43 protein-coding genes (1 of these 43 cut by a window edge) are annotated in these 47,699 nt (G+C 72.8%); 19 read left to right on the top strand and 24 right to left on the bottom strand.

From position 1 onward, the window contains the following. The first annotated feature begins 391 nt into the window (after positions 1-391). Entirely contained in the window at positions 392-1,303 is a 912-nt protein-coding gene (locus tag ABT092_RS10730) for a DUF4232 domain-containing protein (RefSeq protein ID WP_351242087.1), read from the top strand. Between the two features lie 101 nt (positions 1,304-1,404). After that, entirely contained in the window at positions 1,405-2,205 is an 801-nt protein-coding gene (locus tag ABT092_RS10725) for a DUF1963 domain-containing protein (RefSeq protein ID WP_351242085.1), read from the top strand. Between the two features lie 122 nt (positions 2,206-2,327). Here ABT092_RS10725 and ABT092_RS10720 read toward each other — a convergent pair whose 3' ends face one another. From ABT092_RS10720 to ABT092_RS10705, 4 genes are all read right to left on the bottom strand, one after another. Further along, positions 2,328-2,654 (bottom strand): plasmid stabilization protein, encoded by a 327-nt coding sequence (locus tag ABT092_RS10720; protein WP_351242083.1) that lies wholly within the window; start codon positions 2,652-2,654, stop codon positions 2,328-2,330. Between the two features lie 187 nt (positions 2,655-2,841). Continuing rightward, entirely contained in the window at positions 2,842-3,912 is a 1,071-nt protein-coding gene (tsaD, locus tag ABT092_RS10715) for a tRNA (adenosine(37)-N6)-threonylcarbamoyltransferase complex transferase subunit TsaD (RefSeq protein WP_351242107.1), read from the bottom strand. Between the two features lie 80 nt (positions 3,913-3,992). Next, positions 3,993-4,577, bottom strand: a complete 585-nt coding sequence (locus ABT092_RS10710) for a DUF5753 domain-containing protein (protein ID WP_351242081.1) — start codon at positions 4,575-4,577, stop codon at positions 3,993-3,995. Positions 4,578-5,073: 496 nt separating this feature from the next. Then, entirely contained in the window at positions 5,074-6,186 is a 1,113-nt protein-coding gene (locus ABT092_RS10705) for an ABC transporter substrate-binding protein (RefSeq protein WP_351242079.1), read from the bottom strand. A gap of 193 nt (positions 6,187-6,379) precedes the next feature. Between ABT092_RS10705 and ABT092_RS10700 the strand changes: the two genes are divergently transcribed. Further along, entirely contained in the window at positions 6,380-8,467 is a 2,088-nt protein-coding gene (locus ABT092_RS10700; RefSeq protein ID WP_351242077.1) for a HelD family protein, read from the top strand. Between the two features lie 21 nt (positions 8,468-8,488). Here ABT092_RS10700 and ABT092_RS10695 read toward each other — a convergent pair whose 3' ends face one another. After that, on the bottom strand, positions 8,489-9,943 hold the full coding sequence (locus ABT092_RS10695) for a glycosyltransferase family 39 protein (RefSeq protein WP_351242075.1): 1,455 nt from the start codon (positions 9,941-9,943) through the stop codon (positions 8,489-8,491). A 231-nt stretch (positions 9,944-10,174) separates the two neighbouring features. Here ABT092_RS10695 and ABT092_RS10690 point away from each other — a divergent pair, with 231 nt between their 5' ends. Beyond that, the gene (locus ABT092_RS10690) at positions 10,175-10,879 is read left to right on the top strand and encodes a ribonuclease H family protein (protein WP_502968417.1); all 705 of its coding nucleotides are present in this window, start codon (positions 10,175-10,177) and stop codon (positions 10,877-10,879) included. 19 nt (positions 10,880-10,898) lie between these two features. Here the strand turns inward: ABT092_RS10690 and ABT092_RS10685 are convergent, their stop codons facing one another. Then, positions 10,899-11,390: a hypothetical protein gene (locus tag ABT092_RS10685; RefSeq protein WP_351242071.1), complete on the bottom strand. Its 492-nt coding sequence runs from the start codon at positions 11,388-11,390 to the stop codon at positions 10,899-10,901. Between the two features lie 15 nt (positions 11,391-11,405). Continuing rightward, entirely contained in the window at positions 11,406-13,913 is a 2,508-nt protein-coding gene (locus ABT092_RS10680; protein ID WP_351242069.1) for a SufS family cysteine desulfurase, read from the bottom strand. A 619-nt stretch (positions 13,914-14,532) separates the two neighbouring features. Here ABT092_RS10680 and ABT092_RS10675 point away from each other — a divergent pair. Both ABT092_RS10675 and ABT092_RS10670 read left to right on the top strand, forming a co-directional pair. Continuing rightward, positions 14,533-15,864 carry an NsdA family TPR-like regulatory protein gene (locus ABT092_RS10675; RefSeq protein WP_351242067.1) on the top strand — a complete coding sequence of 444 codons (1,332 nt, stop codon included), beginning with the start codon at positions 14,533-14,535 and terminating at the stop codon, positions 15,862-15,864. A 149-nt stretch (positions 15,865-16,013) separates the two neighbouring features. Beyond that, complete coding sequence (locus ABT092_RS10670; protein ID WP_351242105.1) at positions 16,014-17,630, top strand: adenosine deaminase family protein; 1,617 nt, start codon at positions 16,014-16,016, stop codon at positions 17,628-17,630. Between the two features lie 174 nt (positions 17,631-17,804). Here the strand turns inward: ABT092_RS10670 and ABT092_RS10665 are convergent, their stop codons facing one another. Then, positions 17,805-19,706 (bottom strand): CocE/NonD family hydrolase, encoded by a 1,902-nt coding sequence (locus ABT092_RS10665; protein ID WP_351242065.1) that lies wholly within the window; start codon positions 19,704-19,706, stop codon positions 17,805-17,807. Positions 19,707-19,935: 229 nt separating this feature from the next. Between ABT092_RS10665 and ABT092_RS10660 the strand changes: the two genes are divergently transcribed. Together ABT092_RS10660 and ABT092_RS10655 are read left to right on the top strand one after the other, a co-directional pair. Further along, positions 19,936-21,510 (top strand): AbgT family transporter, encoded by a 1,575-nt coding sequence (locus tag ABT092_RS10660; RefSeq protein ID WP_351242063.1) that lies wholly within the window; start codon positions 19,936-19,938, stop codon positions 21,508-21,510. A gap of 22 nt (positions 21,511-21,532) precedes the next feature. Beyond that, entirely contained in the window at positions 21,533-22,624 is a 1,092-nt protein-coding gene (locus ABT092_RS10655; protein WP_351242061.1) for an ArsR/SmtB family transcription factor, read from the top strand. Positions 22,625-22,657: 33 nt separating this feature from the next. Here the strand turns inward: ABT092_RS10655 and ABT092_RS10650 are convergent, their stop codons facing one another. Both ABT092_RS10650 and ABT092_RS10645 read right to left on the bottom strand, forming a co-directional pair. Next, positions 22,658-24,004, bottom strand: coding sequence for a glycosyltransferase (locus tag ABT092_RS10650; protein WP_351242059.1), 1,347 nt, complete (start codon positions 24,002-24,004; stop codon positions 22,658-22,660). Then, positions 24,001-24,159: a hypothetical protein gene (locus tag ABT092_RS10645; RefSeq protein WP_351242057.1), complete on the bottom strand. Its 159-nt coding sequence runs from the start codon at positions 24,157-24,159 to the stop codon at positions 24,001-24,003. The genes ABT092_RS10650 and ABT092_RS10645 overlap by 4 nt, the downstream gene beginning before the upstream one ends. A gap of 186 nt (positions 24,160-24,345) precedes the next feature. On the opposite strand from ABT092_RS10645, the gene ABT092_RS10640 reads away from it, so the two are divergent. From ABT092_RS10640 to ABT092_RS10620, 5 genes are all read left to right on the top strand, one after another. Further along, positions 24,346-25,242, top strand: a complete 897-nt coding sequence (locus tag ABT092_RS10640) for an AraC family transcriptional regulator (protein WP_351242055.1) — start codon at positions 24,346-24,348, stop codon at positions 25,240-25,242. Positions 25,243-25,358: 116 nt separating this feature from the next. Continuing rightward, positions 25,359-26,378 (top strand): ABC transporter substrate-binding protein, encoded by a 1,020-nt coding sequence (locus tag ABT092_RS10635; RefSeq protein ID WP_351242053.1) that lies wholly within the window; start codon positions 25,359-25,361, stop codon positions 26,376-26,378. Continuing rightward, the gene (locus ABT092_RS10630) at positions 26,375-27,259 is read left to right on the top strand and encodes a siderophore-interacting protein (protein WP_351242051.1); all 885 of its coding nucleotides are present in this window, start codon (positions 26,375-26,377) and stop codon (positions 27,257-27,259) included. The genes ABT092_RS10635 and ABT092_RS10630 overlap by 4 nt, the downstream gene beginning before the upstream one ends. Beyond that, positions 27,256-28,371, top strand: a complete 1,116-nt coding sequence (locus ABT092_RS10625; protein ID WP_351242049.1) for an iron chelate uptake ABC transporter family permease subunit — start codon at positions 27,256-27,258, stop codon at positions 28,369-28,371. The genes ABT092_RS10630 and ABT092_RS10625 overlap by 4 nt, the downstream gene beginning before the upstream one ends. Then, positions 28,368-29,423, top strand: coding sequence for a FecCD family ABC transporter permease (locus ABT092_RS10620; protein WP_351242047.1), 1,056 nt, complete (start codon positions 28,368-28,370; stop codon positions 29,421-29,423). The genes ABT092_RS10625 and ABT092_RS10620 overlap by 4 nt, the downstream gene beginning before the upstream one ends. Positions 29,424-29,472: 49 nt before the next feature. Here the strand turns inward: ABT092_RS10620 and ABT092_RS10615 are convergent, their stop codons facing one another. Then, complete coding sequence (locus tag ABT092_RS10615; RefSeq protein WP_351242045.1) at positions 29,473-30,408, bottom strand: dihydrodipicolinate synthase family protein; 936 nt, start codon at positions 30,406-30,408, stop codon at positions 29,473-29,475. Beyond that, positions 30,408-31,208, bottom strand: a complete 801-nt coding sequence (locus tag ABT092_RS10610; RefSeq protein ID WP_351242043.1) for an aldolase — start codon at positions 31,206-31,208, stop codon at positions 30,408-30,410. The genes ABT092_RS10615 and ABT092_RS10610 overlap by 1 nt, the downstream gene beginning before the upstream one ends. A 214-nt stretch (positions 31,209-31,422) precedes the next feature. On the opposite strand from ABT092_RS10610, the gene ABT092_RS10605 reads away from it, so the two are divergent. The 3 genes from ABT092_RS10605 (at position 31,423) to ABT092_RS10595 (ending at position 34,717) form a co-directional block, all read left to right on the top strand. Further along, complete coding sequence (locus tag ABT092_RS10605; RefSeq protein ID WP_351242041.1) at positions 31,423-31,998, top strand: helix-turn-helix domain-containing protein; 576 nt, start codon at positions 31,423-31,425, stop codon at positions 31,996-31,998. A gap of 207 nt (positions 31,999-32,205) precedes the next feature. After that, positions 32,206-33,963 (top strand): acyl-CoA dehydrogenase family protein, encoded by a 1,758-nt coding sequence (locus ABT092_RS10600; RefSeq protein ID WP_351242039.1) that lies wholly within the window; start codon positions 32,206-32,208, stop codon positions 33,961-33,963. Between the two features lie 133 nt (positions 33,964-34,096). Next, positions 34,097-34,717 carry an L-threonylcarbamoyladenylate synthase gene (locus ABT092_RS10595; RefSeq protein WP_351242037.1) on the top strand — a complete coding sequence of 207 codons (621 nt, stop codon included), beginning with the start codon at positions 34,097-34,099 and terminating at the stop codon, positions 34,715-34,717. Positions 34,718-34,729: 12 nt separating this feature from the next. Here ABT092_RS10595 and ABT092_RS10590 read toward each other — a convergent pair whose 3' ends face one another. From ABT092_RS10590 to ABT092_RS10560, 7 genes are all read right to left on the bottom strand, one after another. Next, positions 34,730-35,791: a YhgE/Pip domain-containing protein gene (locus tag ABT092_RS10590; RefSeq protein WP_351242035.1), complete on the bottom strand. Its 1,062-nt coding sequence runs from the start codon at positions 35,789-35,791 to the stop codon at positions 34,730-34,732. Between the two features lie 21 nt (positions 35,792-35,812). Next, positions 35,813-36,394 carry an FMN reductase gene (msuE, locus tag ABT092_RS10585; protein ID WP_351242033.1) on the bottom strand — a complete coding sequence of 194 codons (582 nt, stop codon included), beginning with the start codon at positions 36,392-36,394 and terminating at the stop codon, positions 35,813-35,815. Further along, complete coding sequence (locus ABT092_RS10580; protein WP_351242031.1) at positions 36,391-37,461, bottom strand: LLM class flavin-dependent oxidoreductase; 1,071 nt, start codon at positions 37,459-37,461, stop codon at positions 36,391-36,393. The genes msuE and ABT092_RS10580 overlap by 4 nt, the downstream gene beginning before the upstream one ends. A gap of 103 nt (positions 37,462-37,564) precedes the next feature. After that, positions 37,565-38,197: a hemerythrin domain-containing protein gene (locus ABT092_RS10575; RefSeq protein ID WP_351242029.1), complete on the bottom strand. Its 633-nt coding sequence runs from the start codon at positions 38,195-38,197 to the stop codon at positions 37,565-37,567. Positions 38,198-38,270: 73 nt separating this feature from the next. Next, complete coding sequence (locus ABT092_RS10570; protein ID WP_351242027.1) at positions 38,271-38,792, bottom strand: MarR family winged helix-turn-helix transcriptional regulator; 522 nt, start codon at positions 38,790-38,792, stop codon at positions 38,271-38,273. A 130-nt stretch (positions 38,793-38,922) separates the two neighbouring features. Further along, positions 38,923-39,993: an MBL fold metallo-hydrolase gene (locus tag ABT092_RS10565; protein ID WP_351242025.1), complete on the bottom strand. Its 1,071-nt coding sequence runs from the start codon at positions 39,991-39,993 to the stop codon at positions 38,923-38,925. Positions 39,994-40,048: 55 nt separating this feature from the next. After that, complete coding sequence (locus tag ABT092_RS10560) at positions 40,049-41,227, bottom strand: NAD(P)-dependent alcohol dehydrogenase (protein WP_351242023.1); 1,179 nt, start codon at positions 41,225-41,227, stop codon at positions 40,049-40,051. A gap of 430 nt (positions 41,228-41,657) precedes the next feature. Between ABT092_RS10560 and ABT092_RS10555 the strand changes: the two genes are divergently transcribed. The 3 genes from ABT092_RS10555 (at position 41,658) to ABT092_RS10545 (ending at position 44,287) form a co-directional block, all read left to right on the top strand. Further along, on the top strand, positions 41,658-43,118 hold the full coding sequence (locus tag ABT092_RS10555) for an aldehyde dehydrogenase family protein (RefSeq protein WP_351242021.1): 1,461 nt from the start codon (positions 41,658-41,660) through the stop codon (positions 43,116-43,118). A 31-nt stretch (positions 43,119-43,149) separates the two neighbouring features. Then, positions 43,150-43,635 (top strand): MarR family winged helix-turn-helix transcriptional regulator, encoded by a 486-nt coding sequence (locus ABT092_RS10550; protein ID WP_351242019.1) that lies wholly within the window; start codon positions 43,150-43,152, stop codon positions 43,633-43,635. Between the two features lie 85 nt (positions 43,636-43,720). After that, entirely contained in the window at positions 43,721-44,287 is a 567-nt protein-coding gene (locus tag ABT092_RS10545; RefSeq protein WP_351242017.1) for an NADPH-dependent FMN reductase, read from the top strand. Between the two features lie 15 nt (positions 44,288-44,302). Here the strand turns inward: ABT092_RS10545 and mnhG are convergent, their stop codons facing one another. The 5 genes in view from mnhG to ABT092_RS10520 are tightly spaced (at most 7 nt apart) and all read right to left on the bottom strand, a layout consistent with a single transcriptional unit that may run on beyond the window. Next, on the bottom strand, positions 44,303-44,680 hold the full coding sequence (mnhG, locus tag ABT092_RS10540) for a monovalent cation/H(+) antiporter subunit G (protein WP_351242015.1): 378 nt from the start codon (positions 44,678-44,680) through the stop codon (positions 44,303-44,305). Continuing rightward, on the bottom strand, positions 44,677-44,994 hold the full coding sequence (locus tag ABT092_RS10535; protein WP_351242013.1) for an MrpF/PhaF family protein: 318 nt from the start codon (positions 44,992-44,994) through the stop codon (positions 44,677-44,679). Before ABT092_RS10535 ends, mnhG begins: the two co-directional genes overlap by 4 nt. Continuing rightward, positions 44,991-45,596, bottom strand: a complete 606-nt coding sequence (locus tag ABT092_RS10530) for a Na+/H+ antiporter subunit E (protein ID WP_351242011.1) — start codon at positions 45,594-45,596, stop codon at positions 44,991-44,993. The genes ABT092_RS10535 and ABT092_RS10530 overlap by 4 nt, the downstream gene beginning before the upstream one ends. 7 nt (positions 45,597-45,603) lie before the next feature. Beyond that, positions 45,604-47,247 carry a Na+/H+ antiporter subunit D gene (locus ABT092_RS10525; RefSeq protein WP_351242009.1) on the bottom strand — a complete coding sequence of 548 codons (1,644 nt, stop codon included), beginning with the start codon at positions 47,245-47,247 and terminating at the stop codon, positions 45,604-45,606. Then, positions 47,244-47,699, bottom strand: the 3' portion of a protein-coding gene (locus ABT092_RS10520; protein WP_351242007.1) for a Na(+)/H(+) antiporter subunit C. Its footprint extends 129 nt past the window's final position; only the last 456 of its 585 coding nucleotides appear in the window; the start codon falls outside the window, past its right edge; its stop codon occupies positions 47,244-47,246. Before ABT092_RS10520 ends, ABT092_RS10525 begins: the two co-directional genes overlap by 4 nt.

Below are 47,699 nucleotides of genomic sequence, written 5' to 3'. Positions count from 1 at the left end.
CCAGTCCGGCACCATCCAAGACGTCTACCGCCACCACCACATCGACACCGACAGCATCGTCACCGCCGCCCTCGACCACACCGACTGACACCCCGCGGTGACTGTGCCTGGGGGGATGAAGGTGACTGCTGGGAGGCGTCACGGGATATGCCGACACTCTGCAGGAGTGTCATCACCTGGTCCAGCGGAATCCGCGGTGGAAGATCGCCGCACCAGGCCCCGGAGGGCAGACCGGGACGGTCGGACGGGCAGGGTTCCCGTCGGGTGACACGCGCCGACGGCTCCGGGCACACGATGAGCCGGCCGGATTCGACGTCGTCCGCGCAGCGCGACCGGGCGCGGTGTGGCGCGGATCATGGTGCCGGAACCCCATTGCTGATGAGGTGGGCCGATGCGCCCCGCCACCACGCAACTGCCCCTCGCCGTCGCCCTCGTGGCGATCTCGACCCTGACCGCCTGCGACGGTGGTACGGCCTCGGACGGTGACGATTGCCGGATCGCGGTGTCCCCCTCGCCCGGGTCGGCCGGTGCCGGCGCGCCCGATGCGACAGGGGGCGTGCGGATCATCAGCACGACGGGGTTCGAGCCGGCGCCCGAGCACTGCACCGGCCGCGAGCGGACGGCTGAGTTCGAGGTGGCCAACGGGAAGCATGAGCCGTACACCTACACCGTTGCCTTCTCCGTGACGAGCGTCTCCTCCGACGTGGTGCGCAGCACCGATCAGGTGACCGTGGAAGCCGTGCCGGCGGGCCGGAGCGTGCGGCGCACCTTCACCGCACCGCCCCTCCCTCCGGAAGGGCGCGGTGCCGCCCGGGTGGAGATCGCGGAGGTCCGTTCGGTCCCCTCGGACGAGGTCGGGGCCCCGCCCGGTGCGTGCCCCCCGTCCGGCGTCCGGGTGACCGCGGACCAGGGGGACGCGGCGATGGGCCTCCGGGTCGTCGGCATCACCCTCACCAACTGCGGAACCCGCCCCTACGCGCTCGACGGCCACCCCGGGCTGACCCCGCTGGACGAGGACCACCGTCCGCTCCACGAGGTCCAAGTCCTGCCCGGCGGCGGGGACATCGCCGAGGTGGCCGGCTTCGACGCGCCGCCGCGCCCGGTGACACTGGCGCCGGGCCAGAGCGCGACGACGGGTCTGATGTGGCGCAACACCCATACCGGCACCGGCGGAGCGACGGCCGCACCGTACGTCCGGCTGCTTCCGAAGCCGGGCGGCCGGCCGGTGACGTTGGTGCCGGAGCTGGACCTGGGGACGACCGGGAAGCTGGGTGTCAGCGCCTGGAAGAAGAAGAGCGGGTGACGGACGGGCGGTCCTGACCCGACGGGTTCCCGGCCCTGCGCCCCACCCCGAGCAGTCCCGACCACTTGGCCCACCTGCCCACCGAAGGAGCCGACACAGCCGTGCTGCCGCCCCACCGCCCTGCCGTCCCGCCACCACTCGACATCAGCCGACTCGTCCCCGAGCTGGCGCCGTTGGCCCGCCGGACCACGGTCCTGCGCCCGAAGCGGGGCGCACCGACACCGCAGGAGAGTTCCCTCGGCGGCCCGCTGCTGTGGCCCCGGGACACCCCGTGGCCCTTCTGCGACCGGCGGGACCACCATGACGGGGTCGGCACCGTACCGCCCGGCCCGGTACCCATGGTCCCGGTGCTCCAGCTCTTCGCCCGGGACGTCCCCGACCTGCCCTTCCCCGAAGGCGCGGACGTCCTCCAACTGCTCTGGTGCACCCTGCTCCACCCCGACGAGCCCTCCGAGGCGGTGCGTCCCGCCCTCCACTGGCGCACGGAGTCCGCGATCGTGCCCTCCGGCCGTCCCGACGAGGTGCCGCGCCCGGCTGACGGGGAGTACGAGGCGGACTTCCTTCCCAACCCGTGCACCCTGTCCCCGGTGGAGGCCCTCGACCATCCCCACCGGGACCTGTCGGAGGAACTGCGGACGCTCGTGCTGCGGGCCGAGGAGGAGCACGGGTTCTTCCTGACGGAACTGGCCTGCGTACTGGAGTCCAAGGTCGGTGGCTACCCCGCGTGGACCCAGCTGCCGGACTGGCCGTCCTGCGCGGCCGGACACCGGATGGCCCACCTGCTGAGCGTCACGGGCGACGACGAGGTCGACATGGACATGGGCGACGCCGGAGGCGTCTACCTCTTCGTCTGCACCGAGTGCCCCGGGATGCCGCACGCGACGCGACACGACTGCCACTGAGGGCGGCGCCGCCCCGACCGCGGACGCCAGGGCGGGCGGGGACCGGGGCTCCCGGAGGCGTGAACGGCGTCTGACCGCTCGTGGTGCTCGGCTGGGGTTCCGTCGCCGTGCCGGGGGTGGTGTCAGCGGCCCAGTGCCCTCTGGAGCTGCTGCTTGTTCATGGTGGAGCGGCCGTCGATGTTCCTCTTCTTGGCCTCCGCGTAGAGCTGGTCCTTGGTGGGGCCCTGCGCGCCGCTGTGGGAGCGCTGTCCGCCGCGTCGGGCGGCTGACTTGGGGTCGTGCGTCGACGTGCGGCTCGCGGTCCTCGACTCGCCGGCGCGGGCGCGTTCCTTGTTGACGGTGCGGGCGGCGATCTCCTCGGCGCGCCGGGTGGACTCGCCGCGCTTGCGGGCGGACTCCTTGATGTGCTCGTACTGACGTTCCCTCTTGGGGCTGGAACCTCTCGGCATGGCGCGGTCCTTCCGTCGGGTGTCTTCCCCTCCATGGAGGAGGGTTCCGGCGGGGACCGCAACCGCACGTGCGGCGGGTGGCCGCTCCTCCCCGGGCTCCGCAGGCACGCGCGCTGGTCGGCCACCTCGCGGGGGGAGGGCGGGCCGCCGGGGTGCGGGGCCGGGGGCCGGCCGGCGAGCACGGCCGTCAGGCGGTGTGCAGGGAGGGGGCGGGGAGCGGGGTGAGCGAGGCGTACTCCAGAGGCGCGGACGGGTCGATGGACACGTCCAGCGGTGCGGGCTCGGCCCCCGAGCGCACCAGGAGCTCGCCGACGGCCGCGATCATGGCGCCGTTGTCGGTGCACAGGGTCATCGGCGGTACGCGCAGCTCGATGCCGTTCCCGGCGCACCGTTCCTCGGCGAGGGCCCGGACCCGTGAGTTCGCCGCCACACCGCCGACCACGATCAGCGTCTTGACGTCGTACGCCGTGCAGGCGGCGACGGCCTTGCGGGTCAGCACGTCGGCGACGGCCTCCTGGAGGGCGGCTGCCCCGTCCGCCACGGGCAGCGCTTCGCCGCGCAGCCGGTGTCCCTCGGCCCAGCGGGCGGTGGCCGTCTTCAGCCCCGAGAAGGAGAAGGCGTACGGGTCGTCGCCGGGCCGGGACAGCGGGCGCGGGAAGGCCACGGCGTGCGGGTCGCCCGTCCGGGCCGCCCGGTCGATGGCGGGGCCGCCGGGGTAGGGCAGCCCCAGGACCCGCGCCACCTTGTCGAAGCATTCGCCGGCCGCGTCGTCGAGCGTGTCACCGAGGTGCAGGATCGGCTCGCCGACCAGGTCCCGCACCAGGAGGAGGGAGGTGTGACCGCCGGAGACGATCAGCACGACGCAGGGTGCCGGCAGCGGGCCGTGTTCCAGGGTGTCGGCGGCGACGTGCCCGGCGAGGTGGTGCACCCCGTACAGCGGCACCCCGACCGCGAAGGCGAGCGACTTGGCCCCGGCCAGCCCCACCTGGAGGGCGCCGGAGAGCCCGGGGCCCGTGGTGACGGCGACGGCGTCGAGCTGGCCCGGCCGCAGCCCGGCCCGGTCAAGGGCCTCGCGCACGACCGGGGTGAACGCCTGGAGGTGCGCCCGGGCCGCGATTTCGGGCACCACACCGCCGAAGCGGGCGTGCTCGTCCATGCTCGACGCCACGACGTGGGCGAGGAGTTTCCCGTCCCGGACGATCCCGGCGCCGGTCTCGTCGCACGAGGATTCGATCCCGAGTACCACCCGTCCGCCCATCGCCATCTCCTTCTGCATGCTGTGTGCACATGCAATATATGGGCAACAAGACTCGGTGTTCACATCCGGTTCCGCGGGGCCTACAGCTCCTGGAGCACCCGGTTGATCAGCTTCACCGAGTCCCGGGGGGAGAGCGATGCGGCCTGGAGGTGGTGGTAGGACCGCAGGAACGGCAGCACCCGGGCGTCGTCCTGTTCCAGGTCCCCCCTGAGCGCGGACTCCGAGTAGGACACGAGCGAGCGGTCGGGCATCGTGAGGATGGAGATCGGGAAATCGAAGGAGCGCGCCGCCCCCATGGCGAACGGGGCGATCTGGAGCCACACGGTGGGCAGCGAGGCGATCTCGATCAGCCGCTGCAACTGCTGTTCCATGACGGCTGGTTCGCCGACGCGTTGCCGAAGGCAACTCTCGTCGAGGGCCACGAAGACCTGCGGTGGTCGCTCCCCGTCGAAGAGCGCGGATTGGCGCACCGCGACCCGGGCGACCCGCCTGGCCGCGTCGTCGATCGAGCGCATCCCGTACGTGACGGCCGCGTGTTCCACGGCGGCCGCGTACTCGGTCGTGGCCAACAGGCCGGAGATCAGCCCGATCTCGAACGTGCGGATCACCGTCGCTTCCTCTTCGACGTCCAGGTACTCGGAGAACTCCGGCTCGAACGAGATCATGCGGTTCCTTCCTGGTCAGGCGATGGCCCCTGATCCCGAGCGTCCCGTGCGGGGCCGAAGAGGGCGCCGCCGTGCCGACGGACGGCGCTCATCGCGGACTCTACGGCGAGGAGCGACGCCGTCCGGGCGGTTCGCGAGGAGGCCCGCAGCCGGGTTGACGAGTCGGGGCCGCCGCCGCGGCACCCCCGGGAACGCACCGGTCGACATCCCTCCGACATCGAGCGCAGGACGCATCCGACCCTCTCCGGAGCGAGCCGTCCCCTCCCGGGCCGAGCCGCCCCCGCCATCCGTCCCCCACGGGGGAGGGGCAGGGCCCCGGTCGGACGACCGAGGCCGCGCGGCAGGAGGAGGGCCACGACCACGGCGCCGGCGGCAGCGAGGCGGAAGGCCGGTAGTGACCGCAGCGCCGGCACGATGGGGCAAGGCGGGTCCCGGAGGTCGTCCCTCGCGTACGGGCTCCCGGTGCGGGGGCTGCGCGGGGCGAACGCCCGGACGCTCAGCGGACGTCGAGCACCCTCAGGCGATCGGGCGCCGCCGGATCCCGGTCCGCGACCTGGACCGGTGCCCCGGCCCACTGCCAGACGCCCGTGCCGGGCACACGGGAGAAGCGGATCCGCCCACGGGTTCCCTCCACCACCAGGTGCGGCCAGGACCGGGCGACGGCCGCCCGGTCCGTGCCGTGGGTGCGCAGCGCTTCGGCGAGGACGGCGATGCTGTCCCAGCCCTCGAAGGCGACGAAGGAGGGCGCTGTGCCGAGCCGCTCGTGGAGTTCCCTCCCGACGCGCTCACCGAGCGGGCCGGGGGACTCGGGGAGGTAGCGGAGGAACGGGATCCCGGCGCCGTCCCCGCCCAACTCGGCGGTCCAACCGGCGAACTCCGGCTGCCCGGCCGGCGCGCCGATCAGGACCTCGGTCAGCCTGCGGTCCCCCCGGACGGCCCTGACCAGCGGCACCGCCGGCTCCGGAACCCCGACCAGCAGCAGGAGCGCGCTCGCACGGTGCTCGGCGAGCGCGTCGCACAGGGCCCGCGGAGGGAACGCGTCCGCGTCGAACTCGACGAGGGTGCCGCCGTGGCGGGCGAGGTGCCCCCGCAGCACCCGCGTCCCCGAGGCCCAGTAGACGCTCGGCTGGGTCACCACGGCGATCCGGCGTCGGCCCGAGCGGAGCAGGAACTCCGCATACACCCGCCACCCGTGGGACTGGGGCGGAGCCAGTCGCGCCACCCACGGGGTCGGCCCCTCGGTGAGGGCGTCGAGCACCGCGGAGGAGCAGAGGAACGGCACGCCGAGGGCGTCGGCGCGGGACGCGGCGGCCCGGGCGACGACACTGTGGTACTCGCCCGCCAGGGCGACCACGCCCAGACCCGCCAACTCGTCCACGACCGCCACGGCCCGCGCCGGATCGGCAGCGGTGTCCCGCACCACCAACTCCAGGGGCCTGCCGTGGATGCCGCCACCGTCATTGACCTCCCGCACGGCGAGGTCGAGTCCTGCGAGCAGGTGGCGACCCGCCTCGACCCACCCGGGCCGGGTCAGCGGCACGAGAACGCCCAGGCGGACGGGCGACCGGTCGGTGCGCTCCGCCCCGGACGGTGCTGACGGCGTGTTCACCGGACGCGGCCTCCCTCGGCACGATGCGGTCGCCGTCCGCCCGGACCGTGCCTGCCCGGCCGGCGGTCCGCGCTCACCGGGAGTCTAGTGGTGCCGTCTCCGCGGGCGGCCGACCCGGAGAGGTAAGTCAAGCCTTACCTTCGAAGGGATGTGGCTGCATAGTGGAGGGCCGGGTCGAGGGGAAGGCGGCTTTTTGTCCCAGTCCAATGAGGTTGCCGCGGGGCAGGTCGAGGTGGAACAGGCCCGTGTGGCCGCCATGTACCGGGTGCTCGACGAGCGATTGACGGATGCACGGGTCCAGCTGGCGGACGTGCTGAGGTCATCGGTCGACAGCGCGGGCGAGGTGTACGCGCGCGATGTCGCCGCAGAGCGTCTGGCCGGTCAAATCCGTCGGCTGGAGGGTGCCGAGGAGGGGTTGGCGTTCGGCAGGGTCGACGGCGCGGACGGAACCGTCCTGCACGTCGGACGGCTCGGCCTGCACGTCGGTGACCGGGACCTGCCCCTGCTCGTCGACTGGCGGGCGGATGCGGCGCGGTCCTTCTACGAGGCGACGACCGTCCACCCCATGGGGCTGCGGCGGCGGCGACATCTGCGGGTCTACGGTCGTGCGGTACGTGCGGTGAGCGACGAGTTGCTGGATGGATCGCCGCCCGCGGCCGGCGACGTCGTCGGTGACGGTCCGCTGGCGGAGGCGCTGGAAGCACAGCGCACGGGGCGGATGCGTGCGGCGGTGGCGACCTTGCAGACGGAGCAGGACGCGATCGTGAGGTCCCCGCACCGGGGAGTGACGGTGGTGCAGGGCGGCCCCGGTACGGGGAAGACCGTGGTTGCGCTGCACCGGGCGGCATACGTGCTGTACGCGTTCCCGGGAGCGGCCGCGCGCGGTGTGCTGGTGCTCGGGCCGAACGCGCGGTTCCTCGATTACGTGTCCCAGGTGCTCCCTTCGCTGGGGGAGAACGGCGTGCTCCTGACGACGTGCGCGGAGCTGCCCGGGGCGGTGCCCGCAGCGGTGGAGTCGCTCGTCGTCGCGCGTCTGAAGGGGAGTGCCGCGCTGGCCGGGGCGCTCGCGGACCTGGTGCGTTCCCGACAGGCACCTGTCGGCGGCTTCGCGGTCCGGGTGGGCCGGCAGTCGGCCCGGCTGGAGAGCGTGGAGGTCGCAGGGGCGCGGGAGGCCGCGCTGGCGAGCGGTCTGGCGCACAACCCTGCGCGGGAGGCGTTCAAGGAGCACCTGATCGGCGCGGTCACGGACGCCCTGGAGCGCGATGCCGTCGAGACCCTCGAACGCATCGATGCCGAGCTCGCCGAGAGTACGGGCCTGGACCTCGACGCCGCGGCCGCAGCCGATCTGCGGGCCCTCGGCTTCGACGAAGCACCGACCGCGGATCCGGCCGAGGTGTTCGATGCGGACGCCGTCCGTGCGGACCTCGCGGGCGACGCCCACGTCGACCGTGCGGTGGAGGCGCTCTGGCCGCGGCTGACACCTGACGCGGTCGTACGCACCCTGTTGGCGGACGCGCGCACGTTGGCGAGGCACCTGCCCTCGCTCACCGGCGACGACCGGTCCCGGCTGGTGCGTTCGCCCGACGCCCCCTGGACGGATGCCGACGTGCCGCTGCTGGACGAGGCGGCGGCCCTGGTGGACGGTTTGCCGGAGCGGTCGTTCGGGCACGTCGTGGTCGACGAGGCCCAGGAACTGACCGCGATGCAGTGGCGGATGGTGATGCGCCGTTGTCCGGCCAGGTCGATGACGCTGGTGGGTGACTTCGCCCAGGCGGGCCCCGCGACGGCGGCGAGCGACTGGTCCCAGGTGCTGGGCCCGCATCTCGGCAGCAGGTTCTCCCTGCACACGTTGACCGTCAGCTACCGCACGACCCGGGAGATCCTCGCGAGCACGCACGGCCTGCTGGCGCGGATCGCCCCCGGTCGGACCCCGAGCCGGGCGATCCGCCACGGCGACGCTCCCCGCCACCTCGCTGCCCGCCCGCACTCCGTCGCCACCACGGTGGTCGGGGAGCTCCGGGCGCAGGCGGCAGCGCACCCGGGGGACCTGCTCGGCGTGATCTGCGCGGACGCCCGAGTCGCGGAGTTGAGGTCGGCGGACGTCGCGCGGTGGGCGCGTCTCGTGCCGGCTTCCGAATCCCGGGGCCTGGAGTTCGACGCGATCGTCGTCGTCGCCCCGGAGGAGATCGCGGCAGCCCGACCCTGCGGCGAGCGCGACCTGTACGTCGCCCTCACGCGTGCGACCAAGAGACTGTGCACCATCGCCGTCGTCACGGCGTGAACAGCTCACCCCGGGGCCGGATCAGCGAACCGGTTCGAGGCGCGCGTACACCGTCACCCGTCGCCCACGGACCTGCCGGTCCGCCACCACGGCGAAGTGCTCCTTGAGCACGGACGCCTTCGCCCTGTCCCGAGCGGTCCACGGCGGCTTCGCCACCCCCGTCGCATCCGTGACCAGCAGGACGCGCCGCTGGGCCAGGATCGCGGCCCGGATCGGGGCCTCGTCCGCCTCCCTGCCCTTCAGCGTCCCGGACTCCTCCGGCCCCTTCACCAGGGCGATGTCCCGCAGACCGCTGAAGGCGCCGGGGGAGAGCGCCTCGGTGTCGCGGCGTTCCGCCGGCATGAAGAGCACGGCGTCCCCGTTCCGCTTCAACTGCCGTACCTCCACGGCTATCGCCACGACGTCGTCCACCCGACTCGCCGGGGACCGCTTGGCCAGCGACTGCGGCAGCAGCGCCCCTGCGGTCAGGGCGACCACCACGGGCAGCAGCCAACTCGACGCCCCGGGGAACCGTGCGCCGGCCGCTCGGGCCGCCGCGTCCAGCGCGGTCCCGATCAGCAAGGCCAGACCCACCATGCTGAACAGGACGTACCGGTCCAGGAAGAGCGGCTTGACCAAGGAGAGGGAGACGAGGCCGAGTTGCGGCACGGCGAGCAGGGGGAACCCGACGGCGGCCGCCGACGGCCGGCCCGCCCGGGGCCGGTCCAGCAGGGCCCCCAGTCCGCCGATCGCCAACAGGACCGCCGGGCCGATCATCATGTGCCAGGTCAACGGCGGTATCCAGGCGACCTGCTGGGACTGGCTCCGGGAGAACAGGACCAGTGGCAGCACACCCGCCACGGCGATGGTCGAGGCGGCTGCCCAACGCTTCCACGTGCCGCGCGGTGCCCGGGTCCACACCAGGGTCACCAGGTGGGCGGGCAGCACCAGCAACGACAACCAGTTCAGCAGCCCGCACAGCAGGACCGCGGTGCCGTACGCGGCCCAGTACGGCGACCGGTCGGGCCGCTCGAATCCGGCTGCCAACAACAGGGTGGAGAGCGCGACCCCGGCCGTGACCAGGGCGTACGGTCGCCCCTCCTGGAGGTGGAACTGCACGGCCGGGAGCAGCCCGAGCACCAGTCCCGCGCCCAGTCCGGCCCGGGGTCCGACCAGCCGCTGACCGAGGACCGTGACGCACGCCGCGGCGACCGCGACGGCCAGCACGGACGGCAACCGCAGGGTCGTGGTGCCGGGCCCGAACACGTCGAAGAGCGCGTGCATCACCAGGTAGTAGAGCCCGTGCACGGCGTCGACGTGCTCCAGCGTGTGCCAGATCTCCGCGGTGGAGCGCTGGGCCACCTGCCAGGTCGCCGCCTCGTCCCGCCAGACGCTGTCCTGCCGGGAGAGTCCCCAGGCGCCGAGGACCAGGGTCCACACCGTCGGGAGCAGCCAGAGGGGTGCACGGATCCTACGGACGGCGGTGTGGGAAGTCATGAAGGTGCTGGGCCCCGTGGAAGTGGCGCGGACCGTGGTCGGCGGTCCGCGGACGTGCAGGAAACGCGGTCGGTCCGGCCGCGGATCGCGGGCGGGTGCGACGCGGACGGACGCACCCGTCCCCCTGGTGGTGGCGGCCGGTGCGCAGGAGTCTATCGACGGCGCCGGGCCGGTGTTCCCCCGCCCCGGGCAGGGGCCGCCTCCGACCTCGTTGATGGCATGATCCCGGGCATGGACCGCATGACCGCAGCCGCCGACGGATCGTCGAAGGGGAACCCCGGGAGAGCAGGATGGGCGTGGGTGATCGCCGACGAGCAGGGACGACCGGAGCGCTGGGAGGCCGGCCCGCTGGGCACCGCCACCAACAACGTCGCCGAGCTCACCGCGTTGGAGCGCCTGTTGGACGCCACCCCGGCGCGCACCCCGCTGGAGGTGCGCATGGACTCGCAGTACGCCATGAAGGCCGTGACCCAGTGGCTGCCGGGCTGGAAGCGCAACGGTTGGCGGACGGCCAGCGGCGGCCCGGTGGCCAACCGTGAACTCGTCGAACGCATCGACGCCCTGCTGGCGGGCCGTGAGGTGGAGTTCGTCCACGTCCGGGCGCACCAGCAGGGCGGTGACCTGCTGAACGCCATCGCCGACCAGGCCGCGAGCGACGCGGCCGACACCCAGCAGGCCGGGGGCACCGCGCGCGGCCACGACCTGCCCGTCCCCGATCCGCAGCGGGCGGGCGCCCCGCGCCCTGCGGCACGACGGTCCGGGACCCCGCGCAAGCGGAGCGCGCCCCCCGCGCGCACCGGCGGCGCTCGGGTCATCACCGCGAAGTTCGCCGGCCGCTGCCCGTGCGGCACCGCGTACGCGGCAGGCAGCAAGATCGCCAAGGTGGGCGGGGGCTGGGGGCATCCGGGATGCCGCACGGAGGGGCAGGAGGCGTGACCGTCCCCGGGCGCCGTCCTCACCGCCGGGCGGTGCGGACGGACCGGGGCCCGGGGGCTTGGGAACAGAGTTCGAGTTCGTCGGAACCGTGGGCCCGACAGCGTTCCAGGGCGTCCACGGCCACCACGTACCAGGGCGCGGGCCGTGCGTCGGGCGGGTCGGCGGAGACGACCAGGTGCCTGACCGTGCCGTGATGGGGCTCGCCCAGTATCCGGACCCGGGTGGCGGGGGCCAGGGCCACCCGGACCAGGTGCCGGACGGCGACGGGATCGGGCGGTGCCTCGTACCGTGCGACGGCGGCGTGGAAGCCGAAGCGGTACGTGCTCCGGCCCGTGCGCCGCAGGTGGACCAGGGCCTCCACCAGGAGGCGCCGGTGCGGGAGGGGCCCCGGCAGACCGTGGGCACGGTGCAGCAGGTGTTCCAGCTCGGCGCGGGAGAGCCCGTCGAGGGCGCGGTGGAGGCGGGTCGGGGCCGTCGCCAGCAGCACGGCGTCCCCGGGAACGGCGCTCACGTCGGTGCTCCCCGCTCAGACCGTGAGCGCGTACACGGCGCTGCGGGGGGTCTGCGCGACCCTGCGCCAGCCGGTGAAACCGGCCTGCCGGGCGAGGTCGCGCAGCCGCTCCTCCCCGGCGTGGTTGCCGAGGGCGAGGGGCCCGTTCTGGGCCGCGGCCGCGGGCAGGCAGAGCGCGGTGGACAGCGCCATGAACAACCGCCCGACGGGATGGGCGTTGGACTGCGGGTCCTCCCCGGCGTTGGGCTCGACGAGCATCACCGCCCCGCCCGGTGCGAGCAGCCTGCGGACGCCCCGCAGCGCGGCGAGCGGATCGCCCATGTCGTGCAGGCAGTTGAAGAGGGTGACCAGGTCGGCCGCCGGGAGGCCGGAGTCCAACTCCGCGGCGGCGAGCACGTGGAAGTGGGCGCGGTCGTCCAGACCGCGTTCCTCGGCGATGATCCTGGCCCGCTCGACGGACGCGTGGTGGTAGTCGTAGCCGTGGAAGGTCGAGCGGGGATACGCGTCGGCCATGAGCAGGGTGGAGTAGCCCACCCCGCACCCCACGTCCGCCACCGTCGCGCCGCGGGCGAGGCGTTCGGCCAGGCCGTCCACGGCCGGGATCCACTTCTGGACGATGTTGGCCCGGTAGGCGGGGCGGAAGAACCGGGCCACCGCCTTGAACATGCGCGGCGGGTACTCGCTCCAGTCCACTCCGCCGCCCCGCCGGAAGCAGTCCGCGAGCCGGTCCTCGACGGCGAAGAGGCTGCCCAGCGCCCCGAAGATGCCCACCGCCGCCTGCGGGGCGTCCGCTTCGGCCAGGACGAGCGCATGGGCGTCCGGGAGCGCGTAGCGCGGCGGGCCCGCCGCGTCGTGCGTCGTGCGGACGTATCCCGATCCCGCCTGGGTGTGCAGCCACTCGCGGACGTATTGCTCCTGGGTGGAGGTGCGGGCGGCGAGTTCGGCGGGGCTCAAGGGGCCGGCGCCGGCCATCGCCCGGTACAGTCCGAGCCGGTCGCCCAGGGAGACCGAGAGCGCGGTGGCGGCCGTTGCGGCGTCCGCGAGGACGGTGTCGGAGAAGGCCGCCGCGGCCTCGGCCAGCCCCCGGTCCGGCGGGGCGCCCACGGCCGTCGCGTGTGCGGACGCGGTGGCGGCGGCTGCGGGGGCCCGTTCGCTCGCCGGCCGGGCGGCGGGGGGAACGCCGGCTTTGGAGGAGGCCAGTTCGGCGAGGGCGTCGGTGAACGTGTCGACCTCCTCCTCGGTGGTGTACAGGTGGAAGGAGGCACGGGCGGTGGCGGGGAGGCCGAAGCGCACGCAGGCCGGCTTGGCGCACAGGTGGCCGACCCGGATGGCGATGCCCCTCCGGTCCAGGTGCGCACCCACCTCGTCGGGGTACAGGTCCCGCACCGCGAAGGAGATGGCAGGACCCCGGTCGAGGGTGTCCGGGGGGCCCACGATCCGCACTCCGTCCAGGGCGTGCAGTGCGTCGAGGGCCCGGGCGGTCAGCCGTCGCCCGTGCTCGGCGATCGCGTCCCGGCCCAGCCCGTCGAGATAGGTGCAGGCCGCCGCGAGCCCGACCATCTGGGCGATCACCGGAGTCCCCGCCTCGAAGCGTTGGGGCGGATCGGCGTACTCCGCGCCCGTCATGGACACGGAGTCGTTCATCTCGCCGCCGGTCAGGAAGGGCGGCATCGCGGCCAACAGTTCCGGCCGTGCCCAGAGCACGCCGATCCCGGTCGGCCCGCACATCTTGTGGCCCGAGAAGGCGAGGAAGTCCACGCCCAACTCCTGTACGTCCACGGGCATGTGGGGCACCGACTGGCAGGCGTCCAGGACCGTCAGCGCGCCCACCGCACGGGCGCGGGCCACCAGCACGTCCACCGGGTTGACCGTGCCGTACACATTGGACTGGTGGGTGAAGGCGAAGACCCGGGTGCGCTCGTCGACGGTCCTCTCCAGGCCGTCCAGGTCGAGTCGCCCGTCGGGGGTGATGGTGAGCCAGCGCAGTTCGGCCCCGGTGTGCCGGCACACCTGCTGCCAGGGCATCAGGTTGGAGTGGTGCTCCATCTCGGTGATCACCACGTTGTCCCCGGGACCCAGCGCCAAGGACCGCAACTCGCGGGGCGCGTGGGAGGCGTTCATCATCGCGTAGGCGACCAGGTTCAAGGCCTCGGACGCGTTCTTCGTCGTCACCACGGATTCGGGTGCCGCACCGATGAAGGCGGCGATCCTGGCCCGGGCCCGTTCCAGCAACTCCGTGGCCTCGTCGGCCAACGCGTGGTGACTGCGGTGCGCGTTCGCGTTGTGCAGCCGGTAGTAGTCGGCCTCCGCCTCCAACACCGCGGTGGGCTTCTGCGCGGTGGCCGCACTGTCCAGGTAGACGAGGGGCAGCCCGTCGTGGACGGTGCGCTGGAGGACGGGGAAGTCCTTCCGGATCACCGCCGCGTCCAGGGGCGCGGAGGGCCGCCCGGGGGCGGCCGGTTCCGTGACCGCCCGGTGCGCGGCGCAGGTACAGGAACGGGGGAGCGGAGCGGAAGGATTCACGGGGTGCCTCCGTGGGGGTGTCGTCCGGCAGGAAGGACGGAACTCCCCGCTCCCTCGGGTGGGGACGGGAACGGGGTTGTGCGGGGGTCGTGTCACCTTGCCCCGGCGGACGGGTGCTGTCACGGTCCGTCCGGCCCGGAAGCGGGAAGCGGCCCGGAAGCGGGAAGCGGACCTGGGCGTGAAGCGCGCTTCCTGCCGCGGGGGACCCGGCGGGCCCGCCCGGGACGACGCAACTCGGCTGGAGGGCAACGGTGTTCCTGTCGAAGGCTGATTTCCTCCTCGTTCGGATGCATGACACCGTCCTCCTGCGGAAGACGTGAACCGCCTGCGCGGTCCGTCTCTGCGTCGACCGGCGCACCGCCCTCACCGGGGGCGGAGCGCCGTGCCCGGGTGCCGGACCCGGCCGCCGCCGTCCGCGCTGGTCGCGCCGGGGACCCGCCGATCGGCGGGCGTGCAGGGGGCGTGGAGCGATGCCAGGGCTCCGCCGCCCTTCGGCATCCGTGCGGTTCCGGCCGCGGAGCAGGGCGGGCCGACCGGGCACTTGGGCTCGGACCCATGCCCTTGGCATACTTCCTGGTCCACTCGGGACGACCGTGCACACCACCGGGGGGTGGATCCGATGACACCGCCGAGGACGCCCAACGTCGCGCTCAGGGGCCTGCTGGGAACCTGCGGCTGGAGCGGGGGACGGCTCGCCCGGGAGGTCAACCGGCTCGGCGCGGAGGTCGGCCTGGGCCTGCGGTACGAACGGACCTCGGTCGCCCAGTGGCTCCGCGGGAGCCGGCCGCGCGACCCCGTGCCCGAGCTGGTCGTCGAAGCGTTCGCCCGGAGGTTGGGTCGCCGCGTCACCCCGGAGGAGGCCGGGTTCGCGCAGCCGCCCGCCCCGCAGCCGCCGCTTCCCTCCGCCGGACCCCTCGCCGCACTGGTGACCTGCGACGACCCGGCGGCCCGGTGCGGATACTCGCTGGCCGACCTGGTCGCACTGCCCCGCCGACTCAGCAGCCCCGCCTCGGCGACGGACCGCGCCGGACCGGTCCTCGTCCGCGGAAGCGTCCGATCCCTGCGCGCCATGACGGAACTCTTCGCCCGCAACGCCTACACCATCGGCTCCCGCCCGGTCCGCCAACCCCTCGTCGACTACCTCGCCGAAGCCGTCGCGCCCGACACGGACGCCTCCGCCCGCCCCGAGACCCGCCGGCAGACGATGCGGGCCGTGGCCACCCTCACCCGGATCTGCGGTTCGGTCCACTACGACGACGAACTCCACGGAGTCGCCCAGCGCGCCTATCTGACGAGTGCCGACCTGGCCGCCGGCGGCGGAGACCGCGAAGCCGTCGCCAAGGCGCTGCGCATGCTCAGCATGCAGGCGCGCTGGCTCGGCCACTACCAGGTCGCCACCGACCTGGCCCGCACGGCACTGGAGTACGGGCGGGACGCAGACGGCAAGCAACGAGCCCTGCTGATAGGTCAGTTGGCCGCGGCCAGCGCCGCCAACGGCGAGCACGAGGCAGCCCGTTCCGGCATCCGCGAGGCGCGGAGGCAGATCGCGGAGGTCGCCCGGGGGTCGGACGCGGCCGTGCACCTGGTACGGGCGCACGTCGACTACTACGAGGCGCTCACCCACTACCACGGCGGCGACGCCCCGGCGGCGATCCGGGCCCTCCGGCAGGGCGTGCACACCTGCCCGGCCGGCTTCCCGTGGCCGCGCTCCTTCATGCTGGCCCGGACCGCCGAACTCCAGGTTCGCCGGGGCCAGGTGGAAGCCGCCTGCGCCAGTTGGGCGGCGTTCCTCGACGAGAGCGCGACGCTGTCCTCCGCGACCGTCGACACGGCGGTGCGCCAACTGCACGGGCACCTGCGCCCGCACGGTCGCCACCCGGCCGCGGCCGAGGTCCTGCGGCGTGCCGCGCTGCGCTCCCGACTCGACCTGCCCTGGTCCGCCGGCACCTGAACCCGCCCGCAGAACGGGCGTTCCCCTACCGGGGGTTCGACGGTCCCGCCCGCAGCCGGGCCGTGCGGTCACTCGGTCGAGTGGTCGAGCTCCCCGCCCGGACGGTCGTGCCGTGTCGGACCCGGGAGTGCGCCGATCATGCTCGGGTGATGTTGCCCCGCCGCAGCGCCGCCCGACACGTGCTCCCCGTCGTGGCCGCCCTCAGCCTGTTGTCCTCGTCGCCCGCCCCGGCCGCGACCCCCGCCGCCCCCGCCCCCGTGGGCGGCACCCCGCTCGGCGCCGCACCGGCGCCCCGTCCGGTGACCCCCGCCGAGGTCCGGACCGACGCCTTCCTCCAGTCGGTCCGTCAGGACCCGGACCGTGCACGGGAGTTCTTCCACCGGATGCCCAAGGGCGGGGAACTGCACAACCACCTGTCCGGGGCGGTCTCCCCCGAGTACCTGATCCGGCTGGCCGCCGAGGACGGCCTGTGCATCGACACGGCCACCCTCACCGCACTCGCACCGCCCTGCGGCCGGGGCACCCGGCCGGCCGCCGACGCGCTGACGGACGGGGAGTTCCGCGAGGCCGTGGTGCGCGCCTGGTCCATGCAGGACTTCCCCCCGGACGGCAACGGCCACGACCACTTCTTCGACACCTTCGGGAAGTTCGGCGAGGTGACCTGGCGACACCGCGGCAAGCTCCTCGCCGAGTACGCGGACGTCGTCGCACGCCAGAACCAGTCGTACCTGGAGACGATGGTCAGCCCGGCCTCGGAGGAGGCGAAGGAGCTCGCCGCCGAGGTCGGTTGGGACGCAGACCCCGCCGCCCTCCACCGCAAGCTGCTGCGGGAGGGCAAGCTCGACGCGGTGGTGGCACGTGCCCGCCAGGAGGCGGACGACGCCGACGCCGAGTTCCGCACCGAGGCGCGCTGCGGCACCGACCGGGCCCGCCCGGGCTGCGGGGTGACGGTGCGGTGGATCTCCCAGGTGTCCCGGGCCAGTGCCCCGGAGCGGGTCTTCACCCAGATCGCCCTCGGGATGCGGTTGGCCGAACGGGACCGGCGGTTCGTGGCGATCAACCTGGTCCAGCCCGAGGACTGGGAGACCTCCCTGCGGGACTACCGCCTCCAGATGCGGATGATCGGATACCTGCGCGGGGTCTACCCGCGGGCCCACGTCACCCTGCACGCCGGCGAACTCCGGCCCGGCCTGGTGAAGCCGGCCGACCTCGCCTTCCACGTCAAGGAGGCCGTCGACGTGGCCCGCGCGGAGCGGATCGGACACGGGGTGGACCTCGTCCACGAGGACGACTGGCAGGGCACCGTGCGCACGATGGCCGCCCGGGAGGTCGCCGTGGAGGTGCCCTTCACCAGCAACGCGCAGATCCTCGGGGTCCGGGGCGCCGAGCACCCCTTCGAGACGTACCGCGCCCACGGCGTGCCGGTGGTGCTGGCCACCGACGACCCGGGGGTGTCCCGCATCGACATCAGCCACGAGTACCGGTACGCCGCCGACACCTACCGGTTGGCCTACCGGGACCTGAAGGACCTGGCCCGCGCCTCCCTGGAGTACGCGTTCCTGCCCGGGGCCAGCCTGTGGCGGGGCAACCCGACCACCGGCGGATACCGGCCGGTCGACGCCTGCCGGGGCGAACGCCCGGGCACCTGGGCCCGCTCGGGGGAGTGCCGCCGACTGATCGAGGAGAGCGCGAAGGCCCGGCTGCAATGGCGGCTGGAGACCTCCTTCGCCGCCTTCGAACGGGCCCACGCCACCCCGAGCCGCTGACCGCCGCCCGGCCCTGCGGGGCCGGGCCCACGAGGCCGGGCCCCGGTCCGCGGCGCCCCGCGGACCGGGGCCCGGCGTCCGCCCGGGGGATCAGCGGGCCGGGGCGGAGGCGAGCGCGGCGAGCCGGTCGCCCCGCGCGGTGTCCCCGCGGAGGTTCGACGGGAACGCGGCGGGTCACCCGAGCGCGTCCGCGCCCCCCTCGACCCACACCGTCAGGTGCGAGGGGCGGTCCGCGTCCATGTGCACGGTGTTGGTGGCGACGACGGTGCGACGGGCCGCCGCTTCCGGCTCCCCGGTGTTGGTGTTCACGTCGAAGCGCGGGAAGTTGCTGGAGGACACGTCGAGCCGGATGCGGTGGCCGGCGGCGAACCGGTTGGCCGTGTCCGGAGCCGTCACCTCGATCTCGTACACCTCGCCCGGGGCGAGCGGTTCCGGCTTCTCGAAGGAGCGGCGGAACCGGCAGCGCAGGATGCCGTCGGTCAGGTTCACCGCGAACCCGTGGGGGTAGTCGGCGTTGGGCGGATGGACGTCGACCAGCTTGATCGTGAAGTCCGTGTCCGGCGCCGTCGACGAGATGTGGAGCCTCGCCGTCACGGGACCGGCCAGCACCACGTCGCGCGTCAGGGGCCCGGTGCTGAGGCTGATCACGTCGGGCCGCGAGTCCAACGGCAGGTACGGTGCCGTGGCCCCGTGCACCCGGGCGTCCGGGGCGTTCTGGTCGTAGGCGCCGCCCGTCATCACGGGTTCGCCCGAGGTGACCTGGCCGCCCATGGTCGGCACCGGACGGCGCGGGTCGAAGTCGTAGCTCACCGACGCGGCGGGCGCCGTTGGCGGGACGGGGGTCAGTCCGCCCCCGGGGGTGAGGTACAGGGCCACGGGGCTCGTCGTGGAGGGCGGCCACTGGACGTCGGTGCGCCAGGCGCCGCCGTGCCGCATCCGGCCGGCGGAGTCCCGACGGCCGTCGCCGCCCCCCATCAGGAAGTACTGGACGGCGGGCAGGTCGCCCTCCGCGGCGTGGCTCCGACCGAGCGCCCGGTCGAACCAGCGGCGCCGGAACTCCAGGTAGGACGGGGCGAGGTTGCCGTCCAGGGTGGCGGCCGGGCCGAAGTCCACGTCCCCGGCGAACGTGTCGCAGCGGTGCCCGTGCGTCCACGGGCCCATCACCAGGTACGAGGGCGCCGCCTTCAGCTCCTGGAGGGCGGTGAAGTTCTCGATGGTGGAGCGCACGTAGGGGTCGTACCAACTGCCCAGGTGCAGGCTGGGCGCGTCGGGGAACCGGTCGTAGTGGCCCCGCCCGTACAGCGCGGGGTTGCGGTAGTAGTCCCCGAACGCGTCCTGGCGCCACTGCTCCAGCAGGAAGTCCTCGTACGCGGGGAGGTGCCGCAGGGGGGTGCAGCCCGGGCGCCAGGGCATCGCCCCGAACCAGCCCGCCACGTCGACCCGCCGCAGGGCCTCCGCCAGCACCGGGTCCGCCGCCGCCTCCGGGCTCCGCACCGCCTGGCGCAGCGCCCAGGTCGCCTGTTTCAGCTCGAAGGCGCCGCCCATCCGCATCCCCGCGTCGTACGCGGAGGAGAACCCGCCCGAGTCCTGGAACATGGCGACCAGCCCCTCCGCCCCCTCGGCGGCAGCGGCGGCCTGGCAGTGGGCGGAGTAGGACACGCCCGTCATCACGACCCGACCGTCGCACCAGGGCTGCCGGACGATCCAGTCGATGGTGTCCACTCCGTCCGGACCCTCCCCGAGGTACTTGACGAACGTCCCCTCGGAGTCGCCCCGGCCCCGGCAGTCCTGGCGCACCACGTGGTAGCGGGCGTCGGTGAAGTGGCGCGCGATGTCCTCGGGCGACGGAAGCACCCCGGCCCGGTCCTGGTCCGAGCCGCGCTGGGCGCGCCGACCGTACGGGGTGCGCTCCAACAGCACCGGCAGGGCCACTCGTTCCGGCTCGGGGGAGGCCGAGTACAGGTCGGCGGCGAGGCGGACGCCGTCCCGCAGGGGCACGCGCAGCGCGCGCCGCCACAGGGCGCCCCCCATCAGGGGCTCGGTGCGGTCGGCTGCGGGGGAGTCGTTCGAGGTCACGCCGGTGACGCTAGACAGTGGCCCAGGTCATGGCGATCACTTGACCTCATCAGGTCAACTGTTCCGCCGGACGGTGACGGGACCGGACGCGGGACCTACTGTGCAGCGCAGCCCAGGAAAGCCCCGCGAGCCGTCACGACGGTGTGTGCGCGGCACTGGGACCCCGATGCGCATCGCTTGCGGCGTGGCCGCGCCATGTCCCGTTTCGCCGTTGTCTAGGAGCCCCGCCATGAGCAGTCCCGCCCCCAGCACCTCACCGGTGCCACCCGCCGAACCCGAGAAGGGCGGCCGTGGCTCCCGGATGCTCGACCTGGTCGAGCGCGCGGGCAACGCGCTGCCGCACCCGTTCTGGCTGTTCTGGATACTCTTCGCCGTCGTGGCCGTCGCCAGCTGGGCGCTGAACGCCAGCGGCCTGGAGGTGAAGGACCCGTCCTCCGGCGACATGGTCGGCGTGCGCAGCGCGCTCTCCTCGGAGGCCGTCCGGGACCTGATCACCGGGTCCAAGGAGTCCTTCGTCACCTTCGGCCCGCTGGGCACCGTGCTGCTGGTGATGCTCGGCGTCGCGGTCGCCGAGCGCTCGGGCCTCTTCGAGGCGATGGCCCGCCGGATGCTGTCGGGCCTCTCCCCGCGCACCGTGGTGCTGGGCGTCGCCCTCGGCGGTGTGCTCGGCAAGTTCCTCTCCGACTCCGCCTACGTGGTCCTCATCCCGCTCGGCGCGGTGGCGTTCCGGGCCGTGGGGCGCTCCCCGATGCTCGGCATGATCGTCGCGTTCGTCTCCATCAACGCCGCGGGCGACGCCAACCCGCTGATCGCCCCCGGTGACGCGCTCTTCGCCGAGGTGGCCACCGAGGCCGCGCAGATCATCGACAAGGACATGGTGGTCCGCCCGACGGACAACATGTACTTCACCACCGTCTCGGCCTTCGTCCTGGCCGGCACCATCGCCCTGGTCGTGGACAAGATCCTCGCCAAGCGCGAGCACCACCTGGTCCCCGACGCCGACCTGGAGGCCGCCGCGGCCCGTCAGGTGGTCGCCGCCAAGGTGGACGACGCGACCGAGCTGCGCGCCCTGAAGCTGACCGGTGCCGCCGTGATCGGCTACGCCCTGCTGATCGTCCTCGCGATGTGGCCCGCCTCCTCCCCGCTGCGCGGCGAGGGCGGCGCGATCGTCGAGTCCACCTTCATGGACTCCATCGCGGTCTTCCTCACCCTCTTCTTCCTGGTCATCGGTACCGTGTACGGCTGGTTGACCGGGCAGATCAAGGACAGCCAGGCGATCCCCGCCTTCATGGCGGAGGGCGTGCGCTCCATCGCGCCGCTGCTGGTGCTGTTCTTCGCGGTGTCCCAGTTCCTGGCCCTGTTCAAGTGGACCGGCATCGCCACGGTCGTCGCCGTCGAGGGCGCGGACTTCCTCAAGGAACTGGGTGCGCCCACCCTGGTGCTGTTCTCCGTGCTGATCGTCGCGATCGCCCTGCTGAACCTGGTCATCACCTCCGGCTCGGCCCTGTGGACCCTGGTCGCCCCGGCCCTGGTCCCGATGCTGATGCTGATCGGCACCAACCCGGCCACCACCATGGCGCTGTACCGCATCGCCGACTCCTGCACCAACTCCATCACCCCGATGAGCACCTCGTTCATGCTCTGCGTCGGCTACCTCCAGACCCTGCGCCGCAAGGCCGGCATCGGCACCCTGGTCTCCTTCACCCTGCCCGTCGCCATGATCATGCTGGCGGTCTGGACGGTGCTCTTCTTCGTCTGGTACGCCCTGGGCATCCCGCTGGGCCCGGGTGCGCCGGTGCGCTGAGGCGCCGTCGTACGCTGACCGTGTGAGCATCGTCCTCGACCTCGGAGGGCTCGGCCCCGCAGACCTGGCGGCCGGGCCCTCCGCGCTGTCGGAACTGATGGCGAGCCTGCACGTGCTCGCCGAACCGGAACACCACCCGGAGGCCGCCGACTGGACGGCGCGCGCCACCGCGGCGGGCCCCGGGCTGCGGGACGAGCTCTCCCTCTTCGCCCCGCTGTGGGCCCGCTTCCGCTGCCGGCTGTTCTTCCCCCGGACCCTGCCCCTTGCGGGCGACCTGGACGAGGAACTCGCGGAGATCGGGGCGCTGTCGGCCGAGGAGTTCCTGGAGCTGGTGGCGCCCGGCGTCCTGGGCACCACCGCCGAGCCCGCCCCGGCCCCCGGTGAACTGCGGGCCGGCACCACGACGGGCGAGGCGTACGTGCGTCGCTGCCTGCGCCGTTCCTACGCCCGCGGCGAGCTGGCGCGGCAGCTGCTGGCGGCCCCGCTGGACCTGCGGGACCGGTTGCTGGAGGTGCTGCGGGCGGCCGATGCGGCGTTCTTCGCGGAGGACTGGCGCTCGCTGCGGCCCGCCCTGGAGGACCATGCGCGGGAGGTGCGCCGGCGGTTGGCGACCCGGCCGCCGGCGCAGGTGCTCGCCGAGCTGCTGCCGACGGCGGTCAAGGTCGGCCCGGGGGAGCGGGTGCGGTTGGACAAGCTCCAGATCGACGAGGTGAAGGTGGCCCCGCGCCCCCTGGTCCTGGTGCCGTCCGCCCGGGTCTGGCCGCACCTGACGGTCAAGGACGAGCACCCGTCGTGCGTGGTGGTCCAGTACGCGGTGCGCGGGTCCGCCCCGGACGAACAGCTGACCCTGCGCGATCTGCACCAGCGGCTGATGGCGTTGACCTCGCCGGCCCGGATGGAGCTCTGCCGCCACCTGCTGGGCGAACCCATCACCACCTCGGAGCTCGCCGCCCGCCTGGGGTCCTCCGAACCCCAGGTCTCCCGGGCGCTGCGCACCCTGCGCGAGGCGGGCCTGGTGCGCTCGACCCGGGACGGGAAGCTGGTCCGGCACCGGCTGGCGACGGACGTGATCCGGCGGCTCGGCCAGGACGTCCTCGCCACCGTGGCGCGCTGAACCGGTGGGGCGGACGCGTCCGCCCCACCGACCTCACGCGGGCACGGGCAGGGCCACCTCCGGCCCGTCGGCCCGGGTGCCCCACCGGGTGCGGGCACAGGTGAGGACCGCGTACCAGCGCACGCAGCGCAGGACGGTCGCGGCCCACAGCAGGGCCACCGGAGTCAGCAACCAGGTGCCGACCTGGTGGGCCGTCGTCTCGTCGTCGCGTCGAACGGTGAGGTAGCGCAGGGCCTGGGCGTAGCCGAGGGCCAAGGGCACGGCGAGGACCCAGGGGGAGGGGGCGCTGCCGTGCAGGGCGTGCAGGACGGCCAGCCAGACGATCGCCCCGGTGCACACCAACTGGAGGAACCAGCGCAGCAGTTGGGCGATGTACGCGGGGTGGGTGAGGGGGAGGTAGCGGCTGCGCCACAGGGAGCGGATCGTGGAGCCGCGCATCCACCGCAGGTACTGGCGGAGGTGGTGGCCGGTGCGCTCGGGCATGGCGGTGAGGGCGATCGCGCTGGACTGCTGCACCACGCGTCCCTTGAGCAGGGCGAAGAGGGTCAACAGGGAGTCGTCGGAGAACTGCACGGGACGGCCGAGGAAGCGTTCGGTGAGGTAGGCGTCGAGGTTGTCCCGGAGCACGGGGGTCCGGTAGGCGGCGAGGCTGCCGGGGGCGACCATGACCGCGCCCAGCGGCGAGAGCGCGGAGCGGTCGACGAGTTGGTTGGCGACGAAGTACAGGTCGGTGACGCGGGACAGGAAGGTGGCCCGGTGATTGGCGGCGAGGACCAGTCCTGCGCAGCCCTGCACCCGGGGGTCGGCGAAGGGCTGGAGCACCTCGTGGATCGCCTCGCGCACCAGGGTGGCGTCGGAGTCGACCGTGACGATGACGTCCGGGTTCCCCGCCTCCGTGAGGGCCAGGGCCTGGGCGTGGCGCTTGCCCCGGTTGGGGGTGCGCTGCCAGGTGGTGCGGATGCCGGCCTCGCGCGCGTGAGCGGTCCACCACGTCCGCAGGTCGGCGTAGTCGTGGGCCGAGCCGTCGTCGACGAGGTGGACGGCGTCGGGTCGGCGGGTCTGGGCCGCGAGCGCGGTGAGGGTGGCGCGCAGATAGGCGGGGTCCTCGTTGTAGACGGGGACGAGCACCGCCACCCGGAGCGAGGCGGTGGCCGAGGCCGCGGCCCGGTGGGGGCGCTCGCAGGCGTACAGGACGCTCTGGAGCAGCAGGATGCCGCCGACCGGCCCCCACAGCCAGGCGTGCGACCAGCCGGGTCCGTCGATCACCGCGGCGGCTTCCAGGCTCCGCACCGCCGCCCACACGCCGGCGACGACCAGGGGGAGGGCCGCGGCGGCCAGGAGGGCGCCCGAGCGCCTGCCGACCTCCGGCGCCGGCGTCATGACGGGGGACGTTCTCTGTGGAAGGCCCAACGGATGAGGACGGCACCGGAGACGACCAGCAGCGCGGAGACGGCGACCAGCCACTCCACGGCCAGGGAGAGGCCGCCGATTGCCACCGTGCCCATGCCGGTGTGGGCGAGTTTGTGTCCGTACATGAGGGGATGCTCCCAACCGATGGTGTGATGATCCGATGGACATCCTCGTGCGGTGGGGTCGACGGACCCGGTCGCCGTGCTGTGCGGCCTCGGAAAATCGAGCCGCGATCACCCGGACGGGCGTCGGGGGGCGGTGCCCGGTGCCGCCGTCGGATCGAGCGGAGCATCCCGGTATGGTCCCGTCGCATGACGGAAAAGCGACACCGGGAGCCCCCCGTCCGCCTCTGGGGGGCGCCCGTCCTGGAGCCCCAGGAGTGGATACCGTACGTTCCCTCCACGGGGCACTGGGTGGAGTCCCCGTGGCTCCTGACCACCAGCACCTTCGTGGCGGACGACGCGACGGAGTGGGGGTGGACGTCCCATCCGGAACCCGAACTGCTCTGGTCGGCCACGGGCAACGTGACCGTCGAAGCAGCCGATCACGTCTGGCTGGTGCCGCCCGCGCTGGGCATCTGGCTCCCCGCGGGCATGCCGCACCGGGTCAAGGCCAGCGCGGGTGCGGTGACGTACGCCACCTACCTCAACCCCGAGTTGACCCGGACGTTCTGGCACACCGTGACCGGAATCCCGTTGAGCCGACTGCTGCGGGAGATCCTCCTCCACAACCAGCGGGAGGCCATGCCGGACGAGGAGCGACTACGGCTCCAGCAGGTCGGGGTGGACCTCATCCGCCCGGTGCAGGCAGCGTCCCTGGACATCCCCCTCCCCAAGACCCCGGGGCTGCGGATCATCGCCGAGCGGATCATCGCCGACCCCGCCGACGACCGGACGACCGAGGAGTGGGCGCGGGAGTTGGGGGCGAGCGGTCGCACCCTGATGCGTTGGTTCCAGCGGGACACCGGGATCAGCCTCACGCAGTGGCGCATCCTGGTCCGGGTGCGGTCCGCGCTCATCGACATCGCGGCGGGCACACCGGTCGTGGCGGTCTCCCGGCGTCTCGGGTACGCCAATCCGAGCACCTTCATCGACCTCTTCCGCCAGGTGACCGGACACACTCCCGCCGCCTACTTCCGGTCGGTGAGCGGGACGGACGAGAGCGCCCCGTTACCCCGGGTCCCTCCGGGTCCGTCCGTCATGTCGTGAAACCGGAACAAAGTGTCGCCATACCCTCATGGGATCGGGGTTACCTTACTTAGGTAAGCCTGCCCTAAGCCCCGCACGGCTCCTTCTTCGTGCCTCCGGGGTCTCGAAGGAGAACGATGACACGCCGTACCACCCGCGGACTCCGCCCCAAGGGGTTCCGGTTCCTCACCCTGACCGTGGCGAGCGCAGCCGTGCTGCTCACGAGCGCCTGCTCCAGCGACGGCACCCCCGCGTCCTCGAAGAGCGCGGAGGCCGGGACCCGCACGGTCACCGACATCGCCGGCAAGGTCGAGGTCCCGGCCGAGCCCCAGCGCATCGTCTCCGTCGACTTCTACTCGCCCGCCACCCTGGTGGACCTCGGGATCAAGCCGGTCGGGGTCGTCGAGGGCTTCGACGACCCCGACCCCAACCTGCGTCCCGAGCGCTACCACGAGGCTCTCAAGAAGACCCCCACCATCGGCACCTACTACGAGCTCAACGTCGAAGCCGTGGCGCGGCAGAACCCCGACATGATCTTCGCCGAGACCCGGTTCCTCCGGAAGGGCGAACTGAAGCGGCTCCAGGGCATCGCCCCCGTCGTCCAACTCGACGCCTCGGGCGTCGGTGCGTGGGAGGAGCGGACCCTGATGATCGCCTCCGCCGTCGGCAAGGCGGACGAGGGCAAGAAGCAGCAGGCCGCGTTCCGCGAGCGGGCGGACGAGGTGAAGAAGGAGTACGCGGACGTCCTGGCGAAGCACACCATCGCGGTGTTCGCCCACGGCCAGGACCGCACGACCTGGGGCACCTACCCCACCGGACACTTCTACGTCGCCGCCTGGGACGCCGTGGGAGCCAAGTTCCGTCCCTTCACCGAAGGCGAGCACAAGGGCGAGGCCGGCACGGTGAGCGAGTGGCTGTCCCTGGAACGGATGGGGAAGCTGTCGAACGCGGACGTCCTCCTCCACGGGTACGGCCTCGGTGACTTCGTCACCTCCCTCGACAAGAACGAGGTGTGGAAGAAGCTGCCGGCGGTCAAGAACGGCCTCGTCTTCGAGAGCACCCCCGCCGCGGTCGTCTCCTCCTTCGACTGGGGCCGGGAGACCCTGGACCAGGTGGAAGGCATCCTCGCGAAGATCGACGCCAAGGACGGGGAGTGACCGCCCCCGGCTACGTCCTGGCGGAGGTGTCCGCGGTGCGGCGCCTGTCCCCGGGAATGACCCGGATCACGCTCCGCAGCGAGACCCTGGGCAACTACCCCTCGACCCGGGTCGGTGACGAGTACGTCCGCGTCCACTTCCCCGAGGAGGGCGCCCAGCCCCTCCTCCCGGAGGTCGACGAGGACGGCAACTGGCACTATCCGGAAGGCCGCCATCCCCATGCGGCCCCCTACACGATCCGCCGCTTCGCACCGTCCGCCGGCGAAGTGGACATCGACTTCGTCCTGCACGGGCACGGCCGAGCGGCGGGGTGGGCCACCGGTGCCCGGCCCGGCGACCGGATCGTCTTCGGCGCCCCGCGGCGCCTGTACCGGCCACCCGCCGAGGCGCACCGACAGGTCTTCGTCACCGATGCCACCGGACTCCCCGCACTGGGCCGGCTGCTCGAACAACTGGACCCCTCCGTGGAGGCGACCGCCGTCGTCGAGGTCGCCGAGCCCTCGCACGCGATGACGCTCACCAGCCCCGCCCGCCGGCTCGACGTGCGATGGGTCCCCGGCCGGGGCAACGGGGTCGGCCCCAGCGCCATCACCGAGACGCTGCGGTCGCTGCCCCTGGCACCCGGCACCTATGTGTGGGTGGCGGGCGAGTCCAGGGAACTGCGCACGGCGCGGCGGTACCTGCGCCACGAACTCCGGCTGCCGGCCGAGTGGTACCAGGTGATCGGCTACTGGACGGACCGACAGGAGGAGTGGCTCGCCCGCCGTGCGGCCCTGGACGCGGAGTCCCGGGCCCGACTGCGGGATGTGTGGGAAGGCGTCGAGGACGAGGAGGTCGGACGCGACCTCTACGACATGCAGTTGGAGCGTCTCGGGCTATGAGCACCCAAGCCACCGCCGCCCCGGCGGGGCGGCCCGACCGGCTCCAGGCCCCGCCGGCCGGGCCGTCCCACCGGGGCGGCGGACAGGACGACCGGCACCGATCGGGGCTGGTGCACACCCACGCCGCCCGTGCGCTCGGGCTCGCCGTCTGCCTCGCCGTGCTCGTCGTCTGCCTGGTGACGAGCCTGACCTTCGGCGCCAAGTCGATTCCCGTGGCGGACGTGTGGAGCGCGTTGACCGCCTACGACGGATCGGAGGACGCCTACATCGTGCGGGACATGCGGGTGCCGCGCGCCCTGCTGGGCCTGTTGGTGGGAGCGGCCCTCGGGGTCTCCGGAGCGCTGATCCAGGCCCTCACCCGCAATCCGTTGGCCGACCCCGGCATCCTCGGCGTCAACGCGGGCTCGGGGTTCGCCGTCGTCCTGGGCGTCGCCTTCCTCGGTCTGACCACCACCGAGCAGTACCTGGGCATGGCCTTCGCGGGTGCCGTCACCACCACCACGTTGGTGTACGTCCTCGGGTCGGCCGGTCGGGCGGGCGCCACCCCGATCCAGCTGACGCTCGTCGGGGTGGCGCTCAGCGCGGTGCTGGCCGGCGTCTCCGCCGCCGTGACCCTGCTGTACCCCGAGGTCTTCGACGACCTGCGGGGTTGGGCGGCGGGATCGCTCGGGGCCGGCGGATGGGACGTGTTGTGGACCGTGCTGCCCTTCATCGGAGCCGGTCTGCTGCTGTCCCTGGTCGCCGCTCGGTCGTTGAACGCCGTCGCCCTCGGCGACGACCTCGCCCGTTCGCTGGGCGCCGGCATCGGCCGCACCCGGGTGACCGTGGTCGTCGCCGTCACCCTGCTGGCCGGTGCCGCCACCGGGGCGGCCGGACCCATCGGCTTCGTGGGGCTGATGATCCCCCACGTCGTCCGCTGGTTCGTGGGCCCCGACCAGCGGTGGATCATGCCGTACACCATGGTCTGCGCGCCGATCCTGCTGACGCTCTCCGACGTCGTCGGCAGGGTCGTCCTCAGCCCGCAGGAACTCCAGGTCGGCATCGTGACCGCGTTCATCGGCGCCCCCGTGTTGATCCTCCTCGTCCGGCGCAGGAAGGCGAGCGAACTGTGAGCCCCCCGTCCGTGGACTTCGGCCGGGCCGTGCTGGTGACCCGCGGCCCGCGCTGGTCGTTGCGGTGCGATGTGCGCACCCTCGTCGTCTGCGCGGTCTTCGCCGCGCTCGCCGCGATCACCGTGCTGGCCACCGTCACGTACGGCACCTTCGAGATCCCCCTGGGCGAGGTCCTCCGCGTACTGACCGGGGGCGGCATGGAGGGCAACCGGAAGATCGTCCTGGAGTGGCGGCTGCCGCGCGCGCTGCTGGCGGTCCTCCTCGGCGCGGCCCTGGCCGTCGCCGGTGCGATCTTCCAGTCGGTGAGCAGGAACCCCCTCGGCTCGCCGGACGTCATCGGCTTCTCCTCCGGCTCCTACACCGGTGCGCTGGTCGTCATGCTGCTGACCGGAGGCGGCTACTACCAGGTGGCGATGGGGTCCCTGCTCGGCGGCATCGTCACGGCGTTCCTGGTGTTCGTCCTCGCCTACCGGCAGGGGACGCGGGCCTTCCAACTGATCATCGTCGGCATCGCGATCTCCGCCATGCTCGGCGCGTTCAACACCTGGCTGGTGTTGCGGGCCGACATCGAGGAGGCCATGCTGGCCGCGGTCTGGGGCGGCGGTTCCCTGAACAGCCTGGGGTACGAGCAACTCTGGCCCGTCGCGGGGGTCCTGGCAGTCCTCCTCCCGCTGACCCTGGCCGCAGGTCCCGCCATGCGGCAACTGGAACTCGGCGACGACGCGGCGACCGCGCTGGGCACCCGCACCCACGCGGTGCGGCTCACCGTCGTGGTCCTCGGAGTGGCGCTCACCGCACTGGTGACCGCAGCGGCCGGGCCCATCGCCTTCGTGTCCCTCGTGGCCCCGCAGATCGCCCGCCGTCTGGCCCGCGCGTCCACCGTCGCCCTCCTGCCCTCGGCGATGGTGGGGGCGTTCCTGTTGGCCCTGGCCGATCTCGTCGGTCAGCGTCTGTTCGCCCCGGTCCAGCTCCCGGTCGGCATCGTCACCGTGTCGATCGGTGGCCTGTACTTCGTCTGGTTGCTGGTGCACCAGGCCCGGCGCACCGGCTGAACGGGCGGGGCCCGTGCGGCCCCGCCCGTTCAGCCGGGCACCCGGCGGGTCAGACGCCGTTCGGCGCCGGACCGGCCGCACCGTCCGCGGCCGACGGCGCGTCGAGTCGGGCGAGCAACTCCCGCAGGCGCCGGGTCTCCTCGTCCGGCAGGGGTTGCAGCGGTGGACGCGGCCGGCCCAGCCCGCGTCGTTGGATCTCCCGTCCTGCCTTGACCGCGCGCGGCAGCCCGTGGCCGACGATGAACCGGAGGAAGGGCAGCAGCTCGGCGAGGAGCGCATCGGCGCGTTCCCGCTCGTCGAGCCGGGCCGCCTCGTAGAGGTCGAGGCACCAGCGGGGCACCAGACAGGGGGCGGCCGTGCACCAGCCGACCGCACCGGACCGGAACGCTTCGAGCGCGACCGGGTTGTTCCCGTTGTAGACCGAGAGGGTTCCCTCGGAGAGTTCGGGAATGGCCCGGAACCGGGCGACGTCCCCGGAACTCTCCTTGACCATGGTGAGGTTGGGGATCCCCCGGGCGAGCGCCACCACCGTCTCGGGGAGGAGGTCCACCCCGCTGGTGCCGGGGTTGTTGTAGAGCATCACGGGGAGGTCCACGGCGCCGGCGACGGTGGCGAAGTGCTGCCGGAGTTCGTCCTCGGTCAGCTTCCAGTAGACCTGGGGGAGCACCATGATCGCGGTGGCTCCGTGCCGGGCGGCGACCCGGGCGCGCCGCACCGTCCCCTCGGTGCTCCAGTGCGAGACCCCGACCAGTGTGGGCACCCGGCCGCCCACGGCCTGGAGGGTCGTTTCGCAGACCGCGTCCCACTCGACCTCCCGCAGGTAGGCGCTCTCGCCCGTGCTGCCCAGCGGGGCGACGGCGTGACTGCCCGCCGCCACCAGTTCATGGGTGAGCCGGTCGAGCGCGGCCAGGTCGAGGTCACCGGTGTCGGGGTCGAAGGGGGTGACGGGATAGGAGATGACGCCCTGGAGCGGCGGCTGTGACATCAGAGGTCCACCGTGCCCTTCACGCAGTCGGGGTGGTTGCGCAGCGCCCTGCGCGCGTAGTAGGCGAAGTTCGCTCGGCTGCGCCGGTCCGTGGAGGTCCAGTCGTGGGCCTCGCGGGCGAGGGCGGGGTCCAAGGGCTGCACGGTTCCGGCGGCCATCGCCAGCAGTTGGAGACGGGCGGCGCGTTCGATGAGCACCGCCAGGTTGCACGCTTCCTCGACGGTGGCTCCGGTGACGAGCTGGCCGTGGTGGGCGAGCAGGATGGCCCGCTTGTCGCCCAGCGCCGCGGAGATGATCTCCCCCTCCTCGTTGCCCACCGGCACGCCGGGCCACTCCTTGAGGAAGGCGCAGTCGTCGTACAGGGGTGTGGTGTCCATCTGGGAGACGACCAGCGGCACTTCCAGCATGGCGAGCGCGGCGGTGTGCAGGGAGTGGGTGTGGATGATGCAGTTGACGTCCGCGCGCGCCCGGTAGATCCAGCTGTGGAACCGGTTCGCGGGGTTGGGCATGCCCTCGCCTTCGAGGACCCGGAGGTCCTCGTCGACGACGAGGAGGAGGTTGTCCTCGGTGATCTCGTCGAAGCCCAGCCCGAGGCGCTGGGTGTAGTAGGTGCCGGGCTGCTGTCCACGGGCGCTGATCTGGCCGGCGAGCCCCGAGTCGTGTCCGCCGTCGAAGGCGATGCGACAGGTCAGGGCCAGCTTCTGGCGCGTGGTCAGCCCCGAGTCGGGGAAGTGGTCGCGCATCTGCTGTTGGGCGCGGTCGACGAGGACGTCCTTCGTGTCCGCGAGGGTGTCTGCCATGTCTCTGCTCCAGTTCCTGGGCGTGTCCTCGGGCCGCCCCGCCGACGGGGCGGTGGTGGTGCGGGGCACCACCGTAAGGAAACAAGGTGGACTATAAGACACAAGGTGTCATGCGGCAAGGAGGCGGGGGCGGCCTGCCGGGGCGTGGAGCGGTTCGGGACATACTGGGGTTCGGTCGACCTCCTGTCCGGGGGTGCGGGAAGGGAGGCGAGCGGTGATCAACCGGGTGCGACAGTTGCGCAAGGAGCGACTGCTGACGCTGGAGGTGCTCGCCGCGCGGGCCGGCGTCACCAAGAGCTACCTGTCCAAGGTCGAGCGGGGGCGGAGCGTGCCGTCGATCGCGGTCAGCGTCTCGCTGGCGAAGGCGTTGGACGTACCGCTCGACAGCCTCTTCGTCGATGCCGGAGAGCTGGTCGAGGTCACGGTCACCCGGGCCGGCGAGCGGCAGGCGCTCACCCCGGACGACGAGCCGGGGTCCCGCTACGAGGGCATCGCGCTCCAGGCCGGCACCAAGCGGATGACGCCCTTCGTGCTCCACCCGCCGCACGACGCCGACCCGGTCCCCTTCCGGGACCACCCGGGCGAGGAGTTCCTCTTCGTCCACCAGGGGCGGGTCGAACTCATCACCCCCTCCCGGGTCTTCCCGCTCGAACCGGGCGACAGCGCCTACTTCAAGGCCACCACGCCCCACAAGGTCCGTTCGGTGGGCGAGGAGCGGGCCGCCGTCCTGCTGCTGGTGTGCGACGACCGGCCCGAGGGCGAGAGCGCGCACCCCCACCAGCTGCCCTGACCCCGCCCCCTCCTCGGCGTGGCGCCGGGCGCCGGCGCCGGCCCCGTCAGGGGTTGCCTTCGCAGGGATTCCGCATGCGCGCAAGAGGGCCCAACAAGCCGCCCGTGCGGGCGATTCGGCGTGATTTCGCGGATGTGGGAAGGCCGTTCGCAATCCTAAGATCATCGCGAAAATGTGCATGGGTATCCCGATGTGAGGATGTGAGTGGTGACCCACGGCCTGGCGCTTGACACCCCTACGGCTGCCGTCCTGCAAGAAGCCCTCCTCGGGCGCGACGATCGTCGGGCGCGGACCGTCGTGGCCGAAACGACCGTTCCGGGCGGCACGGAGCGGTCGTACCAGGAGCGGGCCCGCGCCGGCTACGAACAGCTGCGGCAGGTGGTGGCCCGGCTGGGCCCGTCGAGCCGGGTCGCCGAGGACCTCCCCCTGCTCTTCGACCTGTTCGACTGGTCCCTGGTCGCCTCCCCCGACCTGTTCTCCGTCCTCAGCGGCCACTTCACCCTGACGGTCGGGGCCATCCAGAGCCTCGGCACCGACACGGCCGAGCAGCGGGAGACCCTGGCCCTCCTGGACGACGCCGGGTACGCGGGCGTCTTCCTGCTGACCGAACTCGGGTACGGCAGCAACGTGCTGGAGTTGCGCACCGAGGCCCGCTGGGACTCCGCCCGGCGGCGGTTCACCCTGCACACCCCGGAGCCGGCGGCCGTGAAGTTCATGCCCAACGTGGCCGACGACCAGGTGCCGAAGGTGACCGTGATCGCGGCCCGGCTCATCGCCGACGGGCGCGACGAAGGGGTGTTCCCCTTCCTGCTGACGCTGCGCGGCCCCGACGGCCTCGCCCCCGGGGTCGAGGTGCAGCGGATGCCGGACAAGGGGTACTGCCCGATGGACAACGCCCTCATCCGCTTCGACGGAGCGGTGGTCCCCGAGGGCGGCTGGCTCTCGGGCGGGATCGCCGACTTCGACGAGCACGGCCGCTTCCGCAGCGAAGTGGCCACCCTGCGCGAGCGGTTCCACCGCACCGTCGCCCAGTTGCAGACCGGTCGGGTCGCGCTGTCGTCGGCCGCCGTCGCCGCGGCCCGCGCCGGGCTGTGGCTGACCGTCCACTACGCACGGCAGCGCCGCACCGCCGGCGGGACCCCGATGATCGCCCGGGACAACGTCCACCGCCCGCTCGTCCTCGCCACCGCCCGGGTCTGCGCCGCCACCGCGCTCTCCCGGGTGGCCCGGGAGACCTTCACCGACCCCGAACGCCGGCGCTCCGAGGGCCCGGTGCTGGCCATGCTGGCGAAACCCCTGCTGTCCGACATCGCCCTGGAGACCCTCCAGGAGTGCCGCGAGCGCCTCGGTGCCCAGGGCATGTTCCGGGCCAACATGATCACCGAGTACCTCGGGAGCACCCAGGGCGTGGTCACCGCCGAGGGCGACAACCAGGTCCTCCAGGTCGCGGCGGGCCGGGCCCTCGGTCACGCCCGCCGCACCCCCTTGCCCGCGCCGGCGCCCGGCGCACCCCGGTGGCAGGGCGTCCTCGACCGGCACGCCCGTGCCCTGGTCGAGCGGAGCGACCCCGACAGCGGCTGGGAGGCCCTGCGCACCGCCCAGGCCAACGCCGTCGCCTGGGCGGCCCACGCCCTGCTGGACACCGCCCGGCGCACCGAGCACCCCGGGGCCCGAGGCCTCCTCGAAGACCTCGCCGAGCTCTACGCCCTGGACACCGTCCTCGACCACGCCGCCGAGTACCTGCACCACAAGGCGCTCGAATCCACCGAGCTCCCCGCGCTGGAGGAGCGGCGCGAGGAGCTGGCCACCGCGTTGGCCCCCCGGCTTCCGCTGATCACCCGGGCGTTCGGCGTCAGCGCCGACGCCCTGCCCACGGCCTTCATCGCCGGCGACTACCAGGACACCTGGATCCGCTCCACCGGGTGGACCTGGCCGATCGGCGACCACGCGCCCGCCGCCGGCTGAACCGGCCGAGCGGCCGCGGGGCCGGCCCGCCGTCGTCACTCCCGACCACGGAGTGACGGCGGCGCGGAAGCCGATCGCCGGCGCGGACCGGTGGCCTCCCGGCGCCCGGCGGGGCGGGTCGTAGACTCACCGGATGGCCAAGTACTTCGACGTGCACCCCGACAATCCCCAGCGGCGCATGATCAGCACCATCACCGACAGCGTCCGCTCCGGCGCCCTCATCGCCTATCCCACGGACTCCTGTTACGCCCTGGGCTGTCAGGTGGGCAACCGCGACGGACTGGCCCGCATCCGTGCGATCCGTCAGCTCGACGACCGGCACCACTTCACGCTGATGTGCGAGAACTTCGCCCAACTGGGCCAGTTCGTGCACATCGACAACGACGTGTTCCGGGCGATCAAGGCCGCGACGCCGGGAAGCTACACCTTCATCCTGCCCGCGACCCGGGAAGTCCCCCGGCAGTTGCTGCACCCCAAGAAGAAGACCGTGGGCGTGCGCATCCCGGACCACAAGGTCACCCAGGCGCTCCTCGCCGAACTCGGCGAACCGCTGCTCTCCAGCACCCTGCTGCTGCCCGACGAGGACGAGCCGCTGACCCAGGGCTGGGAGATCAAGGAACGGCTCGACCACGTCGTGGACGCGGTCGTGGACTCCGGGGACTGCGGCACCGAACCGACCACGGTCGTCGACTTCTCCGACGGCGAGCCCGAGGTCGTGCGGTACGGCGCGGGGGACCCGAGCCGTTTCGAGTAGCCCGCCGGGAGGTCAGGAGGGGCGGGGGACGCCGGGCAGCGGCAACCGGTACCCGCCCCGTTCGAGCACCAGCATGCCGCCGACCCCGGCCGCGATCCACAGCCCGAGGACGAGCACGCCCGCGAGCACGCCGTCACCGTGGAAGTAGGCCAGGCCGTTGACGGCCCGCACCCCCACCCCGACCGGGAGGACCTCGGAGAAGGGCGCGAGCCACGGGGGCAGGAACTCGGCCGGCAGGCTGCCGCCGCTGGTCGCGTTGCCGACCGTCATGAAGACCACGGCGGCGGCGCTGGACCCCAGCACCCCCAGCGCCCGCACCAACACCATGGTGGCCGCGCCCACCGCGAGGGCGACCAGCGCCACCAACGCCGCCACTCCGGCGAACGGTGCGGGCAACGCCCCGAACGCGGAGACCACGAGGGCCACCGTCACCCCGCCGACCGCCCCGAAGGCGGCCAGCCCGGCCAGCCTCCGGCGCACCGACACCCCGGGTGAGAGCTGGTACGTCATGATCCCGAACAGGTACCCCGCCAACACCAGCCCGAAGGTGGTGTAGAAGACCGCGAGGCCACGGGTGTCCTGGGGCGAGGCGGGCACCGCGTCGACCACCTCCAGCCGTTGGCCGTCCGCCGCGGCCAGCGGTGCCAGCCCCTCGGTCACCAGCGCGGTGACCGCAGGTCCGTGCGCCCCCGCGTACCACAGCTCCGCACGGTCGGGCCCGGGCGAGTAGGCCGCGAACACCTCTCCGTGCTCGACGGCCGTCCGGGCCGCCCGCTCGTCCGCGACGGCCGTCACCCGGAACGTGTCCGCCGGCGGGCCCGGCAGACGGTCCGCCACCTGACGGGCCGTTCCGGCGTCCCCGACGACGGCCACCGGGAGGTCGCGCGCCACCGGGGCGTGGAAGGCGGAGAGGTAGACGCTGATGAAGATGGCGCCGATGGCCACGGCCACGGAGACCGGGAGCAGCACCGGGCGGGCGGCGGCCCCGGTCCGGTGGAGGAGCGTGCGCCGCGCCACGGGCGGGGCGGTCGCGGCCTTCTCGGTCCGGAGCGGCGCGGGAGGTGTCTGGGGCATGGGTCCGTTCCTCGAAACGGGTCAGGCGGAAGGGGTCGGGGCGGTGGTCGGTTCGGCTGCCGCGGCGAGCGCCCGGGCGACGGGCACCACGTCCCCGACCGCCATCTCGATCCGCTCGTAGACCTCCGGGTTGAGGACGGTCGTCCCGTCGAAGTCCCCGGCGCTGAGGTAGATCCCGGCCGGCGCGGTCCACGCCTGGAGGAATCCGAACAGGGGGCGCATCGCGTGCTCGATCACCAGTGCGTGGCGGTCGCTGCCCCCGGTCGCGGCGAGCATCACCGGCGTGGCGGCGAGCCCGTAGGGGTCCACCAGGTCGAAGAAGTGCTTGAACAACCCGGTGTAGGAGCCACGGAAGACCGGGGTGGCCGCGATCACCAGATCGGCCTCCTCCACCGCCCGCAGCGCCTCCTCCACCTCGGCGCCCACCTCGTCCCGTGCCGCTGCTCCGGTGAACGCCCCCTTCAGGGCGTGCAGTTCGACGAGCCGGGACTCGATCGGGGTCCGGTCGGCCAGGGTCCGCAGGATCAACTCGACCAGGGCCGTCGTCTTCGAGGGGGTGCTCAGGGAGCCGACCACGGCGGTCACCCGCAGCGGGCGGTTCACGAGGCCACCGCCGCGTCGGCCGCGGTGCGGGAGGCGATCTCCTTGCGGACCACCGGCGCCACCTCGGAGCCGATCAGTTCGATGGACTTGAGCGCTTCGCGCTGGGGCAGGTTGCCGAATCCGAGCTGGATCATCATGCGGTCGTGCGCGAAGAGCTCGTGCTGCGCCATGATCTTGTCGACGACCTCCTGCGCACTGCCCAGGAAGAAGGCTCCGGCCTCGGTGGCCTGGGCCTCGTAGGCGGCCTTCGGCATCGGCACGCCCTGGCCGCGCTGGTGGTGGTTGGCCATCCAGCCCGCCTGGAAGTAGGGGTGCGACACCTCGATCGCCTCCCGGTGGGTCGGGGCGACGAAGCCCGGCGAGTTCACCGACACCTTCAGCGTCTTCGGGTCGTGCCCCGCCTCGGCCGCGGCCCTGCGGTACAGGTCGACGAACGGCGCGAACTGCCGGTAGCTGCCGCCGATGATCGCCAGGGAGAGCGGGAGTCCGAGCCGACCGGCCCGCACCACCGACGCGGGGGTGCCGCCCACGGCCACCCACACCGGCAGTTCGCGGTCGGGCCGCGGGGTGATGTCGGCGTCCACCAGCGGGGCCCGCAGCGCCCCGCGCCAACTGATCGGGTTCTCCTCGCGGAGCTTGAGCAGCAGGTCCAGCTTCTGCGCGAACAACTCGGAGTAGTCGCCGAGGTCGTAGCCGAAGACGGGGAAGGACTCGATGTACGAGCCGCGCCCCGCGATGATCTCCGCCCGTCCGCCGGACAGCAGGTCGACCGTGGCGAACTGCTGGAACACCCGGACCGGGTCGTCGGAGCTGAGGACGGTGACCGCGCTGGAGAGCTTGATGGAGCGGGTGTTCTCCGCCATGGCGGCCAGGACCACGGCGGGGGAGGAGACGACGAAGTCGGTGCGGTGGTGCTCGCCGACCGCGAAGACGTCCAGGCCCGCCTCGTCCGCGACCTTCGCCTGTTCGACCAGCTCCCGCAGCCGTGGCCCGGGCGCCGGCGTCTTCCCCGTGACCGGGTCGGGCGTCAGTTCGCCGAAGTGGTAGATGCCGAGTTCAAAAGCCATGGGGTTGCTCCGGGAGAGGGTCTATTGGTTAGTTGCGCAACGAACAACATGGGGAGTGTGCGGCAGTATTCCCCCGGGTTCGGCCGGGTGGCTTGCCCCCTGGTCAGACGTGGATGCCCAGCCGGTCCAGCGGCTCCAGGAGCTCGTCCTCCTCGTAGCGCAGATGGGAGGAGAGCACCCGGTCGAGCCGGGCGGTGAGGGCCCGTACGCGGTCCAGCCGCGCAGCGGAGCCGGCCTGGTCGCCTTCGACGAGGGCGACCAGGGCCGTGTCGAGGTTCGCCAGCGTCTCGGCGATGACCTCGTGTTCCTGCTCCAGGCGCTCGACGACGGGGCCCAGTGACGGCTGCCGGTCGCGGAGCTCGGGGAACATCAACTGGTCCTCGATGGTGTGGTGCACCGTGAGCGTGCGGTGGTAGGCGGTGCAGAAGGCACCCAGGGTGCGGTAGCCCTGCCGCGAGCTGAGCTGGTTGACGGCCCGGCGGGCGCCGGCGGGGTCCAGCCGTCCGGCCGCGACCTGCTCCACAGCCGTGCGGATCTGTCGCATCTCGCGGCGCAGTCCGTCGTGGATGAGCTTGAGGCGCAGCCCGGTGCCGCCGCGGCGCGGCGGCCCGGCGGCAGGGTGCTTCGGCGCCCGCGGGCGGGTCGCCTCGTCGAGGGGGTCGGCCGCGTCCACGGGGGGACGGGCGTGCGGGAGGGAGGTCGCGGCGGGGCGTGCCCGCCGCTCGCGTTCGGTCATGGGTGGTGTGCCTCGTCGTCTCGGGTGGCGCACCGCCGTCCCGGGGGACGGCGGCGGAACGCTCCGGCGCGGCTCAGCAGGCGTCGGCGCCGTCGTCGAAGCCGAGCGTGCGCCAGATGTCCGCGAGGGAGGCGAGCTGCTCCTCGCTGAGCCGGTCCAGGAACTCGCGCCGCAGATTGGTCAGGTGCACCTTCCGCGCCCGCCGGTACGCCTTCTTGCCCGCTTCGGTCAGGACGGCGTCGAATCCGCGTGCGTCGGTGGGGCACTTCTCCCGGATGGCCAGGCCCTGTCGCTCCAGGTCGTCCACGATCCGGGTGAGGCCGCTGCGGCTGATCAGCAGCGATGCGGCGATGTCCTTCATCCGCAGCCGCCCCCCGGGCGCCTCGGCCAGGGTGAGCAGCACCTCGAAGGAGGACATCGGCAACCGCTCGGCGGACACCAGCTCCGCGTCGAGCGTGCGCAGCAGCCGCAGGTGGGTGGAGAGCAGGCCCAGCCACACCGCGCGCTCGGTGCGGTTGAGGGGGCGCGTGGGCGAGCCCTGGCGCGGTGCCTGCGGGTCCTCGCGCTCGGCGTGGGTCTCGGTGGTCAGATCCATGGCCCCTCCCGGCTGGTCGGCTGTCCGTTCGTTCCCCAACGAATCGGTCTCGGATGGAATGATAGGACGGTCGTAGCGGGGACGGCCCGGCCCGCGGGGGCGGGGCCGGGCCGTCCGGCGGTGGCTCCGGTCAGCCGCGGGGCTGCGGCAGGATGAGCTTCTCGAAGGCGGTGACCATGCCGTACTCCAGGCGCAGGGCCTCCAGGATCGAGTAGGCGTGGTACTTGGTCATGACGTCCGCGCCGGCGAGCCGCTGGGCCCAGGTCTGGCCGTTGTCGGTGACCTTCTCCAGGGTCTTCTTGGTGACGTAGTTGGTCATCTCGTTGAAGTAGTTCTCCCAGAGGACCCACGCGTTGCTGAAGCCGATGCGCTCGATGTACTCCAGCTCCTGGCCGTTGTCGAGGGCCTCCTTGGCGAAGGTGAGGATGTCGTTGGTGTAGTCGCGCGACGCCCTGGCGTCCTCGGGGGTGCCGTAGCGGTTGACGTGGCCGGAGACCACGCCCTTAAAGTCGTAGTCGAGGATCCAGTCGTGGGCCTCGGCCCAGCCGCGGATGTTCTCGGAGGCGTCGCAGTGCTTGAAGGCGCTCCATCCGGGACTGATGATGTCGATCGCGGCCAGGGCCTTCTGCTGGGGCGCGTAGATGAAGATGTTGCCCGGGGTGTGGTTCACCCCGTGGTAGTCGAGGTCGAAGCGGACCCCGTTGACGACCAGACTGTCGCTGCTGGTGATCGTCTCGGTGGGTACCGGGATGCCGCGCTCGCCGCCGAGGTCCGGCCAGCGCTGGATCATCTCGCGGGTGTAGTCGTGCGCGATGACCTTCGGCTTGGCGTCGGCGAAGATCCCGGCGGCGCCGATGTGGTCGGAGTGCCAGTGGCTGTAGATCAGATGGGTGACCGGCTCGTCGGTGACCTCCGCGATGGCGCGGTTCAGGTTCTCGCCGAGCAGCGGCGGGGCGTCCACCACCACCACGCCGTTCCCGGTGCGGACGAACATGGTGTCGTAGGCCCCCGAGGTCACGTAGTAGGCGCCGTCGTGGATCTCCTCGACGTGGTAGCCCTTGTCGAGCCGCTCGGGGAGGAACAGGGCCCCGTAGCCGTTCGCGGGGATCGGGCGGTAGTCGGCGAGGGTGTTGAGCGGCATGCCGGCCGCACCCAGCTGGTGGCGGTCGGTCGGGGTGCCGGGCTTCTGGTGATCGGTCATGATCGTGATGTCCTTGCTCTGGTGTGCGTGAGGAGTGGTGGGGGCGGGGCCGTGGTCAGGCCCCGATGCGGAGCACGGGCTTGATGGCCGCCCCGGTCCGCGTGTCGGTGACGGCCTCGTTGATCTCGTCGAAGCCGTAGTGGGTGACGAGCCGGTCGAAGGGGAAGCGACCGGCCCGGTAGAGGTCGATGAGCTGCGGGATGAACAACTGGGGGATCGAGTCGCCCTGCGCCACGCCCCGGACGGTCCGCCCGCCGAGGAGGGCGTTCATGTTCACCGGTGCGTGCGCTCCGGCCGGGGCTCCGCCGATGAGCGCGGCGGTGCCGAGCGGTGCGAGGGCGTCCACGGCCAGGGTGAGCATCTCGGGACGCGCCGTGATCTCCAGGACGTAGTCCGCGCCGCCACCGGTGATCTCGGCGATCCGGGCGGCCGTGTCCTCGTCCTTGGCGTTGACGGCGTGCGTCGCACCGAGTTCCCGGGCGAGGTCCAGCCGCTCCGGGACGATGTCCACGGCGATGATCGGCGAGGCCCCGGCGACCTTGGCCGCCATCACCGCGGCCAGTCCGACCGTGCCGGTGCCGATGACCACCACGGAGGAGCCGGCCGGCACCGCCAGCGAGTTGAGGACGGCGCCCGCCCCGGTCTGGAGTCCGCAGCCGAGCGGCGCGAGCAGGTCCAGGGGGAGGTCCTCGGGCACCTTGACCACATTGCGCTCGGTGGCCAGGGAGAGGGTGGCGAAGGAGGACTGGCCGAAGAAGTGGCCGTGCACCGACTCGCCGTCACCGTCCGTGCCGCGTCGTAGCGCATTGCTGCCGTCGAGGCGGGAGCCGCCGAAGTTGGCGGGGAAGGAGAGCGCGCAGTACGCGGGGTTGCCGCTGCGGCAGGGCGTGCACTGCCCGCACGACTGGTACGACATCACCACGTGGTCGCCCGGTGCGACGGAGGTGACGCCCGCCCCGACCCGCTCGACCACACCGGCGCCCTCGTGTCCGAGGACCGCGGGCAAGGGCACGGGCAGTGCCTGGTCCCGTACGTGGACGTCGGTCTGGCAGACGCCGGTCGCCACCACCCGGACGAGGACCTCGTCGGGGCGGAGCGCGGTGTCGAGGACGAGGTCCTCGAAGGCGAAGGGGCCGCCCTTCTCCCTGACCACCGCCGCCCTGACCGGGGAGGCGGTGGGATGGGGGGCGTCCTGGGTGTGCGGGGCGGGGCCGCCGGATGATGCTGCCGCCATGATCGTTTCTCCCAACCGGATGCGCTCCCCGGGCGGGCCTGGGCCACGGGCGGGGGCGATCCACGGGCCGCCGAAGCGGCTGAAGAGGGATGGGTCGGGGGCGTCGGCGGCGGGCGGCTGTGCGTCCCTCGCCACCGGCGACCAAACCCATTTAGTTCGTTGTGCAACGAATGATAAGCACACTCTTGAGGGAGGGGCAAATGGATGCGCGCGCATCGTTCTCGGTGTCCCTCGGGTGGGGAATAGTTGACTCCGGTTGCGCGCTGAGCGGTATACGGTTGGTTGCGGAACGAACTAACCTGTCCCGTGTCCCATCCGGACTGCGGTCCGTCCCACCGTTCCACCGTCTCGCGTCGGTGTGCGGCGCGCATCCCGCGCACCGAACGGCCACGGCTCCGCAACCGCAGACGCTTCCCACAGGAGTAGCCCGATGACCACCCAGAGCACCGCCCACGCCCGCAACTTCATCGACGGCGTGTGGACCGACTCCACGACCGTCGGCGAGTCCACCGACCCGGCCACCGGCGAGGTCATCGGCACCTATGCGGACGGCGGCACCGACGAGGCCCGCGCCGCGATCGACGCGGCCCGACGTGCCTTCCGCACCGGGGACTGGGCCCGGGACCGCGACCTGCGCGCCAGGGCCCTGTTTGAGATGGCGGACCGGATGGCCGCCCGTCGGGACGAGCTCGTCGCCCTGCTCTCCCGGGAGAACGGCAAGATCCCCGCGGAAGCCGCGCTGGAGGTCGACCTGACCGTCTCCAAGATCCGCTACTACGGTGCGCTGGCCCTGACGGAGTCGGGTCGCGCCGCGGAGGTCAAGCCCGGCCTCTACTCGATGACCCTGCGCCAGCCCGTCGGCGTCGCCGGAGTGATAGCCCCCTGGAACTCGCCGGTCATCCTCTCCGTGCGCTCCTTCGCTCCGGCGCTCGCGGCGGGCGCCACCGTGGTGCTCAAGCTGCCCGCACAGACCGCCCTCACCAATCACCTGCTGTACGAGATCGTGGCCGGCACCACGGCCCTGCCGCGCGGGGTGTTCAACGCCTTCACCGAATCCGGCAGCCGGGGTGCGCGACTGATCGTGTCCGACCCGGGAGTCGACGTGATCAGCTACACCGGCAGCACCCGGGTGGGACGCGCCATCATGGCCGACGCCTCCGCCTCGCTGAAGGGCATGTCCCTGGAACTCGGCGGCAAGACCCCGATGATCGTCTTCGACGACGCCGACCTGGACGCGGCCGTACCCGTCCTGACCAAGGCCGTCACCACCTTCACCGGACAGTTCTGCATGACGGGCAGCCGCATCCTCGTCCAGCGCGGCGTCGCGGACGAACTGCGCACCCGGCTGACCGCCGCGCTGGAGGCCGTCAAGGTCGGCCCCGGCACCGACCCCGACAGCGAGATGGGCCCCCTGATCGACACGGCCAACGCCGAGCGCGTCGACCGGGCCGTCGCCGAGGCCGCCGCCTACGCCGAGGTCCTGGTCCGCGGCGGACGCATCACCGAGGGTCCGCTCGCCCGGGGCGCCTTCGTCCGCCCCAGCCTGGTGGAGGTCGACGACGTCGACCGGCCCATCGTCCAGCAGGAGGTGTTCGGGCCCGTCGCCACCTTCGAGGTCTTCGACGACGAGGCCGACGCCATCGCCCGCGCCAACGCCACCGAGTTCGGCCTCGCCGCCAGCGTGTGGAGCCGGGACGCGGACCGGCCGCTGCGGGTCGCCCGCGAACTGGACGCCGGTACCGTCTGGTCCAACACCTGGGCCGTCATCGTCGACCAGATGGAGGAGGGCGGCTTCAAGCAGAGCGGCGTGGGCCGGCTCAACGGCGAGCGCGCCCTGGAGGAGTTCCAGGAGATCAAGCACATCGTGCACCCCGCTCCCCGCGCGTCCTGACCCGCGCCCCGCAGCACCGAGGAGGAACGCCATGACCACCGCACCGGCCCGCTCCGAACACAGCGCGCAGCGGACCATGCGCGCCTTCCTCTCCGCCGCCCGACTGCTGTCCGAACAACTCGGCCAGGAACTGCGGCGGGAGAGCGACGTCTCGCAGATCCACTACGAGGTGCTGGCCTGGCTCGCCGACGCGCCCGGCCACCAACTGCCCATGAGCGAACTCGCCCGTCGCACCGGGGTCTCCACCAGCCGGCTCTCCCACCTGGTCGACCGACTGGAACAGCAGGAACGGGTCGAACGCCACACCGACCCCGGCGACCGCCGCGTCCACCTGGCCCGGCTGACCCCCTCCGGAGAACGGGCGCTGGAGGACGCCGCCCCCTGGCACGCGGCCTGTGCCCGGACCCGGCTGCTGGACCACCTCACCGACGACGAACTCCGACAGTTGCACGACATCAGCGAACGGCTCCGCCAGCGGCTGACCACGCCCCGCGGCCCGGACCGGGAGGCGATGTGAGCACCCTGCGCGGCGCGCAGGAACGGGCCCCGCCCCGAGACCGAAGCCCCCGCCTCCACCCACACCCACCATTCCGAGGAAACCCGTGCCCAAGATCGCCATCATCATCGGCGCCACCCGCCCCGGCCGTGTCGGCAGCTCCGTCGCCCGCTGGGTCCACGAGATCGCCCAGGAACGCGACGACGCCGAGTTCGACCTCGTCGACCTCCGCGACGTCCCCCTGCCGTTCCTGGACGAGGCCATGCCCCCGTCCCTCCAGCAGTACGCCAACGAACACACCAAGCAGTGGGCCGCCACCATCGACGGCTACGACGGCTTCGTGTTCGTCACCCCCGAGTACAACCACTCCACCTCGGCGGTCCTGAAGAACGCCATCGACTTCCTCTACGCCGAGTGGAACAACAAGGCCGCCGGATTCGTCGGCTACGGCAGCGCGGGCGGCTCCCGGGCCATCGAGCACCTCCGCCACATCATGGCCGAGGTCCAGGTCGCCACCGTCCGCAACCAGGTGATGCTGTCCCTCTTCAACGACTTCGAGGACTTCACCAAGCTCACCCCCCAGCCGCTCCAGAAGGACGCCGTCAACGCCATGCTGGACCAGCTGATCGCCTGGAGCACCGCACTGGCCCCGCTGCGCACGCCCGCCGGCTGAGGCTCCGCCGCCCGCTCACGCGGCCCCGTCGTCCTCCGGCTCCGGGGCCGCGCTGAGCTGTTCGTCCAACTCGTCGAAGACCAGGCCCTCGCGGCCCGCGTACCCCGTGCGGTACGCCACCCGCGCCACCAGATGCGCCGCCACCGGCCCGGTCAACAGCTGGAAGAAGCCCACCAGCCCCAGGGTGCCCAGGTCGATGCCGCTGCGCAGCCGCAGCGCCACCCCCATCAACACCAACAACATCCCCAGCGCCTGGGGGTTGGTCGCCGCATGGCTACGGGAGAGCACATCGGGCATCAGGACCATTCCGAGCGCGCCGAACAGGCTGACCGCCGCGCCCACGAACAGCAACACCGCCCCCGTGGTGTCCGCGGCCTGGGCCCAACCGCTCACCTGCCCGCCTCCCCGCTCGGCGGCTGGTCCGGGGCCCGGTCCCGCACCGCGATGAACCGGGCGATGCCCACCGACCCGGTGAACCCCAGGAACGCCAGCACCAGCATCGCCGGGAAGTAGAACGAATCCCGGCTCAGCGCCGAACGCACCCCGATCCCCGCGATCATCAACGCGGCGCACACGTCGAGGGCCATCGCCCGGTCCAACATGGACGGCCCGCGCCACACCCGGTACAGCACCAACGCCCCCGCGACCAGCAGCAGCACCGCGGCGGCCACCAACAGGCCCCGGTCCACGGCCTGCGCGGCGCTCACCTCGGACTCCGGGGCCGGGGCGGCGGTTGCCGCACCCGGGCGATCTCCTCGCGGTCGCCGAACGCCCGCACCACCAACTCCTCCATCCGCCACACCCCCTGCCGCGCCCGTTCCGGCGTCGCCGGGTCCTCGGCCTCCAGGACGTGCACGAACAGCGTCGCCTGCGCACGGTGCACCTCGACCACCGAACCGTCGGGCACGTTGGAGACGGCGAGGGCGGTCGCGGTGAGCATCAGATCGCTGCGACAGCGCAGCGGCACGGCGAGGACACCCGCCCGGAACGGCCGCCGGTCCACCAACTGGTGCGACACCTTCGCCCCGGCCGTGTACATCTCCCACAGCAGTCGGACCGTCAACCGGACGATCCCCCACGGATGGAGCCGCAGCCCGATGTTGACCTGCGGCAGCGGGAACACCAGGCACACGGTCACCGCCACCAGGACGCCGGTGATCGCATTGGGCAGGCTGAGCGTGCCCCACAACAGCATCCACACCACGGTCAGCCAGGCGATCAGCGGCGCGTCCAGCACCCGGCGTCGACGTCCCACCACCGCGCAGCTGAAGGGCGGCAGCTTCGGATCGCGGAACCGCAGCGAGATCACGGGAACGTCATTGGCCGAGCACCGCCTCGATGTAGGGGGAACGTTCCAGGAGTTCGGCCGCCGCCCGGTCGGTGAGCGCGGTGAAGGGGTCGCCCAGCACCGTGTAGGCCAAGGAGAGCACCACCAGCGCGACGGTCGCCCAGGTCATGCTGCGGGGCAGCCGGTCGGTGGTCGTCGTGATGGCCCGCCCGGACAGCGTGGCGGTCACCGCCTGCCCCGCGGGCGCCGGCCGCCGGGCGGAACCCGCCCCGTCGCCGCCCTCGCCGTGCTCGTCCTGCTCCTCGTCCGGATCGGCCTCCTCCAGCACCGTGCCCCGGGCGGGCCGCCCGGGGGGAGCCGCCCGCCAGAACGCGAGGTTCCACACCTTCGCCATCACGTACAGGGTCAACAGGCTAGTCAGCGACGCCGCCGCGACCAGGAGGTACGCCAGGACCCCGGCGTCCGCGACGCCCGCCCGCAACAGTTGCAGCTTCCCGATGAACCCGGACATCGGGGGGATGCCCGCCAGGTTCAGCGCCGGCACCAGGAACAGCGCAGCCAGCGCGGGCGCGGCCCGGGACAGCCCGCCGACCCGGGTCAGCTCGGTGGTGCCGGTGCGGCGTTCGATCAACCCGGCCACCAGGAAGAGTGCGGTCTGCACGGTGATGTGGTGGACGACGTACACGATCGCTCCGCCCAGCCCGGCCCGGGTGCCCACCCCGATCCCGAAGATCATGTAGCCGATGTGGCTGATCAGCACGAAGGACAGCACCCGTTTGAGGTCGGTCTGCGCCACCGCGCCCAGCACCCCGATCACCAGGGAGGCCAGCGCCGCCCACATCAGCAGGTCGGCCAGCCGGTTGCCGGGGAACAACAGGGTCTCCACCCGCAGCACGCAGTACACCCCGACCTTGGTGAGCAGACCCGCGAACACCGCCGTGACCGGCGCCGGTGTCGTCGGGTACGAGTCGGGCAGCCAGGCCGCGAGCGGGAACACGGCGGCCTTCACCGCGAACACCGTCAACAGCGTGGCCTCCAGCAGGGTCCGCACCCCCAGCGGCAGCTCGGCGAGGCGCACCCCGAGCTGCCCCAGGCTGACCGTGCCCGCCGCCGCGTAGGTCAGGGCGACCGCGGTGAAGAACACCATCGAGGAGACCAGCGACACCAGGACGTAGGTCGCGCCCGCCCGCAGCCGCGCGGCGGTGCCGCCCAGCGTCAGCAGGACGAAGCTCGCCACCAGCATGATCTCGAAGCCGACGTACAGGTTGACCAGGTCGCCGGCGAGGAAGGTGCAGGACACCCCGGCCACCAGCACCATGTACGCGGGGTGGTACACGGCCAGCGGCGACTGCTCCTCCCGGTCGGCCATGCCCTGGCCGATGGAGTACACCAGCACGCACAGGGTGACCGCCGCCGACACCGACAGCATCAGCGCCGACAGCCGGTCCGCGACCAGGGTGATCCCCACCGGCGGGGCGAAGTCCCCCAGGTGCACGGCGAGCGGTCCGTTCCGGTCCGCCGCCACCAGCATCGTCAGCGACAGGGCCAGCACGGCGCTCAACACCAGGACGCCCACCACCCGTTGGGCCCGGGGGAACCGGGTGCCGAGGGCCAGCTCCAGACCGGCGGCCAGGAGCGGCAACAGCACGGGCAGCGGTACGAGCGCGTTCACCGGGCGGTCCCCCCGGAGGCTTCGGAGTCGGCGGGGTCCTCACCGAGGATGTCGTTCCACAGATCGCCCGAGGCGTCCCGGGCCCGGGCCTGGAGCGCCCGGTCCTCCCGCAGCACGCCCCGCAACCGTCGACGCTCCGAGCGGTAGGCGTCCCGGTCGCCCTCCGGCCCCCGTCCGCGCGGTCCGTGCTGTTCCCGCAGCGCGGACCGCTGCTCCTGCACTTCGGCGCGGAGCGCGACCCGCCGGTCCTCGATGTCGTCCATCACCTCGTCGGTCCCGTTCACCCGCTGGCTGCGGTAGGCCATGGTCAGCAGGAACGCGGTCGTGGCCAGGGTGATGACGATGGCGGTCAGGGCGATGGCCTGTGGCAGCGGATCGCTGATCCGCGTGCGGTCGACCCCCGGGTACAGCAGCGGCGCCGCCCCCGCGGCCCCGCTGGCGGCCAGCAGCAG

The sequence above is a fragment of the Streptomyces sp. NPDC002490 genome (assembly GCF_040296045.1).
Classification (GTDB): Bacteria; Actinomycetota; Actinomycetes; order Streptomycetales; family Streptomycetaceae; genus Streptomyces.
This window is presented reverse-complemented; position numbering and strand designations above follow the sequence as displayed.

What these genes read in the sequence shown, in the direction of transcription:
- ABT092_RS10590 (WP_351242035.1), bottom strand. Translation starts at nt 35,791, where the DNA reads ATGCCCCAGACACCTCCCGCGCCGCTCCGGACCGAGAAGGCCGCGACC.
- ABT092_RS10595 (WP_351242037.1), top strand. Translation starts at nt 34,097, where the DNA reads ATGGCCAAGTACTTCGACGTGCACCCCGACAATCCCCAGCGGCGCATG.
- ABT092_RS10625 (WP_351242049.1), top strand. Translation starts at nt 27,256, where the DNA reads ATGAGCACCCAAGCCACCGCCGCCCCGGCGGGGCGGCCCGACCGGCTC.
- ABT092_RS10730 (WP_351242087.1), top strand. Translation starts at nt 392, where the DNA reads ATGCGCCCCGCCACCACGCAACTGCCCCTCGCCGTCGCCCTCGTGGCG.
- ABT092_RS10610 (WP_351242043.1), bottom strand. Translation starts at nt 31,208, where the DNA reads ATGGCAGACACCCTCGCGGACACGAAGGACGTCCTCGTCGACCGCGCC.
- ABT092_RS10555 (WP_351242021.1), top strand. Translation starts at nt 41,658, where the DNA reads ATGACCACCCAGAGCACCGCCCACGCCCGCAACTTCATCGACGGCGTG.
- ABT092_RS10675 (WP_351242067.1), top strand. Translation starts at nt 14,533, where the DNA reads ATGACACCGCCGAGGACGCCCAACGTCGCGCTCAGGGGCCTGCTGGGA.
- ABT092_RS10660 (WP_351242063.1), top strand. Translation starts at nt 19,936, where the DNA reads ATGAGCAGTCCCGCCCCCAGCACCTCACCGGTGCCACCCGCCGAACCC.
- ABT092_RS10550 (WP_351242019.1), top strand. Translation starts at nt 43,150, where the DNA reads ATGACCACCGCACCGGCCCGCTCCGAACACAGCGCGCAGCGGACCATG.
- ABT092_RS10645 (WP_351242057.1), bottom strand. Translation starts at nt 24,159, where the DNA reads ATGTACGGACACAAACTCGCCCACACCGGCATGGGCACGGTGGCAATC.
- ABT092_RS10635 (WP_351242053.1), top strand. Translation starts at nt 25,359, where the DNA reads ATGACACGCCGTACCACCCGCGGACTCCGCCCCAAGGGGTTCCGGTTC.
- ABT092_RS10720 (WP_351242083.1), bottom strand. Translation starts at nt 2,654, where the DNA reads ATGCCGAGAGGTTCCAGCCCCAAGAGGGAACGTCAGTACGAGCACATC.
- ABT092_RS10615 (WP_351242045.1), bottom strand. Translation starts at nt 30,408, where the DNA reads ATGTCACAGCCGCCGCTCCAGGGCGTCATCTCCTATCCCGTCACCCCC.
- ABT092_RS10690 (WP_502968417.1), top strand. Translation starts at nt 10,175, where the DNA reads ATGGACCGCATGACCGCAGCCGCCGACGGATCGTCGAAGGGGAACCCC.
- ABT092_RS10575 (WP_351242029.1), bottom strand. Translation starts at nt 38,197, where the DNA reads ATGACCGAACGCGAGCGGCGGGCACGCCCCGCCGCGACCTCCCTCCCG.
- ABT092_RS10710 (WP_351242081.1), bottom strand. Translation starts at nt 4,577, where the DNA reads ATGATCTCGTTCGAGCCGGAGTTCTCCGAGTACCTGGACGTCGAAGAG.
- ABT092_RS10580 (WP_351242031.1), bottom strand. Translation starts at nt 37,461, where the DNA reads ATGGCTTTTGAACTCGGCATCTACCACTTCGGCGAACTGACGCCCGAC.
- ABT092_RS10570 (WP_351242027.1), bottom strand. Translation starts at nt 38,792, where the DNA reads ATGGATCTGACCACCGAGACCCACGCCGAGCGCGAGGACCCGCAGGCA.
- ABT092_RS10565 (WP_351242025.1), bottom strand. Translation starts at nt 39,993, where the DNA reads ATGACCGATCACCAGAAGCCCGGCACCCCGACCGACCGCCACCAGCTG.
- ABT092_RS10650 (WP_351242059.1), bottom strand. Translation starts at nt 24,004, where the DNA reads ATGACGCCGGCGCCGGAGGTCGGCAGGCGCTCGGGCGCCCTCCTGGCC.
- tsaD (WP_351242107.1), bottom strand. Translation starts at nt 3,912, where the DNA reads ATGGGCGGACGGGTGGTACTCGGGATCGAATCCTCGTGCGACGAGACC.
- ABT092_RS10560 (WP_351242023.1), bottom strand. Translation starts at nt 41,227, where the DNA reads ATGGCGGCAGCATCATCCGGCGGCCCCGCCCCGCACACCCAGGACGCC.
- ABT092_RS10640 (WP_351242055.1), top strand. Translation starts at nt 24,346, where the DNA reads ATGACGGAAAAGCGACACCGGGAGCCCCCCGTCCGCCTCTGGGGGGCG.
- ABT092_RS10695 (WP_351242075.1), bottom strand. Translation starts at nt 9,943, where the DNA reads ATGACTTCCCACACCGCCGTCCGTAGGATCCGTGCACCCCTCTGGCTG.
- ABT092_RS10670 (WP_351242105.1), top strand. Translation starts at nt 16,014, where the DNA reads ATGTTGCCCCGCCGCAGCGCCGCCCGACACGTGCTCCCCGTCGTGGCC.